At 66.7% G+C, this 49,675-nt stretch carries 54 protein-coding genes (1 of these 54 running past the window's edge); 24 read left to right on the top strand and 30 right to left on the bottom strand.

Features of this window, described 5'->3' with window-relative positions; translation table 11 throughout:
- Positions 1–61: the beginning of an exodeoxyribonuclease VII large subunit gene (xseA, locus tag VF167_00805; protein ID HEX6923938.1), read on the bottom strand. It extends 1,391 nt beyond the left edge of the window; only the first 61 of its 1,452 coding nucleotides appear in the window; the start codon lies at positions 59–61; the stop codon falls past the left edge of the window.
- Between the two features lie 269 nt (positions 62–330).
- On the opposite strand from xseA, the gene VF167_00810 reads away from it, so the two are divergent.
- On the top strand, positions 331–1,278 hold the full coding sequence (locus tag VF167_00810; GenBank protein HEX6923939.1) for a sugar phosphate isomerase/epimerase: 948 nt from the start codon (positions 331–333) through the stop codon (positions 1,276–1,278).
- Here the strand turns inward: VF167_00810 and VF167_00815 are convergent.
- From VF167_00815 to VF167_00825, 3 genes are all read right to left on the bottom strand, one after another.
- Positions 1,268–1,561 carry a hypothetical protein gene (locus tag VF167_00815; GenBank protein ID HEX6923940.1) on the bottom strand — a complete coding sequence of 98 codons (294 nt, stop codon included), beginning with the start codon at positions 1,559–1,561 and terminating at the stop codon, positions 1,268–1,270. The two genes, VF167_00810 and VF167_00815, sit on opposite strands and share 11 nt — an antisense overlap.
- Before the next feature lie 108 nt (positions 1,562–1,669).
- Positions 1,670–2,443 carry a class I SAM-dependent methyltransferase gene (locus tag VF167_00820; protein HEX6923941.1) on the bottom strand — a complete coding sequence of 258 codons (774 nt, stop codon included), beginning with the start codon at positions 2,441–2,443 and terminating at the stop codon, positions 1,670–1,672.
- Between the two features lie 78 nt (positions 2,444–2,521).
- Entirely contained in the window at positions 2,522–2,875 is a 354-nt protein-coding gene (locus VF167_00825; GenBank protein ID HEX6923942.1) for a hypothetical protein, read from the bottom strand.
- A 283-nt stretch (positions 2,876–3,158) separates the two neighbouring features.
- On the opposite strand from VF167_00825, the gene VF167_00830 reads away from it, so the two are divergent.
- Entirely contained in the window at positions 3,159–3,644 is a 486-nt protein-coding gene (locus VF167_00830) for a surface-adhesin E family protein (GenBank protein ID HEX6923943.1), read from the top strand.
- Positions 3,645–3,704: 60 nt separating this feature from the next.
- Here VF167_00830 and VF167_00835 read toward each other — a convergent pair whose 3' ends face one another.
- Genes VF167_00835 through VF167_00845 form a run of 3 tightly spaced genes read right to left on the bottom strand, consistent with a single transcriptional unit; the run spans position 3,705 to position 5,835 of the window.
- Positions 3,705–4,886, bottom strand: a complete 1,182-nt coding sequence (locus tag VF167_00835) for a Gfo/Idh/MocA family oxidoreductase (protein HEX6923944.1) — start codon at positions 4,884–4,886, stop codon at positions 3,705–3,707.
- 48 nt (positions 4,887–4,934) lie between these two features.
- Positions 4,935–5,459: a hypothetical protein gene (locus tag VF167_00840; GenBank protein ID HEX6923945.1), complete on the bottom strand. Its 525-nt coding sequence runs from the start codon at positions 5,457–5,459 to the stop codon at positions 4,935–4,937.
- 37 nt (positions 5,460–5,496) lie between these two features.
- A complete protein-coding gene (locus VF167_00845; protein ID HEX6923946.1) occupies positions 5,497–5,835 on the bottom strand; it encodes an antibiotic biosynthesis monooxygenase in 339 nt (112 codons plus the stop codon).
- 407 nt (positions 5,836–6,242) lie between these two features.
- Here VF167_00845 and VF167_00850 point away from each other — a divergent pair, with 407 nt between their 5' ends.
- Entirely contained in the window at positions 6,243–6,746 is a 504-nt protein-coding gene (locus VF167_00850; GenBank protein HEX6923947.1) for a ferritin-like domain-containing protein, read from the top strand.
- Between the two features lie 70 nt (positions 6,747–6,816).
- Here the strand turns inward: VF167_00850 and VF167_00855 are convergent, their stop codons facing one another.
- The 5 genes from VF167_00855 to VF167_00875 all read right to left on the bottom strand — a co-directional run bounded on the left by VF167_00855 (position 6,817) and on the right by VF167_00875 (position 10,119).
- Positions 6,817–7,248 carry a CBS domain-containing protein gene (locus VF167_00855; protein HEX6923948.1) on the bottom strand — a complete coding sequence of 144 codons (432 nt, stop codon included), beginning with the start codon at positions 7,246–7,248 and terminating at the stop codon, positions 6,817–6,819.
- Between the two features lie 66 nt (positions 7,249–7,314).
- Positions 7,315–7,737, bottom strand: a complete 423-nt coding sequence (locus tag VF167_00860) for a hypothetical protein (GenBank protein HEX6923949.1) — start codon at positions 7,735–7,737, stop codon at positions 7,315–7,317.
- A gap of 72 nt (positions 7,738–7,809) precedes the next feature.
- A complete protein-coding gene (locus VF167_00865) occupies positions 7,810–8,661 on the bottom strand; it encodes a carboxypeptidase-like regulatory domain-containing protein (protein ID HEX6923950.1) in 852 nt (283 codons plus the stop codon).
- A gap of 61 nt (positions 8,662–8,722) precedes the next feature.
- The gene (locus VF167_00870) at positions 8,723–9,265 is read right to left on the bottom strand and encodes a hypothetical protein (protein ID HEX6923951.1); all 543 of its coding nucleotides are present in this window, start codon (positions 9,263–9,265) and stop codon (positions 8,723–8,725) included.
- A 74-nt stretch (positions 9,266–9,339) separates the two neighbouring features.
- Entirely contained in the window at positions 9,340–10,119 is a 780-nt protein-coding gene (locus tag VF167_00875; protein ID HEX6923952.1) for an arylesterase, read from the bottom strand.
- Between VF167_00875 and VF167_00880 the strand changes: the two genes are divergently transcribed.
- On the top strand, positions 10,118–10,792 hold the full coding sequence (locus tag VF167_00880) for an ABC transporter ATP-binding protein (protein HEX6923953.1): 675 nt from the start codon (positions 10,118–10,120) through the stop codon (positions 10,790–10,792). The two genes, VF167_00875 and VF167_00880, sit on opposite strands and share 2 nt — an antisense overlap.
- Complete coding sequence (locus VF167_00885) at positions 10,789–13,395, top strand: FtsX-like permease family protein (protein ID HEX6923954.1); 2,607 nt, start codon at positions 10,789–10,791, stop codon at positions 13,393–13,395. Before VF167_00880 ends, VF167_00885 begins: the two co-directional genes overlap by 4 nt.
- Positions 13,396–13,463: 68 nt before the next feature.
- On the opposite strand, the gene VF167_00890 is transcribed toward VF167_00885, so the two are convergent.
- Both VF167_00890 and VF167_00895 read right to left on the bottom strand, forming a co-directional pair.
- Positions 13,464–14,726 (bottom strand): PQQ-dependent sugar dehydrogenase, encoded by a 1,263-nt coding sequence (locus tag VF167_00890; GenBank protein ID HEX6923955.1) that lies wholly within the window; start codon positions 14,724–14,726, stop codon positions 13,464–13,466.
- 102 nt (positions 14,727–14,828) lie between these two features.
- Positions 14,829–15,500, bottom strand: a complete 672-nt coding sequence (locus VF167_00895; GenBank protein ID HEX6923956.1) for an HAD family hydrolase — start codon at positions 15,498–15,500, stop codon at positions 14,829–14,831.
- Between the two features lie 121 nt (positions 15,501–15,621).
- Here VF167_00895 and VF167_00900 point away from each other — a divergent pair, with 121 nt between their 5' ends.
- The 4 genes from VF167_00900 to VF167_00915 all read left to right on the top strand — a co-directional run bounded on the left by VF167_00900 (position 15,622) and on the right by VF167_00915 (position 20,523).
- Complete coding sequence (locus VF167_00900; GenBank protein HEX6923957.1) at positions 15,622–16,773, top strand: phosphatase domain-containing protein; 1,152 nt, start codon at positions 15,622–15,624, stop codon at positions 16,771–16,773.
- Between the two features lie 97 nt (positions 16,774–16,870).
- On the top strand, positions 16,871–18,982 hold the full coding sequence (gene fusA, locus VF167_00905) for an elongation factor G (protein ID HEX6923958.1): 2,112 nt from the start codon (positions 16,871–16,873) through the stop codon (positions 18,980–18,982).
- Positions 18,979–19,677 (top strand): oxidoreductase, encoded by a 699-nt coding sequence (locus tag VF167_00910; protein HEX6923959.1) that lies wholly within the window; start codon positions 18,979–18,981, stop codon positions 19,675–19,677. The genes fusA and VF167_00910 overlap by 4 nt, the downstream gene beginning before the upstream one ends.
- A 27-nt stretch (positions 19,678–19,704) precedes the next feature.
- On the top strand, positions 19,705–20,523 hold the full coding sequence (locus VF167_00915; GenBank protein HEX6923960.1) for a hypothetical protein: 819 nt from the start codon (positions 19,705–19,707) through the stop codon (positions 20,521–20,523).
- Positions 20,524–20,629: 106 nt separating this feature from the next.
- On the opposite strand, the gene VF167_00920 is transcribed toward VF167_00915, so the two are convergent.
- Positions 20,630–21,136: a hypothetical protein gene (locus VF167_00920; GenBank protein HEX6923961.1), complete on the bottom strand. Its 507-nt coding sequence runs from the start codon at positions 21,134–21,136 to the stop codon at positions 20,630–20,632.
- Positions 21,120–21,428, bottom strand: a complete 309-nt coding sequence (locus VF167_00925) for a hypothetical protein (GenBank protein HEX6923962.1) — start codon at positions 21,426–21,428, stop codon at positions 21,120–21,122. Before VF167_00925 ends, VF167_00920 begins: the two co-directional genes overlap by 17 nt.
- Before the next feature lie 645 nt (positions 21,429–22,073).
- Between VF167_00925 and VF167_00930 the strand changes: the two genes are divergently transcribed.
- The 3 genes from VF167_00930 to dat all read left to right on the top strand — a co-directional run bounded on the left by VF167_00930 (position 22,074) and on the right by dat (position 26,163).
- Positions 22,074–23,984, top strand: a complete 1,911-nt coding sequence (locus tag VF167_00930; protein ID HEX6923963.1) for an ABC-F family ATP-binding cassette domain-containing protein — start codon at positions 22,074–22,076, stop codon at positions 23,982–23,984.
- A gap of 117 nt (positions 23,985–24,101) precedes the next feature.
- Positions 24,102–25,307 carry a serine hydrolase domain-containing protein gene (locus tag VF167_00935; protein ID HEX6923964.1) on the top strand — a complete coding sequence of 402 codons (1,206 nt, stop codon included), beginning with the start codon at positions 24,102–24,104 and terminating at the stop codon, positions 25,305–25,307.
- Position 25,308: 1 nt separating this feature from the next.
- Positions 25,309–26,163, top strand: coding sequence for a D-amino-acid transaminase (dat, locus tag VF167_00940; GenBank protein ID HEX6923965.1), 855 nt, complete (start codon positions 25,309–25,311; stop codon positions 26,161–26,163).
- Here dat and VF167_00945 read toward each other — a convergent pair.
- From VF167_00945 to VF167_00965, 5 genes are all read right to left on the bottom strand, one after another.
- Complete coding sequence (locus VF167_00945; protein HEX6923966.1) at positions 26,114–27,538, bottom strand: putative glycoside hydrolase; 1,425 nt, start codon at positions 27,536–27,538, stop codon at positions 26,114–26,116. The genes dat and VF167_00945 overlap by 50 nt on opposite strands.
- Positions 27,539–27,625: 87 nt before the next feature.
- Entirely contained in the window at positions 27,626–28,141 is a 516-nt protein-coding gene (locus VF167_00950) for a GNAT family N-acetyltransferase (protein ID HEX6923967.1), read from the bottom strand.
- Positions 28,142–28,151: 10 nt separating this feature from the next.
- The gene (locus VF167_00955; GenBank protein HEX6923968.1) at positions 28,152–29,336 is read right to left on the bottom strand and encodes an acetoin utilization protein AcuC; all 1,185 of its coding nucleotides are present in this window, start codon (positions 29,334–29,336) and stop codon (positions 28,152–28,154) included.
- Complete coding sequence (locus VF167_00960; GenBank protein HEX6923969.1) at positions 29,333–29,989, bottom strand: CBS and ACT domain-containing protein; 657 nt, start codon at positions 29,987–29,989, stop codon at positions 29,333–29,335. The genes VF167_00955 and VF167_00960 overlap by 4 nt, the downstream gene beginning before the upstream one ends.
- Before the next feature lie 126 nt (positions 29,990–30,115).
- A complete protein-coding gene (locus VF167_00965) occupies positions 30,116–30,559 on the bottom strand; it encodes a hypothetical protein (GenBank protein ID HEX6923970.1) in 444 nt (147 codons plus the stop codon).
- Positions 30,560–30,698: 139 nt separating this feature from the next.
- On the opposite strand from VF167_00965, the gene VF167_00970 reads away from it, so the two are divergent.
- A complete protein-coding gene (locus VF167_00970; protein ID HEX6923971.1) occupies positions 30,699–31,766 on the top strand; it encodes a serine/threonine-protein kinase in 1,068 nt (355 codons plus the stop codon).
- 176 nt (positions 31,767–31,942) lie between these two features.
- Here VF167_00970 and VF167_00975 read toward each other — a convergent pair whose 3' ends face one another.
- The gene (locus tag VF167_00975; protein ID HEX6923972.1) at positions 31,943–32,851 is read right to left on the bottom strand and encodes an NAD(P)/FAD-dependent oxidoreductase; all 909 of its coding nucleotides are present in this window, start codon (positions 32,849–32,851) and stop codon (positions 31,943–31,945) included.
- Between the two features lie 96 nt (positions 32,852–32,947).
- Between VF167_00975 and VF167_00980 the strand changes: the two genes are divergently transcribed.
- Positions 32,948–34,435 carry a M20/M25/M40 family metallo-hydrolase gene (locus VF167_00980; protein ID HEX6923973.1) on the top strand — a complete coding sequence of 496 codons (1,488 nt, stop codon included), beginning with the start codon at positions 32,948–32,950 and terminating at the stop codon, positions 34,433–34,435.
- 79 nt (positions 34,436–34,514) lie between these two features.
- Here VF167_00980 and VF167_00985 read toward each other — a convergent pair whose 3' ends face one another.
- The gene (locus tag VF167_00985) at positions 34,515–34,859 is read right to left on the bottom strand and encodes a hypothetical protein (protein ID HEX6923974.1); all 345 of its coding nucleotides are present in this window, start codon (positions 34,857–34,859) and stop codon (positions 34,515–34,517) included.
- 273 nt (positions 34,860–35,132) lie between these two features.
- Between VF167_00985 and hslO the strand changes: the two genes are divergently transcribed.
- Positions 35,133–36,023: an Hsp33 family molecular chaperone HslO gene (hslO, locus tag VF167_00990; GenBank protein ID HEX6923975.1), complete on the top strand. Its 891-nt coding sequence runs from the start codon at positions 35,133–35,135 to the stop codon at positions 36,021–36,023.
- A gap of 6 nt (positions 36,024–36,029) precedes the next feature.
- On the opposite strand, the gene VF167_00995 is transcribed toward hslO, so the two are convergent.
- Positions 36,030–36,491, bottom strand: a complete 462-nt coding sequence (locus VF167_00995; GenBank protein HEX6923976.1) for a hypothetical protein — start codon at positions 36,489–36,491, stop codon at positions 36,030–36,032.
- Between the two features lie 378 nt (positions 36,492–36,869).
- On the opposite strand from VF167_00995, the gene VF167_01000 reads away from it, so the two are divergent.
- Positions 36,870–37,574 (top strand): lytic transglycosylase domain-containing protein, encoded by a 705-nt coding sequence (locus tag VF167_01000; GenBank protein ID HEX6923977.1) that lies wholly within the window; start codon positions 36,870–36,872, stop codon positions 37,572–37,574.
- 103 nt (positions 37,575–37,677) lie between these two features.
- Here the strand turns inward: VF167_01000 and VF167_01005 are convergent, their stop codons facing one another.
- From VF167_01005 to VF167_01020, 4 genes are all read right to left on the bottom strand, one after another.
- On the bottom strand, positions 37,678–37,914 hold the full coding sequence (locus VF167_01005; GenBank protein HEX6923978.1) for a ferredoxin family protein: 237 nt from the start codon (positions 37,912–37,914) through the stop codon (positions 37,678–37,680).
- Between the two features lie 184 nt (positions 37,915–38,098).
- Positions 38,099–39,007, bottom strand: a complete 909-nt coding sequence (locus VF167_01010) for a DR2241 family protein (GenBank protein HEX6923979.1) — start codon at positions 39,005–39,007, stop codon at positions 38,099–38,101.
- Positions 39,000–39,812 (bottom strand): CbiX/SirB N-terminal domain-containing protein, encoded by an 813-nt coding sequence (locus VF167_01015; protein ID HEX6923980.1) that lies wholly within the window; start codon positions 39,810–39,812, stop codon positions 39,000–39,002. The genes VF167_01010 and VF167_01015 overlap by 8 nt, the downstream gene beginning before the upstream one ends.
- 29 nt (positions 39,813–39,841) lie before the next feature.
- Positions 39,842–40,291, bottom strand: coding sequence for a hypothetical protein (locus VF167_01020; protein HEX6923981.1), 450 nt, complete (start codon positions 40,289–40,291; stop codon positions 39,842–39,844).
- A gap of 109 nt (positions 40,292–40,400) precedes the next feature.
- Here VF167_01020 and VF167_01025 point away from each other — a divergent pair, with 109 nt between their 5' ends.
- Positions 40,401–40,934 (top strand): phosphoribosyltransferase family protein, encoded by a 534-nt coding sequence (locus tag VF167_01025; GenBank protein HEX6923982.1) that lies wholly within the window; start codon positions 40,401–40,403, stop codon positions 40,932–40,934.
- A 109-nt stretch (positions 40,935–41,043) separates the two neighbouring features.
- Here VF167_01025 and rho read toward each other — a convergent pair whose 3' ends face one another.
- Positions 41,044–42,297: a transcription termination factor Rho gene (rho, locus tag VF167_01030; protein ID HEX6923983.1), complete on the bottom strand. Its 1,254-nt coding sequence runs from the start codon at positions 42,295–42,297 to the stop codon at positions 41,044–41,046.
- A gap of 126 nt (positions 42,298–42,423) precedes the next feature.
- Between rho and VF167_01035 the strand changes: the two genes are divergently transcribed.
- From VF167_01035 to gyrB, 7 genes are all read left to right on the top strand, one after another.
- Positions 42,424–43,611, top strand: a complete 1,188-nt coding sequence (locus VF167_01035) for a site-2 protease family protein (protein HEX6923984.1) — start codon at positions 42,424–42,426, stop codon at positions 43,609–43,611.
- Between the two features lie 116 nt (positions 43,612–43,727).
- Positions 43,728–44,093, top strand: a complete 366-nt coding sequence (locus VF167_01040; protein HEX6923985.1) for a hypothetical protein — start codon at positions 43,728–43,730, stop codon at positions 44,091–44,093.
- Positions 44,094–44,121: 28 nt separating this feature from the next.
- Positions 44,122–44,907 carry an enoyl-CoA hydratase-related protein gene (locus VF167_01045; GenBank protein ID HEX6923986.1) on the top strand — a complete coding sequence of 262 codons (786 nt, stop codon included), beginning with the start codon at positions 44,122–44,124 and terminating at the stop codon, positions 44,905–44,907.
- A 43-nt stretch (positions 44,908–44,950) separates the two neighbouring features.
- Positions 44,951–45,457: a methylated-DNA--[protein]-cysteine S-methyltransferase gene (locus VF167_01050; protein HEX6923987.1), complete on the top strand. Its 507-nt coding sequence runs from the start codon at positions 44,951–44,953 to the stop codon at positions 45,455–45,457.
- Positions 45,458–45,626: 169 nt separating this feature from the next.
- Positions 45,627–46,751 (top strand): DNA replication and repair protein RecF, encoded by a 1,125-nt coding sequence (gene recF / locus VF167_01055; protein ID HEX6923988.1) that lies wholly within the window; start codon positions 45,627–45,629, stop codon positions 46,749–46,751.
- Positions 46,752–46,883: 132 nt separating this feature from the next.
- Entirely contained in the window at positions 46,884–47,192 is a 309-nt protein-coding gene (locus VF167_01060) for a DUF721 domain-containing protein (protein ID HEX6923989.1), read from the top strand.
- A 156-nt stretch (positions 47,193–47,348) separates the two neighbouring features.
- Complete coding sequence (gene gyrB, locus VF167_01065; GenBank protein HEX6923990.1) at positions 47,349–49,313, top strand: DNA topoisomerase (ATP-hydrolyzing) subunit B; 1,965 nt, start codon at positions 47,349–47,351, stop codon at positions 49,311–49,313.
- Positions 49,314–49,318: 5 nt separating this feature from the next.
- On the opposite strand, the gene VF167_01070 is transcribed toward gyrB, so the two are convergent.
- A partial coding sequence (locus VF167_01070) for a topoisomerase C-terminal repeat-containing protein (protein HEX6923991.1) occupies positions 49,319–49,675 on the bottom strand: 357 nt, incomplete at its 5' end.

The following is a 49,675-nucleotide window of genomic DNA, read 5'->3' on the forward strand; positions in this document are numbered from 1 at the left end:
AAGCCAGAAGCCAGAAGCCAGGAGCCAGAATGAAGAAGCTAGAAGCTAGAATGTGCACCACAGGAAGAAGCTATATGCCCTGTGCCGAACTTCACAAGCCGGCGAGCCGCTCGCGGTAGGGACAAGGTGACAAGGTGATCAGCCTGTCGCCTTCTAGCTTCTGGCTTCTGGCTCCTGGCTTCCATTCCCAGCCTCCCAACTCGTGACTCCTGACTCCTAGCTCCTGACTCCTACCTTCAAGCCCCCACCCCTACCTCCTGGCTTCTTGCCTCCGACTCACTACCTTATTTCCGACCCTGTTCCACATCCTTCCCTCCAAGGCTTTGAGCTATGAAACGACCGCACCGCTTGCTACCCGTCCGCTTGCTGCCCTTGCTCCTTGCCGCTGTCGTGGGCGCCTGCTCGTCCGCGGAGGACGCCACGGTGGGGGACAACGCCGACACCACGGCGACCGCCGATACCGGCGCCGCGGCCCGGGGGATCGCCCTCAGCGGCGATTTCGAGGGGCCACTCGGCCTGCAGCTCTGGAGCGTGCGGGAGCAGCTCGCAGAGGACATTCCCGGTACACTGCAGTGGGTCGCCCAGCAGGGCTTCCGCGAGGTGGAGCTGGCGGGCACGCAGGGACTCACGGCCGAACAGTTCCGCCAGGAGCTCGATCGTGCCGGTCTTCGCGCCAGCGCCATGCACGTCCCCTACGAGCGGCTGCGTGACAGTATGGAGGTCGTCTTCGCCGAGGCGGAGGCTCTCGGCGCGCCCGACATTGGAGTCGCCTGGATTCCGCACGAGGGGAGCTTCACCCCTGAGCTGGCGCGTCAGACCGCGCAGGACTTCAATCGCTGGGGAGCCGCAGCCAGGGAGCGGGGACTTCGCTTCTACTACCACAACCACGGGTACGAATTCGAGCCGGCCCCCGACGGCACGATCCCCTTCGACATCCTGATGTCGGAGACCGACCCGGAGAGCGTGTTCTATGAGATGGACGTGTTCTGGACGGTGCACCCGGGCATCGACCCGGTGGCGCTGCTACAGCGCTATCCGGGTCGATGGAAGCTTATGCACATCAAGGATATGGCCCAGGGAACCGAGACCGGCGTCTTCACCGGAAGCGCACCGGCCGAGGCTCAGGTCGCCGTCGGCACGGGACAGATCGAGTACACCTCGGTCCTGGCCGCGGCGGAGGAGGTCGGGGTCGAGAAGTTCTACATCGAGGACGAGACCACTGACCCGATCAATAACATCCCCAGGTCGATCGAGTACCTCGAGCGGATCACCTACTGAGGGTCGAGGGGCTCTCCAGCCGGCGCTGGAAATCCTGGGCCTCGGCCAGGCCCTGCACGGTGTGCTGCACGTGCTGCAGCTCGGCTTCCACCAGGGCAATCTGACGGCTCAGCAGCTCGATCTGTTCGCTGAGGGTGGGATCGGAGCGTAGACGCGCCCAGGCCTCCAGCGTCGGCCGGAGGGCGAACCGGGCGGTCAGCCCGAGTACCGGTACGAGTATGATGATTCCGCCCAGCAGCACCGCGAGGACAGCGGTCAGGCCGAAGAAGATCTCGACGTTCATGATTGGATAGCGCCAGGGTGCACCGAAGAAGTGTGAGGCCCCTACGTCCGGCCGCGGTGGAGGGTTTCGCCGCGGCCGCTTTCTTTGCTGCAGCTCCTTTCTTTGGTCTCAGGTCAGGCGTCCCAGGTGAAGTTCGGTATCGTATTCGATGGTCACCCGACCGTCCTGCGCGTGGCGGTCGAAGATCTCGTCCAGTGCGCTCAACATGGGGGCCCGATCGGGGTGTCCTTCCGGCGGGGTGTAAGAGGAGGAGAGTAACCGGCCGCGCAGCCCCTCGCGGTCCAGTTGCTGGCCATGAGAGATGGTGCGCGTCATCACCTCTCCGCCGAAGAAGTCCCTCACCTGCTCCGCGTGCGGATAACGACTCGCTACCGCCGCGTAGTCGGTTCCGTAGCGACGCAGCAGCGCCTCGTACTCCAGCAGGAAGGCCGTCGAGGCGAGGCGCCGCGAGTTCCACACGAGAGCGATCCAGCCACCGGGCTTGAGGATCCGCTCGAACTCCCGTCTGGTGGCCACCGGATCGAACCAGTGGAACGCCTGCGCGGCGGTGACGAAATCGACGCTGTGGTAGGGCAATCCGGTGGCTTCGGCGCTCCCCTTCACCGCGCGAAAGCGGGGGTTCTCGCCCAGCAAGGTCTCAGCCGCGGCGCGCATCGCGTCGTTCGGCTCCACGCCGATGACATTCGCGCCGGAGCGCAGCAGGAGCTCGGCGAAGATCCCCGTCCCCGCGCCGATATCGGCGGCGACCACCCCGGGCCCGAGGCCCACCCCCCTGAGGTCATCCAGTATCTCCTCGGGGTAGTCCGGGCGATACCGCATATAATCGCCCACGCGATCGGTGAAGCGCTGACTAGGATCACCGAGATTGAAGAGCTGTTTCATGGGACTGCCTCGCGCTCGGCCGATGGGAATACAACACTACCGCCCACCTCGGCCGGGTGGGAGGAGGGGAGGACCCCGTCAGAGGAAGCCGTGGTCGCGCGCGAGCTCTCGCGACACGCCGATGCGGATCAAGGAGGGCACTTCGTTGCGCCGGGCCACCGCGCGGGTGGAGAGCATGAACCGGTCATCACGGCCGTACACCTTGATATACAGCTCGGGTAGCGAGCCGCCGAGCCGGTCATCCACATCCACGAACTCGTGTGCGCGAAAGCGGAAGGTGGCCTCGCCGTACTCGTTGGTGATCTCCATGCCGAGGAAGTCGTCGCGGGAGACCCGGTCGCGATCGTACAGGTATACGATCGCGCAGGGTAGCCATTCGGACGGCGAACCGTCGATATAAAGCTTTACCGTAGTCGTATATTCAACTGACATGACAACGTCACGGGTTGCACAGGCTTGGTGACGCCGCCGGGTCGCGACCGCCGGCGTCACCGGGAAATTGCCAGAGGAGTTGCATCCCGCCCAGCGAAGCTCGGGCTGTGTGCCGCATGGTTGCCGCGACGCCTCTCTGGAGCGGCTCCCCCTAACTCGTTGTGACCGAACGTCGTCGATCTGTACGGCGCGCTGCCCGGAATGCCGACGCGCCACAGGGCTCGCGGCTTGCCCTCTCCGCTCCCGTCCGGAAGGTACGACGAGCGAGAACAAGGAGCCCATCATGCGTTACCGTTCCCTCCGCACCCACACCTTCACCCTTATGGCCCTGGTGGGTCTCCTCCTCTTCCACAGAGACGCCGCAGCGGCGCAGCAACTTCGTCCCGACCTGGCCCTCGACGGACGCTGGATCACCCTCGAGCGGGTGGAGCTCGGTGCGTTGGAGCTCGACACCACCCACGTCCTCCCCATGGGACCCCACACCTACCAGGTACGCACGCGCTGGCAGTTCGACGAGGTGCAGACGTCGCCTGAGGGGTATCGCTACCGCTCCAGCGTCGCCGTCCGAGGGATCGATTGCCAGCGCCGGATGATGGCGATCATCGCCTTTGCCGACCACGACGGGGGCCGCATCGTACGAGTCGAGGCCCAGCCCGTATACGCCGCGCGCTGGGACCGTGTAAATCCGAGGTCAATCGTGGATCGCATTGCCACCGTCGTTTGCAATCGAGCGGAACGTCGCGCCGTGACCGCCAGCCTCGACGGCTGAGCGCTTCACCCGACGACCGCAGGAAATCGGCCGCTGAGCAGGTGCTCGGCGGCCGATTCGTTACGATCCTGAAGGCCGACTCCGCCCCGCGCCCGGACTGCCTGGGGTGATGGTCCGCGCCTGGGCCTGCGCCCGCAGCGCGAGCTCGGTGGCCAGGAAACAGTGCGCCTGCGTCATCGCCGTCTCGGTTCGGTTGAGAACGTCGTCCACCAATTGCCGCCCGTAGGGGAGGTCGACGGTCGCGCAGTCTTCGTATTTCACCCCTTCGCGATCTACCAGAAAGAGATGGTTCCCTCCCTCGCGCCCGGCGATATCGACGTTCTTGCGAACCTCGATGTATCCCTCGCTGCCAAGGACTGTCAGCCGACCGTCGCCCCAGGTCGGTAGCCCGTCGGGAGTGAACCAGTCTACGCGAACATAGCCGGAGCCGCGATCACCGCGCACCATCACATCTCCGAAATCCTCTATTCCCGGGTACTGCGGATGGTGAAGGTTGCCGACCTGCGCCGCCAGGATCTCGCCCGAGGTGGAACCGGTGAAGAAGAGGAACTGGTCGAGCTGGTGCGACCCGATGTCGCAGATGATGCCGCCGTACGCCTCCCGGTCGAAGAACCACTCCGGACGCGTCTCAGGGTTCATCCGATGGGGGCCCAGCCCGATGGTCTGAATCACGTCGCCGATCGCCCCGGCCGCGACCAGCTCACCGGCGCGGACCGTCGCCCGGTTTTCGAAGCGCTCGCTGTACATGATCGAGTAGATGCGCCCCGTCTCGGCCTGGACGCGGCGTACCTCGGCGAGCTGTTCCAGGGTGGTGATCCCGGGCTTGTCGCTCATGTAATCCTTCCCTGCGCGCATCACGCGGATGCCGAGCGGTGCCCGCTGGTTCGGGATCGTGGCGGATACGACGAGCTGGATCGACGGATCCTCCAGGATCTCCTCCGCGCTCGACGCCCGCTTTGCATCCGGGTAGCGGCGTGCGAACTGGGCGCCGAGGTCCGGTTCGGCGGAGAAGAAGGAGACCAGCTCCCCACCGCCACGTTTCACCGCCTCCACCTGCCCGTAGATGTGGCCGTGGTTCATCCCGATCGCCGCGAAGCGGATACGCGCCTGGCGGCTGCGGGAGCGGCTGGTGAGGATCGCCGGAGCTGCGGCCGCGACGCCCGGCAGCGCGGCTGCCGCCGCGGCACCGGTGGCGAGGCGAACCGAGGTGGTCAGAAGCTCGCGTCGGGTGATCTTCTTCATGCGTGGGGTAGGAATGGTCGGGGTGGCCGCATCGGCTACCCGGGTGAATCAGTCGTCCCGCAGGGCAATGGGGAGGAGTGTCTCCCAGCGTTCCCTTCGGTCGGCACCGCTGGGTGATGGTGACCCGGTCTCCCGGAGGTGGGTGGAGTAGCCGAGCTGCTCCGCTCCCAGCTCGCTGAGAAGCGACTCCAGCAGCTGCAGGGTCTCCGGGTCATCAGTGACGTGGGCGAGCAGCTGGAGCCGCGGGATGGCGAAGGACCGGGTGCCCGACTCCCGGACCACGCGGGCGTACTCCAGAAGCTCCGAACGCGCCTCCTCGTAGCGCTCGAGACCGATGAGCAGGAAGAGGAGAGTATAGCGGGTGCGAACCACGTCGGGGGAGAGGCGGATCAGCTTGCGGCAGATCCGCATTGCTTCCTCGAAGGAGCGGGCGTCCAGGAAAGCATCGATGGCCCAGCCGTAGCTAACCTTGGCCTGCTCGATCCGGCTGTCGTAGACGCATTCGTCTCCGGCCAATTCGAACGCCCTCGCTCGCTCGAGCGGGGGAGACGTCTGACGCTCGCTCACCGACATGTGTGATGACTTCCCACGGTCTCCCCCACCCCTGCGATCACGCGCTCGGCAGGGGCAGAGACGGATACGGCGCGGAGCTCCCGTTGGAGGCCACCGCTACCGAGTAGAGCTCGCTGACCACCGGGGTCGCGAAGAACGGGGTGAGCTTCGCTACCTGTTCCCTAAGGTAGCCGCTCGTTTCGCTGGCGGCGAGGTCCGCCTCGGAGGCCCACTGGGTGATCGAGATGGCGCGCTCGGTGATCGGGTCGATCAGCAGCATGGCCCGCCGGAAGCCCGGCTGCCGCCGCGCCGCCGGCAGAATCGATTCGCGGTAGATCCGTGTCGCCTCCTCCGCCGTGCCAGGTTTGAGCTGTACGGTGATCACACGTGCATGCATCGCGCACCTCCGGAGCGAGGGGTGAAGGTCGACGATCGGATGAGAAACCACGCAGGTCACAGGGGACACGGAGGGCACGGAGGATCTTCCCCCTCAACTCACTGATTCAATCGAGGTTGAAGGATGGGCCTGGAAGTGGCTCGCCGATCCTCCGTGCCCTCAGTGCGGACCTCGGTGCCCTCGGTGGCTTCCAAGCGAATACATGTTAAGACAAAACACGCTCAAACGCGCAAGGGCACGGAATAGATATTCGCTTGATTGAAGGCATTAGTAAGCACCGCATGGCTCGGGCCCATTCGGCGGATATGACCATGCTGGCCCGATGAAAGTGGGCTTTCCGGTCAGGCAAGGCTCTTGCGCTAGGGGCAGCACGATCCGTCACTCACCCGTCGCAAGGAGCGCAGCCCATGCCGAACATGACCGAGCCCAAGGACCTTCTCGTACACGAGCTGGGAGATCTGCTGTACGCCGAGCGTCGCTTTCTGACCGCGACCAAGGGCCTCGTTCGCGAGGCGAATGATCCCCAGCTCAAGCAGCGGCTGGAGAAGCACGTGCAAGAGACTGAAACCCAGATCGAGCGGCTCAACCAGGCCTTCTCCTCGATCGGCGAGAAGGCCAAGGCCGAAAAGTGCGAAGCAGCCATCGGCCTGCGGGAGGAGCACGACTCCTTCAAGTCGGAAGAGAAGCCCTCGAAGGAGCTACTCGAAGCGTTCGACCTGGGATCGGGCCTCCGCGTCGAGCACTACGAGATCGCCGCGTATCGCTCGGCCATTGCGGTCGCGAACGCGCTCGGTGAGCAGGAGTGCGCCGAGATCCTGCGCGAGAGCCTGCGCGAGGAAGAGGAGATGGCCGACTTCCTCGAGCAGGCCGCCCCCGCCGCGTTGGAGAAGCTGCTGGTTGCTAAGGTATAGGCGTCGGCTGACGGAGAAGGAGGGCCGGGCTCCCGGCCACCCTTCTCCGTACCCTTCTCGCCTTCCGCGCTCACAAAGGCGTGCCTTCGATATAGGCGTGAAGGTAGCGGTTTTCCACCTCCACGCTCTGACGCAACGCGTTCACCACGTCGCCGATGGAGATGATGCCGCATAGCGCTCCCTGATCGACGATCGGGAGGTGGCGGATCCGCTTCTCGGTCATGATGTCCATCACCTCCTCGATCTCCGCGTCCGGCGACGCGGTGATGAGCTCCACCGTCATCAGGTCCCGTACTCTCGAGGTCGCCAGGCGTTGGATGTCCTCTGCTCCCCAGCGTAGCAGATCGCGCTCGGTGATGATCCCCCGCAGCCGCCCGTCTACCACGACCAGGGCGCCGATCCCGTTGTTGACCAGGACCCGCATCGCCTCCTGAATGGGGACGTCGGGGGTGATCGTGACGACGAGAGATCCTTTCACGCGCAGCAGGTCGCGGATCTTCATGGGCGCCTCCGGGAATGGTGGGAGATTTCGTGCCCGGCAAGAGAGGGACCAGCGAGGCGGTCCGGCTCAGTCGTTCCCCTCCGCCCCCTGGGCGCGCCGCGTCAGGCGCGCCTCGCCCAGCCTCACGATCACGAAGGCCAGCAGCGCCACCACAAAGAAGACCAGCAGGACCCACGCGATCCCCTGTAGCGTGCCGATCACGGTGCGATAGATCTCGAGAATCCAGCGCTCGGACGTGAGCGAGAGGATCTCTCCCTGCTCGGGCCCGTAAGGGGGAGTGATGTAGCGCTCCAGCTGAAAGATACGCACACCGCTCGAGATCCCGACCACCAGGACGGCGAAGCGGAGGTACATCGTCCAGGCGTAGGAGATCTCGCGATCGACGATCTGCCCTAGAATTCGCTCGATAGGGTTGGCGAACCACTTCGCGACCACGAGCGCCACCGCGGTGGCGATGAGGAAGGTGACGATTAGCAGGGTGATGAACATGGCGTTTTCTGTCGAAGGTCGTCTGCAGCCCGTACTCGTGCCGACAGCGCTTTCCTGCACCGCCCACTCGCTTCACCACCCCAACCCCAGCCCCAGCCGGGTCCAGAAGACGAGCACGCCACAATCTCCGCCGCCGATCGGCCCCACCGGGCGGAACTGCGCCGGTGCGGTGGCCCCGCTTTGATACGCCTCGACGGCCCGAATGGCGTTGGCGTTCACCAGCGATTCGAGGAACACCCCGTCCTCGTCACTCCTCTCGTGCAGACGCGAGGTCTGGGTTCCCCGGTAGGCGAGTCGCCCGTCGACGTAGACGGTCGGCTCACAATAACGATTACGTCCGGTCATCAGCACACGACTCCCCCCCATTCCGGGTATGATCTGGAACCCGGGAATGTCGGTCAGCAGATCGGCGGGGGTGTTCGGGTGCCGACGCTCCACCTCGTACGGTCCCAGGAAGGTTCCCGCGATAGCGTCGCGGCGGGTGAAGAATCCGCTCGGGTCGAGGGGCGGTCCCCGCGTCGTCACCGTGACGGCCTCGAGTGTTGTCGGCCGGAGCGGCATCCGGACGGCAAAATCGAGCGTATCGCTCCCGGTCAGCGGGAGCTCCCTGGAGGCGGTGGTCGCGTAGCCAGCCCGCTCCACTCGCAGGACAAACCTGCCGGGGCTCGTTCGCAGGGCGAACCACCCCTCCTCGTTCGTGAGGACGGATCCGCGGACCGTACGATCGGGGTTGAGGACCAGCACGGTGGCAGAGGCGATGCCCTCTCCCGTCACCATGTCCATCACTCTACCGTGCAGGTACTGTGCTTCGGCGGAGGCTGCTGCGCAGAGGAGGGCCGCGATGGGCGTCAGAAGGGTGGGTGCCGCGCGCATAGCTCGCTCGGGAATGCGGGAAGCGGGAGCGAACGGGAAGGCGGAGAACATCTACCTCCAAGCTAAGATTCGCGCGGCTGGGGATCAATCCACGCGTGGGGGGCCAGTCCTTTCAAGGAACGATCGCGGAGAGGGTGAGCCCGAAACCGCCGGGGACGGACGTCACAGTGGCTGAAATCGGCATCCGGTAGTGCTGCCACTGGTCCTGTGCGAACATCATGCCGAGGATGGCTCCTATCCCGGCGCCAGCCGCGGTACCGACCACGCCGCTCACCACCACCGCCTCGGCAAAGCGCTCCGGTGCGCGCGAGGTCGCGATCAGCGGCCCGGAAACCAGACCTCCTGCGCCGCCGACGAACGCCCCGAAGCGAGCCATGCGCCAGGAGGAGCGGCCCCGATCGACGCCCTCGTTGCGGGACAGGGCGTGGATGCTGGCGATCGGGAAGGAGACGAGCGCCCCTGTCCGCCGTTCGCGCACCTCCAGCGTCGAGCCCTCGTAGAGGACGACCGTGCCCCGAACGCGGCCGCTGCGCACGGAGGGCGCGAACACGCGAACGTCGTCCCCGGTCCGTAAGGTGTCCACCCCGACCTGCGCTCCGGCCGTAGCGGGGAGGAGCGATAGCAGGAGCGCCAGGAGGGCGATTACTCGGGCCACGACGGAGGGCAGGCCGTCTGATGCGCGGCGGGAGCCCTTTCGGTTGGCCGATGGTCCGGTTGCGTTGCAGTGCATCAAGGCGCCCCCGGACCAGAGCCTCCGTGCCGTTCTCCGGCATCGGCCGGGGCGGTGGACAGGGCGCCCGCCCACTCGCGCAGGATCGGCCCGAGCACCTCCCAGACGTTGTCAGCCACCACGCGCGCGCCTTCCTCGTTCGGGTGAATGCCGTCGGCCTGGTTCATCTCGGGGACCCCGCCCACCCCTCGCAGAAGGAACGGGATGAGGGCGAGGTCGTTCTCTTCGGCCAGCTCCACATACATCTCCCGGAAGCGATCGGTGTACTCCCTCCCCAGATTCGGAGGCGCGAGCATTCCCGCCAGGACGATCTCCGCCTCCGGCCGTTCAGCGCGCACCCGATCCACGATCGCCTGGATGTTCGCCCGGGTGGAGTCGAGGTCCATACCGCGCAGCATGTCGTTGGCGCCGGTCTCCAGCACGAGGATCTCGAAATCCTGCCGCATCAGCCAATCGAGGCGCCGCAGGGCTCCCGCCGATGTTTCGCCGCTCACACCGGCGTTGACGATCCGGAAGGGCAGACCAACGGAGTCGACCCGCTCCTGGAGGAGGGCCGGATAGGCGTCTTCCGGCTGCAGCCCCAACCCGGCGGTGAGGCTGGTGCCGAGAACGAGGACTGTGCTGCGCTCGTCCGTCGCGACGGCTGCCGCCGAGGCGGCGCCGCCGGCGGCGCTGTCGGAACCGGCCGCGGAGGTGCTGTTGCGCCCGTCTCCCCCGCAGCCGATCATCACCGCCAGTGCGAGAATTGCCAGAAGCTGGCGCCCGATCGATTCCATCATGCTGATCGCCGAAGACCTGGAAAAGAGCTATCGCAGCGAAGGTCGCTCGCTCACCGTCCTGCGGGGAGTCAACCTGCGTGTGCACGAAGGAGACTTCGTCGCCGTGCTTGGCCCCTCCGGTAGCGGCAAGACCACGCTGCTCGGCCTGCTGGCGGGGCTGGACGCGCCCACGCGCGGCAGGGTGGTGCTGGCCGGAACGGACCTCGGCACGCTCACCGAGGACGAGCGCGCGCGTTTCCGCCGCCACAACGTCGGCTTCGTGTTCCAGTCGTTCCAGCTGATCCCGTCGCTCACGGCGCGCGAAAACGTCCAGGTGCCGCTCGAGCTGCGAGGGGAGGACGGAGCGCGCGAGCGGGCGGCGGAGCTCCTGGCCCGGGTCGGACTGGCCGATCGTCTGGACCACTATCCCGCCCAGCTCTCCGGGGGCGAGCAGCAGCGCGTGGCGCTCGCGCGGGCTTTCGTCCACGAGCCCCGTATTCTGTTCGCGGACGAGCCCACCGGCAACCTGGACGCCGCCACCGGTGGAGCGATCATCTCTCTGCTGGAGACGATGAACCGGGAAGCGGGAACGACGCTCGTCCTGGTAACACACGACCTGGATCTGGCGGCACGGGCGCGGAGAACGATCCGCCTGGCCGACGGCGTGGTAGTGGCCGACACGGTCGCGGGATGAGGCTCTCGCACGTCTTCGCCCTCGCCTGGCGTGAGAGCCGCTTCGCCCGGCGGCGCCTCCTGCTCTTTCTCTCGGCAATCTCGCTCGGCGTGGCCGCCCTGGTGGCCGTGCAGGGCTTCTCGCGCAGCCTGGAGCGCGGGGTCCGGAACGAGTCCAAGGCGCTGCTCGGGGCCGACGCGGAGCTGGCGTCGCGGCAACCGTTCGGACCCCGCACCCGGGCGCTGCTCGATTCTCTGGAGGCCGCGGATGTGCCGGTCGCGGAGGTCACCTCCTTCGCCTCGATGGCGCTCCTCCCCCGGACTGGAGGGACCCGGCTCGCGCAGGTGCGGGCCGCCGAGCCGGGCTACCCCTTCTACGGGGTGATCGAGACCAACCCGCCGGGGCGCTGGGGCGAGTTGCACGACGGGCGACGCGCGCTTGCCGATCCAGCTCTGATTGCCGCCCTGGGGGCGCGCGAGGGTGACTCCATCAGCGTGGGCTCCACGCGTTTCGAGCTGATCGGAGCTCTCGCGCGCGTTCCAGGCGATGTGGAGATCGCCTCCTCCTTCGCTCCCCGCCTCTACATCCCCGCGCAGTATCTCGACGAAACGGGGCTCATCGACTTCGGCAGCCGGATCGACTACGCAGCCTACATCCGCCTCGATCAGTCCGAGGTGGTCGAGGCCATGCTGGAGGGACACCGGGAGGAGTTTCGGGCCGAGCGCGTACGGAGCGAGACCGCCGCCGAGCAGCAGCGCGACGTCTCCCGGGCGCTGAGCCGTCTCTCTTCCTACCTCGGATTGGTAGGCATCTTCGCCCTCCTCCTGGGTGGCATCGGGGTGGCGAGCGCGATGGGCGCATACATCGCGGAGAAGGTGGACACGGTGGCCGTGCTGCGCTGTCTGGGGGCGACGGCGGGCCAGGTTCTGGCGATCTACGTGGCCCAGGCGGCGGTGATGGGCCTGGCCGGCGCGGCCATCGGAGCCGCGGTCGGCGGTGGAATCCAGTGGGTTCTGCCGCGTCTCGCTGCCGAGCTGCTCCCGGTGCAGGCAGCCGTGTCCGTAGACGGCAGGTCGATCGCGGTCGGGGTGGGGATCGGGCTGTGGACAGCCGTTCTCTTCGCCCTCCTCCCGCTCCTGCGGGTGCGAGGCGTCTCTCCTCTCGGGGCACTTCGGAGGCGAGTCGATCCGATCCCGCCGGCGCCCCGCGATCTGGCGCGGTGGAGCCTCTGGGGAGCGCTCGCGGGCAGCGTGCTCCTGCTCATTTCCTGGCAGGTGGCCAGCTTTCGCGCGGGGGCGGGCCTGGCGGCGGGGGTCGCCGGCACCCTGCTCCTGCTGACGGCGCTCGCCGGGGCCATCATCCGCGCCGTCCGCCGCGCACCGCGGCAGGCGCTCGCCTACCCGCAGCGGCAGGGTCTCGCCAACCTGTACCGACCGGGTAACCAGACTCGCACCGTCACCGTGGCCCTGGGCTTCGGTGTCTTCCTGCTCGCGACCCTGGTGCTGATCCAACACAGCCTGCTGCTGCCGCTGCGCACGGATGCCTCTGCCGATCGCTCCAACCTGCTCTTCTGGGACGTGCAGGACGATCAACGCCCCGCGTTGGAGGCGCTGCTGACCGAGCGGGGTCTGCCGGTCACGCGTAGGGCCCCGATCATCCCCATGCGCATCGCCGCGATCCGGGGAGAGGAGGTGGAGGAGCTTCAGCGCGACGAGGACGAAACCGCTGAGGAGGGAGGGGTGGCCGAGGAGGGCGAAGCGGTGGCCGATGGGGAGGAGGGAAGAAGGCCGCGGCGCTGGGCGCTGCGCCGGGAGTATCGCTCCACCTACCGCGAGGAGGTCGGCCCCGCGGAGGCGATGGCCTCAGGGCGATGGTGGGAGGGGGAAGGGGCGGCCGACGGTGACGGCGTGTACCCGGTGTCCCTGGAAGTGGAGATCGCCGGCGACCTGGGGGTGGACATCGGCGATCGCATCGACTGGGACGTGCAGGGGGTCAGGATTCCCACGCGCGTCGCCTCCCTGCGCGAGGTAGACTGGGCGCGCTTCGAGCCGAACTTCTTCGCCGTGTTCCCGCCCGCCGCCTTGCGCGGGGCTCCGCAGACGTGGGTGGTCCTCAGCCGGGCGGAGAGCGCCGAGGAGCGCGCCGCGATACAGCGCGACGTGGTCGTGCAATTTCCCAACGTGGCCGCGCTCGATCTCACTGAGATCCAGGCCGCGCTGGACGAGGTGCTCGGGCAGGTGGCGGCGGTGATCCGCTTCCTGGCGGCGTTCTCCATCGCCACCGGGTTCGTGGTCCTGCTGGGCGCGATCTCCACGACCCGGCTACAAAGGATCCGGGAGAGCGTCCTGCTGAAGACGATTGGAGCCACCCGCGGCCAGATCGGCGCGATCCTGTTCACGGAATATCTGCTGCTGGGCCTGCTGTCTGCGGTCACCGGAATCCTGCTCGCGATCGCCGCCGCCTGGGGTGTGTGCCGCTGGTTCCTGGACGCCGAGTTCGAGCCGGTCTTCACCCCGCTCCTGGTTCTGGCGGTCGGGGTGACGGGCCTGGCGGTGCTGGTCGGCCTCTGGGCAAGCCGGGAGGTCTTCGCGCGGACGCCGCTGGAGGCGATCCGCGAGGAATGAGATGCCAAGAGGGGGCGCCTCGCTGGAGGCGTCCCCTCTTGGTGGGACAGAATGGTCCGCCAGCGTAACTATTGTCGCGGCTCGATCTTCCAGAGCTCGCCGTTGTCCTCGTCGGTCACCAGGTAGAGCAGCCCGTCGGGACCCTGCCGGACGTCGCGGACCCGCTGCCCGCGGTCGGCGAGCAGATGCTCCTCCCCGGTCACGCGATCGCCGTCGATCGTCAGCCGAACCAGCCGCGTCTCGCGCATCGCTCCGATGAACAGGCTCCCCTGCCACTCGGGGAATGCGTCCCCGGTGTACCACTGCGCGCCCGAGGGGCCGATGACCGGATCCCAGTAGTACACGGGCTGGACGTAGTTACCGTCCTCCGGCTGCGGCACGCCGGGGAGGGGGTCGCCGTTGTACTCGATCCCGTAGGCCTGGACCGGCCAGCCGTAGTTGTTCCCCTTCTCGATCAGGTTGAGCTCGTCCCCGCCGCGCGTACCGTGCTCGACCGTCCATAGCCGACCCTGTGGATCGAACGCGGCCGCCTGGACGTTGCGGTGACCCAGCGTCCAGATCTCCGGCTGCGCATCCTCCTGCCCGACGAAGGGGTTGTCGTCCGGAGCGGAGCCGTCCGGCCGTATCCGCATCACCTTTCCGAGGTGTCCATCGAGGCGTTGCGCGTGCTCCCGCATGGGGGCATCGGACCGCTCGCCCGTGGTCACGTAGAGCATCCCGTCTGGCCCGAAGGCGAGGCGCGAGCCGAAATGGTTGCGCCCGTTGTACGCCGGCAGCGAACGGAAGATGACCTGGACGTTCTCGACGGCGTTGCGGTCCTCGGAGAGTACGCCGCGCGCAACGCTGGTGGCGTTCTTCCCTTCCTCACGCGGCTCGCTGAAGCTCCAGAAGATCGTGCGGTCGCTCTCGAAATTCGGGCTGAGCGCCACGTCCAGCAGGCCGCCCTGCCCTTCCGCAAACACGGCGGGAATCCCGCGAACCGGCTCGCCCACCTCTCCGGTCGCGGAGATGATACGCATGCGCCCCGGGCGCTCGGTCACCAGCAGATCGCCATCCGGCAGCGGCTCGACGGACCAGGGGTGCTCCAGTCCCGTCGCCAGGACCGTGACCTGGAAGTCAACGTTGGACTGAACCCCGCAGGCGCGGGTCTGGCCGGGGAAGGCGGGCGATTGGTCGGGTGCGTTCGCCTCCCTCTTCTCCAGAGGCTCGCACTGCGCAGAGGTCCCGGCAGTCGTCTGGGCGGACTCGGTCTGCGCGGTCTCACCCTCTCCGGCGCAGGCCGCCACGCCCGCGACCAGCAGGGGCAGCAAACCCCAACGGTTGATTCGCATCGGTATCTCCTGGGGGATGGGTTTTTCGTGCGCTGAGAAGTGAATACGCGCGGGACGGGGCCGCAAGTATATAGAAGAGCCCAGGAGGGCTGCGAAAATCCCTCAGCACCACGAGGCGAAACGGCGAGTCACATCGGCCGGGCTCTCGAACAGCCAGTCGGGTGCGTACCGGGGCACCGCCGCAAGGAAGGACTCGCGGTCTTCGGCATCGGTCTTCGGCCAGAGGGCGGCACCCACTGCCATGCCTGCCTCCCGACCCGCCGCCAGGTCGGAAAGCGAATCGCCGATGTAGGCCACCTTCGCGGGGGGGATCGCCAACCGCTCGGCGGCGAGGATCAGGCCCTCAGGATGCGGTTTCGGGTGCGCCACGTCGTCCTCGGTGATCACGACCTCGAAGTGGTGACCGCCCACCCACGGTTCGGTCAGCTCCCAGATACGTCTCCCCTTGCCGGTGACGATGCCCAGGGGGTACCCGGCGGAGGTGAGCGCCGTCAGCATCTCGCGGACGCCCTCGTACGGTCCCCGTCCGAGGGCGCCTAGCAGCTCCGCGTAGTGTCTGCAGAGGTCGTCGTGACAGCGGTCGGCGTGCTCCTCGCCCACCCACTCCATGAGAAAGCGCCGCTCGGCCGAGGGGGTGCGCGCGGCAATCTCCTCGAGGGTCGGTTCACGGCCAAGAACGGGTGCGACCGCCCGCCGGTACGCCTCCAGGTAGAGGCGGTAGGTGTTGACGAGCGTTCCGTCGAGGTCGAACAGCAGGGCTTCGGGCGCTTTCATCGCTTGTTCCAAACCTGGACCGCCCGCGCGCCGTACGCCGTGGGGTGGCGGGTCGGCACAAGCGGATTGTACGCTTCCTGCATCGGCGGCTGCGGTTCTGTTTTCTCTCACCCGACAAGGAATGCGAAGAGGGTTGCGGGCGGTAACACGGGTGCTCGGCGAGCTCGAGTCCGCCATCGACTGGATGAGGTATCGGCGACGAGGCTCAGGCCCGTACCGGATCGTTCCCTATCGCGGGCACGGCACCAGCGACACCCTCTTCGTTCGCGGCCGGGTACTCCAGGGCCACCCGATCCCTCCCGCCAGTGAGCATGATAGCGCCTGGCGCAACCTTGCGAACACGATTCGACGGCTGGAGACCGACGAAGTGCCCGCGGCGCGCCTTCGAGCGCGAGCCGGTGACGCCTCCCTCGAGGTCGTCGCCGACGAGGAGGGCTACTTCGAGCTTCAGCTCGACGCCCACACCTTCACGGCGGGTCGCGAAGTGTGGCGGACGGTGCAGCTGGAACTGCTCGATCCACTGGCCGAGGATCAGCCCCCGGTCGTCGCGGAGGCTCCGGTGCTGGTCCCTCCGCGAGAGTCGCAGTTCGGGGTGATCAGCGACATCGACGACACAGTCGTCAAGACGGATGTCACCAACCTGCTGCGGATGTTACGGTTGGTGTTTCTCACCAACGCCCGCACGCGGCTTCCCTTCGAGGGAGTAGCCGCCTTTTACCGCGCCCTGCACCGGGGCGACGCCGGCGACGTCACCAACCCGATCTTCTACGTCTCCAGCAGCCCGTGGAATCTCTATGACCTCCTGCACGAGGTCTTCGAGGTCCACGGGATTCCGGCGGGCCCCCTATTTCTCAAGGATTACGGCATCGCCAAGGAAGTGCTGCTCTCGCTGGGCCACCGCGAGCACAAACTGCGCTCCATCGAGCACATCCTCGAGACGCACGCAACCCTGCCCTTCGTGCTGGTGGGCGACAGCGGGCAGAAGGACCCCGAAATCTACCGCGAGGTGGCCGAGCGCTACCCCGGCCGCATCCTGGCTATCTACATCCGAGAGGTGGCTGTGTCCGAGGAGCGGGCCGCCGAACTGGAGGCGCTCAAGGCCGAGCTGGCCGGGATGGGCGTCGAGATGATCCTGGCTGCAGATACCGTGACCGCGGCGCGCCATGCGGTGTCGATCGACCTCATCGACGAAGCCTCGCTATCCGAGATCATCGGGGAAAAGCGCCGCGAACAGCAGCGGCCGGGACCCATCGAGAGCGCAGTCAAGAAGTAGTGGTGCCTTTGCTTGACCCTGATTCCGGGGGGGCCTAGGTTGCGATTTACACCCCCCAAAGCTCGTTCCTGCCGTATCTCCAGCTCCGGAGGGAAGCATGCCAGCCGCATCGCTCTACACGACAGATCGGATTCGCAACGTGGTTGTAGTTGGCCATGGCGGCGCGGGAAAGACGACCCTCATCGACGCTTGCTGTCACGCCTCGGGGACGTCTCGCCGCCATGGCTCCACCGATGACGGCACGGCGTTGACCATGTTCACCCCGGAGGAGATCGCCCACGGCATCTCCATGAACACCACCCTGGCATTCGCCGAGTGGCAGGACGCCAAGATCAACTTCATCGACACGCCCGGGTACCTCGATTTCAACGGCGAGACGCGCGCCGGGGTGCGTGTTGCCGACGGTGCGGTGCTGGTGATCTCCGGGCCGGCGGGGGTCGAGGTGGGCACCGAGCGCGCGTGGGACCTGCTGAGGAATCGGCACCTGCCAACGATCCTCTTCGTCTCGATGATGGATCGCCAGAACGCCGACTTCGAGAACGTCTTCCGCGACGTGAAGGAGCATCTAACCGACAAGGTGATCCCGGTCGAGGTCCCCATCGGTAGCGGCGACGGCTTCCGCGGCATCATCAACCTCTTCACCGAGAAAGCCCAGATCTACCTGGAGGATGCGGACGGCGGGCGCTTCGAGGAGCAGGAGATCCCGGACGAATACCGCGAGATCGAGCAGAAGTACTACCAGGAGCTGATCGAGACGATCGCGGCGACGGACGACGAGCTGCTGGAACATTACCTCGAGGGGGATACGATCACCCGTGACGAAGCCGCGCACGCGCTGAAGCAGGCGATGCTGGAGGGCGAGCTCTTCCCTCTCTTCTGCGGGGCGCCCAATCGCGAATGGGGGGTGCGCACGCTGATGACCGAGATCGTGGAGTTGATGCCCTCGCCGCAGGAGCGCCCGGCCGAGGTCGCGGAGGGGCGTGGTGGGAGCGTGGTGGAGCTGAGGAGCCTCAACAGCGACCCGCTCTGCGCTCTGGTCTTCAAGACCACCAGCGAGCCGCACGTGGGCGAGCTCTCCTTCTTCCGCATCTTCGGTGGCTCGGTGAGCAGCGGAGACGAGCTGCTGAACGTCTCTACCGGTCAGACCGAGAAGCTCTCGCACCTCTCCATCGCTCTCGGCAAGGAGCGCATCGAGGTCGATCAGCTCCGGGCTGGGGACATCGGGGTCGTCGCCAAGCTGCGCAACACGCACACCAACGACACCCTGGCGTCACCGGCGCATCCGCTGAAGCTGACCGGGATCGACTTCCCCGAGCCGGACATCGCGGTGGCGATCTCGGTGGAAAACCGGGCCGACGAGGACAAGCTGTCGAATGCGCTGCACATGCTGCACGAGGAGGATCCCTGCTTCTCGGCCGAGTACGACCCCAACCTGAGGCAGACGATCGCCCGGGGTTGTGGCGAGATGCACCTCGAGGTCTCGCTGGAGCGGATGCGCCGCAAATACAATGTCGCGGTAACCATGCGCGAACCGCGGATCCCGTACCGGGAGACCATCCGTGCAACTGCCGAGGGGCATGGGCGTCATAAGAAGCAGAGCGGCGGGCGCGGACAGTTTGGAGACTGCCACATCCGGCTCAAGCCGCTCGCGCGCGGCGAGGGCTATCGCTTTACCGACGCGATCGTGGGCGGGGTGATTCCGGGCAAGTACATTCCCGCGGTCGACAAGGGGATCCAGGAGGCGGCCGAGCGCGGCATCCTGGCTGGCTTCCCGGTGGTCGACTTCGAGGCGGAGTGCTTCTTCGGCAGCTACCACACGGTGGACTCGTCGGAGATCGCCTTCAAGATCGCTGGCTCCCTCGCCTTCCAGGATGCGGCAGCCAAAGCGAACCCGGTGATTCTCGAGCCGATCATGGAGGTGGAGGTGTTCACCCCCGAGGAGTTCCTCGGCGATGTGATCGGCGACCTCAACCAGCGCCGCGGGAGAATTCTCGGGATCGAGCCCGCCGGGCGGACGCAACGAGTGAAAGCTCTCGTCCCACAGGCCGAGCTTTACAAGTACGCGACCAGCCTGCGATCGCTCACGCAGGGCCGCGCGATCCACACCCGGCGGTTCAGCTCCTACGAAGAGCTGCCGCACAGTGAGGTGCAGAAAGTGGTGGAGATGGCCCGCAAGGAACGTGAGGCGGAGGTGGCGACGGCCCGGTGACCGCCGATCTGGAAACACCATCGACGGGTCGGAGCGCGCTCCTCCTGGGCGCGACCGGCCTGGTCGGATCCCACTGCCTGGACCTCCTGCTCGCCGACGACTCCTACGAGCGGGTGCGCGTGCTCGCTCGCCGGCCAGTGCCGCGGCGGAGCCCGAAGCTCGAGACGCACAGGGTGGATTTCGAGGACCTCGGCTCCCATGCCGCATACTTCGCCGTCGACGACATCTTCTGCTGTCTGGGGACCACGATGGCGAGGGCGGGGAGTGAGGCCGCTTTCCGACGGGTCGACTACGACTACCCGCTGCAGGCGGCGGAGCTGGCGGTCGCCGAAGGGGCGGAGCAGTTCCTGATGGTCTCGGCGGTGGGAGCCGATCCGCAGTCGCGGATCTTCTACAATCGGGTGAAGGGCGAAGCGGAGGCGGCCGTGAAGCGTCTTCCCTTCCGTGCCGTCTGGGTGTTGCGGCCGTCGCTGCTCCTCGGGGAGCGAGAGGAGTTCCGTGTCGGTGAGCGCCTGGCTGCCGCTGTGGCCAGACCGCTAGCGCCCTTGATGATAGGCCGATTGCGACGCTACCGGCCGATCACTGCCCGTGATGTCGCGGTGGCCATGCTCCGTCTGGCGCACCAGGGGGGCACCGGCGGGGTAGTGGAGTCGGAGGAGATCGCGGAGCTGGCGGCGCAGGGACGTGAGGGGTGAGCCGGCGAACGCATTGACTGAAACACGATGAAGTCCCGATCGACGATCGTCTTCCTGACGATGTTGCTGGTGATGCTCCTCTTCGGATGCACCGACGCCGAAGAGGAGCGTCGCGCTCTGCAAGAGGCGCTCGCCAACCTCCCGCGCGACACGACTCCGCTCCAGACGGAAGAGGAGGAGTCGGTGGACCTGGCCGAGCCTCCCGGCCTTCCGATCGACACCACACTCTTCGGAGCCCCGGGCGACACGATCGCGCCCGACACGGGCGTGCCCGTGGTGGAGGTTGTCCCCGTGGCGGAGGATACCGCGGAGGATGTCGCAGAGGATACCACCCCGTCGGGCCTGCGTCCCGGACGCCCGCAGGACACCGAACCGTGGATCCCGCTGCGGGACTCTTCCTCTCTTTCGCAGGACTGGTCGACAGAGCCGCAGGAACGGGAGGCGGACGTCGAGGGAATCGCCCTGCTGGAGAGCGTTCGCAGTGCTCGGACCGACGACTACGACCGGGTGGTCTTCCAGTTCGAGGGCGGTCGGATTCCCGGCTATCGGGTGGAGCGCGCGGAGCCGCCGATCCGGCAATGCGGCTCTGGCCAGGTGGTACAGGTGGAAGGGAATGACTGGCTGAGGGTTCGCCTGGAACCCTCCCAGGCGCACGACGAGCGGGGTCGCCCCACTGTACGCGAGCGCTCACGCACGCTCGACCTCCCCGCCGTGCGCGAGCTCCGCCTCATCTGTGACTACGAGGGCCAGGTGGAATGGATCATCCGCCTGACGAGGCCCGCCCCATTCCGCGTCACCGAGCTCAGCGCTCCTGCGCGGCTCGTGCTGGACGTCCCGCACCAATAGATCCCTTCATCCGGAGGGTTCCGTCTCACGCCACCCCCTGGCGCGAGCCAACAAACACGCCCCCGAAGCGTCTGCGCTCCGGGGGCGTGCGGTGATACGTGATGGCTTACGCGAAGGCCTTCGCGTGCCAGCTCTCGCGCATGGGCCGCTCCCAGCGGCCAGCGCGAAGGTCGCCGGCGGTGCGGGCGGTGTTGTCGAACACGATCGTGTCGGGCCCCACCTCCCCCGCCTGTACTTTGCGACGGAACTCGGCGCGCGTGGTTGCGCGGATCTCCCCTCCTTCCCGGAACCAGACGAGTGACCCGTCCAGCAGGCTGATCCCGAGCTCGCGCTCGGCCGCCTTGAAGACACGGAAGAGGGCGTCGGTCGAGCATCCGGAGACACCGGTCGCCCGCTCGTCGGCGCCGACAACCAGGAAGCGGTCGTAGCGCCAGTCGCGGCCCCCGACTACCGGGTGGCCGTGAGCGTGCCACTCCTCCAGGAACTCGTCTACCCGCTCCAGCAGGCCGGACGATTGCTCGCGGGAGAGGGGTTCGGGTGAAGCGAAAATCCAGATCCGGGCATCGTCGGGGAGCTCGGTGAAGGGTACGGCACGGCTATTCGAGATCGTCATCGGGTACGCGTATCGGTATGCGGTCGCTCACCTGCTGCGCTGCCGCGCGCCGTCCCATCGGCGGGCGACAGAAAGCCTCGGAACCGCAGCGCGGACACCAGCGGCGCTGCAAGCGACCGGGCGTGAATCGGCTGACGAGTCGAACGAGCAAATGATCCTCCAGCAGGAGGGTCTCCTCGTCGCATTCGCCACAGCGGCGATCGGTCGGCAGCAGGAGATAAATCATCACCATCGCCAGGATCAACTTGGCGAAGACGGTGACGAACAGGAAGATGAGGTAGTAGAACAGCATCGGGGCCCTGCGCCGCTCGCGCGGATGATGAAGCGTAGGGAGGACGTGACCGGCCGGTACCGATCGGACGCTCCGCTTACCGCTCTGGCAGTGATAGCCACCACGCCCGCACCGGGTTCCACGAAACCCGTCTGCCGCGGCGACATCGCCCTGCCAGGAATATAGGTGCTGAATATCAGCCCCACGTGGGTGGACGCCTGCGGATAGCTCCCCGGACCTCGCCCGCTTTCACATCGGGCTCTGCTGGAAGGAGCCCGAGATCGTTGGCTCGTGCCATCACCCCTGCAGGACGACCTCACGGACCCTGCCGTTCGCCCGGCTGAGGCGAGCACGTCCGAGAACCAGAAGGTGCATCTGTTGGACGCACCTTCGCAACCACTCACCCCGATCCCGGTCTTGTCGACGCGAAGCCATACGATCGGAGGTGGTGGTGGAAGGTGGTGGCGACCCGATGAGAGGAAGTGCATCGGGTGATGCCATGATGACGCCCCTGGCGGCAAGATCGCTGCCACCTGGAAGAGATCCAGCGAGCGTAGGCGAACCGCCCGCCGTCAGCGGGTTAGTAGCACGCCGTCAGGCCGGCGCCTGTCGGCTTCTGTCCCGTTGCTGTCCATCTGCAGACACAGGGTTGTACCGTCCCGCTCCATGTCGATTCTGAGCCTCCAGAACCTCAGCAAGTCGTTCGGCACCCGCACCCTCTTCAACGACGTCTCGCTCTCCATAGAGGAGAAGGAGAAGGTCGGCTTCGTCGGTGTGAACGGATCGGGAAAGTCCACCCTCTTCCGCATCATTGCCGGACTGGAAAGCCCCGATCGGGGAGCGATGGCGGTGCGCCGTGGCGCGAGCATCGCCTACCTGCCCCAGGAGCCCGATTTCGCCGAGGGCGCCACGATCGGTTCGGCCGTCCGTTCGGGCCACCCGGAGATGGAAGAAGCGTTGGAGGCTTATCATCGCGTCGCGGCGGAGCTGGCCGCGGGCTCCGACGACGCCGACCGGCTGCTAGCGCGTCAGGGCGAGCTGATGGCGCGCATCGAGGCCCTCGGCGGGTGGCACTGGCAGCACCGGGTGGAGACCGTGCTCACGCACGTGGGGCTGGATCGCTGGGACCGTCCGGTGGCGGGACTCAGCGGTGGGGAGCGCAAACGAGTGGCCCTGGCCCAGGTGCTTCTCCAGCAGCCCGACATCCTGTTGCTCGACGAGCCCACCAACCACCTCGACGCGGACACCACCCTCTGGCTGGAGGAGCACCTGATCGAGTACCCCGGTTCGGTGCTGCTCATCACCCACGACCGGTACTTCCTCGACCGCGTGGTGACGCGAATGATCGAGGTCGACCGCGCCGGACTGACCCCCTTCACGGGCGGCTACACCGAGTACCTGGAGGCGAAGGCGGAGCGGCAGGCGCGGGCCACGGCGGAGGAGCAGAAGCGGGCGAAGCTGATCGAGCAGGACCTCGCCTGGGCGAAGCGCTCCCCCTCCGCGCGCACCGGGAAGCAGAAAGCCCGCCTGCAACGCCTGGACGCGGCGCGTCGGGAGCAGGTGGAGAACCGCGTGCCTGCCCGGGAAGCGGCCGAGATCCGCTTCGGCGTCCCTCCGCGGCTGGGTCGCACGGTGCTGGAGCTCCACCACCTGTCGAAATCCTTCGGCGACCGCCTGTTGATCGACGGCCTGAGCACCCGTTTTCGCGGGGGAGAGCGCATCGGGATCGTGGGGCCCAACGGAGCCGGAAAGACCACACTGCTCCGCCTCATCCTGGGTGAGCTGGAGCCCGATTCCGGGCGGGTCGAGATCGGCCTCAACACCCGCATCGCCTACTTCGACCAGAAACGCGAGGATCTGGACCCGGACGCGTCGCTGATTTCTGCGCTCACGGAGGGTGATTGGGTGGAGGTCGGTGGGCGGCGAACGCACGTGCGCAGTTACCTCGAGGGCTTTCTCTTTCCCACGGAAATCCACGAGCAGCGCGTGCGGAGCCTTTCGGGCGGGGAGCGCAATCGGCTTCTGCTCGCGCGGTTGCTGCTCCAGGAAGCGAACCTGCTCATCCTGGACGAGCCGACGAACGATCTCGACCTGGTCACGCTGCAGGTGCTCGAGTCGGCGCTGGTGGACTTTCCCGGCTGTGTGCTGGTGGTGACCCACGACCGCTACTTCCTCGACAAGCTCGCGACCGGGCTGCTGGTCTTCGAGGGAAACGGCGTGGTGCACCGCCACGAAGGTGGATACGGCCTCTACCGACGCCTACGGGAGGCGAAGCAGGCCACCGAAGCGCCACGCCGCGAGGCATCGAACAACAGACCGGCTGCGAAGGACTCCAACACACCTCGTCCCCGTCGGCTCACCTATCGGGAACAGCGCGAGCTGGAGCAACTGGAGGGAGCGATCATGGAGGCGGAAGCCGAGCTCGCGCGGCTTCAGCAAAGGCTTTCAGATCCTGGCCTGTATACCGATACTCCAGAAGAGGTGGCAGCGGTTACCGCGGCGTTCCAGGAGGCCAGCGCGAAAGTGGAGAGTCTTTACGCGCGCTGGGCCGAGCTGGAGGAGATCGCCAGCGGCTGATCGCTGCCGCCACCCGTACTCTCCTTGACGGCGGGAGCGGTAAATTCATATTTTCCCTTCTCCTGCCTCAGGCTGGCACCCCCGCCGGTTCCGGCTGGTAGTTCACACTTCCGTCAGATGATCCTGCTCTCTGCCGTACTGTCACTCGTCGTGGCGGCACCGGTCGATGCCGTCTCGGCTCCGGGTCGCGACCTGCCATACTCTGATTCCGCCGAAATAGCGGCGGAGATCCACCACACGCTGGTGGCCCCGGAGAACGCCGGGTTCAAGGCCGCCGACCTGACCCGGGCGGTCGAGAGCGTGGAGCGCGCGATCCGCCGGGGGAGCTTCCCCGGAGCCGCGATCGCCATCGGACGCCGCGACCAGGTCGTGGTGGAGGAGGGCGTGGGGCACCTCGACTGGTATGCGGGATCAGCTCCGGTCGACCCCGATCTGACGGTGTACGACCTCGCCTCCCTGACCAAGGTCGTGGCGACGACGACGGCCGTGATGCTGCTGTACGAGGATGGAAAGATCGGGCTGGACACGCCGGTACGGACCTACTTACCGGCCTTCTCCGGGGGGAGCAAGGACCACGTCACCATCCGCCACCTGCTGACGCACACCTCGGGTCTGCCTGCGGGCGCCTCCATCCGTGCCGCTACGCCGGAAGAGTCGCTGGCCCGGGCCATTGCCACGCCGCTCGTGCGCGCCCCCGGTTCGCGCGTCGTCTACTCGGACATCGGCTTTATCGTTCTGGCGGCCGCGGCGGAGAAAGCCGCGGGAGAGCCCCTCTATCGGCTCCTCGACCGGCGGGTGTTCGGGCCGCTGCAGATGCGCTCCACCACTTTTCTTCCCGGAGAATGGTGCGACCGGTGTGCGCCCACCCTGCAGCGCCGCGACGGGTCTTTCCACCGCGGGATCGTGCATGATCCCCTGGCGCAGCAGCTCGGAGGGATCGCCGGGCACGCGGGACTCTTCTCCACCGCGCACGACCTGGCTCGGTTCGCGGCGATGCTCGCCAGCGGGGGTGAGCTGGATGGCGTCAGGGTGCTGAAGGAGGAAACCCTGCGCCTCTTCACCCGGCGACAGCCGGGGGCGGATACCCGCGCCCTCGGTTGGGACACGCCCGATCCGCGCGGCGCGGGAGCGGCCGGCCAGGAGATGTCACCGAGCTCCTTCGGCCACACCGGCTTCACCGGAACGTCGCTCTGGGTGGACCCGGTGCGCGGCACCTGGACGGTGTTGCTCTCCAACCGTACCTTCGAACCGCGTGGACCGAACCGGATGCAGGCGCTGCGACGACAGGTGAACGACCTCGTCGTGCTGGCCGCCGAAGAGTGACGTGTCGATCGTCTACCTGAACGGAAAATACCTCGATCGTGAGCAGGCGTCCCTCCCGCTCGATGATCGAGGTTTTCTGTTCGGCGACGGTGTCTACGAGGTCTGCCGCGCGGTGGAGGGTAGGCTCTTCGCTCTGGACGCCCACTGGTCTCGTCTGCAGAAGGGCCTTGCGGCAATCGCGATCGACTGTAGGGATCGGCTCGATGCCGCGACCTTCGCGGAGATCGCCCATCGGCTACTCGAGCGAAACGATCTGCGGCGAGGCCACGCCACGGTCTACCTGCAGGTGACGCGGGGAGCGGCGCCGCGCACCCACGCCTACCCGCCGGCGGGCACCCCGCCGACGGTCTATGCCTACGCCGCCCCCTTCCGCGTACCCACCGAGTTGCGGGAAGCGGGCGCGGGCGCCATCACCCTCCCCGACCTGCGCTGGGCGCGCTGCGACATCAAGAGTGTGAACCTGCTGCCCAACGTGATGGCCAAGCAGCGAGCGGTGGAGGCCGGCGCCTTCGAGGCGGTTCTCGTGCGCGAGGGGGTGGTGACGGAAGGAGCTTCCTCCAACGTCTTCGGCGTGATTGGCGGGGAGCTGAGGACTCACCCGGCCACTCCGCACATCCTGCACGGCATCACCCGCTCGATCGTGCTGGAGATGGCGCGGGAGCTCGGCATTGCGGTCCGCGAGGAGCCCCTGCTCAGCGACGATCTGCTGCATGTCGAGGAGCTCTTCGCGACCGGCACCACCACCGACGTCCAGCCCCTAGTCCGGCTTGATGGCCACGTCGTAGGAAGCGGCGCGCCGGGTGAGATCACCCGGGCGCTGTGGCGGGCGCTGGAGGAGAGGATGCTTCGTCATTGACCTCAGTGGCCACCGCGTCTTCCTCCGTGATGCCCTTCGCCTGCAGGGCGGCCTTCTGCCTCGCCTCCCGCACGCCCCGGCTCTCGAAGAGATCGACCGTCGCCAGCACCTCAGGGGGCGGTTCGTAGGCTGCGGCGGCGCGCGGTAGGGTTTCGCGCTCCAATCCCGACACCAGGTGCTCGTACTTGGAGCCCGGGTGCCAGATGATCCAGTCGTCGAAGCCCACGTCGTAGACCGCCTGTTTCTGCTTCCGCAGCTCCTCCGGACCGTAGTCCAGATGCTGCGACAGCCACGTCGCGGTGAATCCTTGTATCCACGGGATCACGCGCGCCGGCTTCAGTCCCTCCTCTCGCATCCGGTCGTTGCGCAGGCGCGCCATCCCAGCGGACTTGAAGACCGTCTCGTACGGCATCTTGTCGGGTGTCCGCACTCCCGGCAGGTGGGTCGGCAGGTAGTGCGACGGGTACATCATCGGGAGGATGTGGTCGGCCGTGGAGGCCAGCGTCTCCCACTGCTGCCCGATGTTCACGTCGCGCGGGTCGTTGGGAGAGAGCCCGAAGACGTCCGCCGCCACGATCACGCCGAGTGGATGAAGGCGCCGCCGCGCCTCGTTCAGGAAGGCGGCGATCGCATCCGTGCGCGTACCCCTGGCTGCGGGATGCACCTGCGGGGGCAGGCTGGCGTACGGCTCGGGGAAGCGGACGTAGTCGAACTGGATCTCGTCGAATCCCGCCCGCGCCGCCTCCTCGGCAATGGAGATGTTGTAGTCCCAGACGTTCTCGTCCCACGAGCTCACCCAGGTATTCCCGGCTTTGTCCACCCAGAGGGAACCGTCCGGGGTGCGGATCGACCACTCCGGCTTCGCCTTTGAGAGGATCGGATCCTTGAAGACCACGATGCGGGCGATGGCGTAGATGCCGTGGTTGTGCAGGGTGTCCACCAACGCCTGTAGGTTGCGCAGCGTGTTCTCGCCCTCCACCTGCAGCTCCTTTGCGAGTGGCAGTTGGGTCGAGAAGTGCACGCCCGCCTCGGTCTTCACGTCGACCACGAAGGCGTTGATCTCGGTCGTATCGGCGATCGCGATCAGGTTCGACAACCGGCGGCGCGATCCCGCGGCGTAGGCGTTGAGGTAGAGTCCGCGGATCTGGGCGGGAGCTTTGTCCAGGGGCGCCGGTGGTACAACCGTCTCTACCCCCGGCCCTTCGGCCGAGGCGGCTGCGGCGCTGTCCACCGGCGGCGCTACGGACACCGAGTCGGAGGCTGCCGCGAGGCTGGAGATCGGGGCTACATCGGCCGCCGCTCGCTGGTCGCTGCATCCCGCGAGCGCCAACAGCAATACTCCCGCGAGCGCGGGAGTCGAGATCAGACCTCTCATGCCATATCGGGAATGTGGAGCGTGACCTCGCGCGGTCTCCGGTTCCGAAGGAGCAAGGAGCGGGCCCCGCGAGCCTGATCGAGACGCCTACAAGGTAAGCCGCATTTCGGCTTCGGGCGAGAAGATCGTGCCCGGAATGAGGGTGAAGCCGGCCTTCTCGTAAGACCTCAGCGCAGCCCGGTTGTGCGGCTCCACGCAGAGCCACAGGCCGCGCAGCCCCGCCTCGCGCGCCGCCTCCACCGCCGTCCGGTTCAGCTCGGTTCCCAGCCCGCGCCCGCGGTGCTGCTGGTGGATGAAGACGGCGTACTCGGCGATCCCTTCCTCGCCGGTGGGCACCAGGAACGCGTGCCCCACCAGACGCTTATTGTGAAAGGCGAGAAGGTGCAAACCCTGGGGTAGAATCGCGTCGAGCCAGCGGGAGATCCGCTCTGCATCCTTCGGCGGAAGCCCCTGCGCCGCCCGCTTGGGCTCGAAATCGTTGTAGAAGAGCTCGAGCGCCGCGCGGTCGCGCGGCTGGTACGGGCGCACCTCGAAGGTCTCGCCCGTCTTGTCGCGAATCCACCGCGAGCGCGCGCTCGCCTGGTCGGGAGAATGGGTCGCCACCTTGCGCGCCTCAGAATGCCAGGCCCCACCCGCGGAGGACGGGCATGGCAGTGCGTCGAAGGGACTCGAGCATCCGCCGATTGGTGGCGGCGATCTCCTCCTCCTGGGGAGCGGCGCGGATCGCCTCCGGGTCGTCGCGAAGGCGGTCGGGCAGGAGCACCGGGCTCTCTCCCTGCCAGCGCTCCAGCCAGCTTCGAGGAATGTGGTCGCTGGCACGCTGCCCCGTCAGCGAGGCCCAGACCAGCGTCCACGCGCGCGGCACGACTCTCCAGACGGCGTACCCGCCGCCTCCGGTGGCGATCACCCGCCCCTCGCAGTGCCGCTCGGCCAGCTCGCAGCACAACTTCACGAATTCCTCGTAGATCCGGGTGCTGCAGCGCAGGTGGGTGAGCGGGTCGAGCAGGTGGGCGTCGCAACCGTTCTGCAGGACCACCACCTCGGGGCGGAAGGCCTCGAAAACCTCCGGCAGCAGGCTCTTGGTCAGACTGAGCCAGGACGCGTCGCTGGTGTGCGGCTCGAGCGGAAGGTTCAGGGAATAGCCGTAGCCGTCTCCCTCCCCTAACTCGTCCACGAAGCCGGTGCCGGGGAACAAGTAACGCCCCGATTCGTGGATGGAGAGCGTGAGGACGTTGGGATCAGCGTAGAAGATCCCCTGAACGCCATCACCGTGGTGCGCGTCGTAGTCGATGTAGAGCACGCGCGCGTCGTAGCGCTCCCGGATCCACGCGATTGCCGCCGCCAGGTCGTCGTAGATACAGAAGCCAGACGCCCGGTCGCGGTGCGCGTGGTGGAGGCCTCCCGCCACGTTGAAGGCGCGGCGGACCTCGCCGGACATGACCATCTCCGCGCACCGCAGGGTCCCGCCGACGATGGTCGCCGTCGCTTCGTGCATCCCGGGGAAGATCGGGTTGTCCTCCGTCCCCAAACCCCAGCGCCACCCCTCCTCGTCGCGAACGTCCTGCGCCTTTCCCAGTCGCTTGACCGCCTCGATGAACTCCGCATCGTGTACCCGCAGGAGCTCCTCATCGGCCGCCATCCTCGGCTCGACCATCCGCAGCGAAGGAGCGTCCAGCAAGCCCAGCTCCTCGATGAGCGATACCGTCAGCTCCAGCCGCTTCGGGTTGAAGGGGTGGTCTGGACGAAAGCGGTACTCGATGTATCGCGGGTCCCACACCAGCGCGGCCTCGATGCTCATCCGGGCGAGGGGGCTTGGAGGTCGTTTCCCAGTGCCGGCCAGCCGACCCGGAAGCCGGCATCGGAGAGGGCGTTCAGCGCCTCACGGGGGTCGATCGTCGCCAGGTTGATGACCGCGGTTCGATCCTGTCCCGGAGGCGCCGCGGGGATCAACAGGCTCACGATGTTCAGCTCGAGCTGCTCGCTCACGATGCGGAGGACGCGCGCCAGCTCCCCCGGCCGATCGGCCATCTGCACTTCGATGCGCGAGCACGCCTGCGTGCCGCCGAGCAGCCGAACGAAAGCGTGGAGAATGTCCGTCTCGGTGAGGATCCCTTCCAGGTCGCCTCGGGCGTTCACCACGGGCAGGGAGCTGATGCGATGCCGGTACAGCATCCGGGCGGCGTCCTCGATCGTCTCGAGCGGCGAGGCGGTGATCACCTCTCGCGTCATCACCGCGCCGACCGGCGTCCGCTCGAGAAACCCTGCTCGCTCCTCGTCAGAAACGGTGAGCGGCGACGGCATGGCGAGCCGGATATCCCGATCCGAGAGAATGCCCACCAGCTCCCCGGTCTGCAGCACGACCGGCAGGTGGCGGATCCGATGGGCACGGGTCAACCGGAGGGCGTCCGCGAGCGAGTCGTCCGGCGTGACGGTGATTGGCCGGGGCCTCATTCGGTCCTTTACGAGCATCTGCGCACTGACTGGATGGAACGCCTCGGCAGGAACTCCGTTACGGGCCGACGAGGGCTGACCCGGCAGATCCGGCGAGCAGGTCCGCTCGCCGGAGGGCGGGAGACGCTAGAATCTTTCCTGATTGATGAGCTCACCCGAGGCGTCGTAGGTGCGGATCACGTTCGCGTTGCCGTCGTAGTCCGCGTCGATCAACTGAACGACGACGCTGCCGCCTCGAAAGATCTCGATGATGTCGGCGCGATTGTCGCCGTTGCGGTCGCTCCAGACGACCACCGGGAGCGGGCCGCTGGTGAAGCGGGCGACCTGTACAAACTCGCTGCCGCCGCGGGGCTCGCCGCTGGCTCTGAGCCCGGAAGCCGCAACTCCAGCCACGCGGTCCAATCCCCGGAACCACTCGCTGCGGGAGCCGAGCCAGTCGTCGCCGCGAATCTCCGAACTTCGCGGCATCATCGGCATCTGGCTCGACGGCGGCCGCCAATCCTGGGCCTGAGCCTCCCCGGCCACGGCCACGAAGAGCAGGGGGACGGCGAGGAGCAGGGAACGGCGCATGATACCTCCAGGAGAAGGTATGGGTGATCGATCTGTCTACCCGCCGGTTGCGGGGCAGTTCCGGCCGTGGCGAGCGGCATGCGGTACGCGGGTTGCAAAGGTGACGCCGCGGTCCACGATACCCCACACGCACAACGAGATGACCGATCCAGGAGTGTCGCGCCCGCGGTATCAAGGTCTGGCTGCGGCGCGGCGGTGGGCGCACGAGCCCGTGCGTCCACGTGCCGATTTCTCGCTGAACGTAGGCGACCGGGTCGGCGACCTGACCATCATCGGGCATCTCGCCCGCGGGCGCATCACGGAACTGTACCAGGTCTGGAGCAACGAGCATTGGTGCGCCCTGACCGGCAAGCTCGTCGCCCCCGCTCACCTCGACGGAGACGTCCCACCCCCCTCTTTCCGCCGCGAGGAACGAGTCCTCAAGCGGCTGAAGCACCCCAACATCGTGCGCCTCTACGGCAGCGGGGTGGTGGAGGGCCGTCCCTACCTCCTGCTCGAGTACTTCGCCGGACCCACCCTCTACGACGTGCTCGAGTCGCTCCCGAAGCGGCGGTTGTATATGCCCGATGCCATTCGGGCGACGATGCACGTCGGCGCGGCCATTCACTACCTGCACCGACAGGGCTTCCTCTATCGGGACCTGAAGCCCGGCAACGTGCTGCTGCGCGAAGGGATCCCGATCCTGGTCGACTTCGACGTGGTGCGGAAGATCGATGACCGCCGCCCCGCGGACCGCCTGGGGACTGCGCCTTACATGGCGCCCGAACAGGTGCGTCGTGAAAAGCTCACCCCCGCGACCGACGTGTACGGTCTCGGCGTCCTGCTGTACGAACTGCTCACCGGTCGCTGGCCGACGGACAATCCTGACGTGGACGAGGAGGAATGGGAGGAGGAGTGGCTCGACTCCGATGCCGGTGTCGTACCACCGGCCCCCTTCGACGGTCGGCGCCCCGCTCTTCGCACCCGCGACCTGGAGCACCGCTATCCCCAACTCTTGGCCCCGCCCGTGCCGCCGCGCGAACACCTCGCCCACCTCGATCCCGAGCTGGAGCGGCTCATCCTCCGCTGCCTGGCCCCCGACCCCGCCGACCGCTTCCAGACGGTTTCCGGCATGCTCGCGGCCCTCGCCCCCATGCTCCGCGGACGGTACCGGCTGTGGCCGGAGGGCGCGCCGATAGAGAGGCGGTCCGATACAGATTCGCGCTGACTTGGACAAAGACGAATTACGAATACGAATTACGAATTACGAATTACGAATTACGAATTACGAATGACAGGCCCGAACCGGCAGCGGTGAAATCCTCAGAGGATCGAATGAATGCCGCCGGCTCCCCAATTCAAAATTCAAAATTCATCACTAGTAATTCGTAATTCGTAATTCGCTCAAACCCGCCGCTCCGGGGGTATCAGTGATCTTCGTACTCCGATCGCGGCGCGCGTCCCCTCCGCCGCCGCACGGATGGCGAGCTTCGATCCGTGGGTGATGTCCCCAGCCGCGTAGATCCCGGGAACGCTGGTCTCGTGGTCGACGTTCACTTTCAACAGGCCCTCCTCGTCGGCGGCGCAGCCCAGCTCGGCAGGGATACTGCACCCCGGGCCGTAGGCGATGTGGAAGAACATCGCCTCCACCTCCAGGGGATCTCCGTTCTGGAAGATCACCCGCTCCACCGTTCCATCCCGCCCGTCCAGGCGTTCGATCGGATCCGTCCGGACGTCGATGCCAAAGCGCTCCAGCGCTTCGCGCGCGCGCGGAGGTAGGTCGGCGTCATGGCCGTGTGTGAGGATCGTGAGGCGGTCGGTCCAGGTCAGCATCTCCATGCAGAACGCAGCAATCGACCGCCCCCACCCGATCACGCCGACGATGCGATCCTGGATACTCGGCCCGTCGCAGTCGGGGCAGTGCCAGATGCTGGTGCCGTAGAAGTCATGCAGACCGGCAATCTCCGGGATGATGTCGCGCAGGCCGGTCGCAAAGACCACGCGACGGGTGCTCACCCGCCGGCCATCGGTCAGATGGACCTGGAAAGCATCACACTCTCCGGTAACCCGCGCCACGGTCGCCGCTTCGATCTCCGCCCCCGCGTCCGCCGCCTGCGCCCGGCCGATGCGTCGTAGCTCCATCGGTGCTATATCCTGCAGACCGAGATAGCCGTGTACCGCCCAGGTCGGCGCGTTCCGCGGATCGCCCGAGTCGTAGAGGCGCACGCGCAGCCGGTACCGGGCCAGCCACAGCGCGCAGGCCAGACCCGCTGGTCCCCCGCCGATCACCACGGCGTCGTAGTCTGTGGTCATGGTTCCCTGGAAGCAGTTCGTCGCCAGGCCAGGTGCGGCGCAAAGCGCGCGCCCCCGGGCGGCGCCCCGAGGCTCCACCTCCAACCCGAGCTCACGATGACCTCCAGGTTCCGACACCTCTATCCGCTCGCGCTCCTTCTCGTTCTCGTCGTCGGCGCCTGCGCCACGTCGGCCGTCGCTTCCCGCGGGCGGGGCTCGCCGCCTGCCGCTGTGCCCTCCGTGCGGCCGCCGCTTCCTGCAGCCGTCCGGCCGCCATCGGGGGTGGTGCCGGCCTTCGAGGATCCAAGGATTCGTGAGATCGTTGGAGCGGTTTCCGCCGCCCGCATCGAGCGCGACATCCGCACGCTGGCCGGCTTCGGTACCCGGCACACCCTCTCCGACACGATCTCGGACAGTCGCGGGATCGGCGCGGCGAGACGATGGATCTACCAGGAATTCCAGCGGATCTCGGAGAGCTGCGGCGGTTGTCTCGAGGTGCGGTACGTCTCCGAGGTGGTGTCCGCGGGCACCAGCAACCGCATTCCCAGAGACGTGGAGATCGTGAACGTGGTCGCAATGCTACGGGGGCGGAGCGACCCGTCCCGGGTCGTCCTCCTCACCGGCGACATCGATTCGCGGGTGTCGGACGTGAACGATGCCAGGAGCGACAGCCCGGGTGCCAACGACAATGCCAGCGGCGTCGCGGCTCTGCTGGAGGCGGCACGGGTGCTCAGTCGCTACCCCGCCGACGCCACGATCGCCTTCGCGGCGCTGTCGGGTGAGGAGCAGGGTCTCTACGGTGGGGAGATCCTCGCGCGGCACGCCCGTCAGGAGGGATGGCGCATCGAGGCGGTCATCAACAATGACATGATCGGCAACATCGCCGGGATCACGGGTGTCATCGACAACACCACGGCGCGCGTGTTTGCACCGGGGCTCCATCCGGCCACCTCGGAGGCGGAGCTCCGGCGCATCCTGTCGACCGGGGGCGAGCTGGACACACCCGCGCGGCAGCTCGCCCGCTACATTGCACGGGTGGCGGAGACGTACTTCCCGAACCTGAGGGTGGAGATCATCTACCGGCTTGACCGCTTCGGCCGTGGAGGACACCACACCCCGTTCTTCCTCGCGGGCTTCCCGGCGGCCGTGCGCCTCATGGAAGCACACGAGAACTACACCCGCCAGCACCAGGACCTGCGCGTCGAGGATGGCGTGCGATATGGCGACGTGATCGAGGGGGTGAACTTCGACTACGCCGCGTCGATAACCGCTCTCGATGCGGCGACGCTCGCGTCGCTGGCATGGGCCCCGCCAGCGCCCTCGGGTGTCTCGATTCGCGGCGCGGTCGAGCCCTCGACGACACTGCGATGGAGGCCGGTTGAAGCTCCCGATCTGGCAGGCTACCGCGTCTTCTGGCGCAGGCCCACAGAGGCCGGCTGGACCCGCTCCATGTGGGTGGGCAACGTAACCGAGTACACGCTCGAGAACGTCATCATCGACAACTATTTCTTCGGCGTGGCTGCGGTCGACGTCGAGGGTCACCAGAGTCTGGTGATCTTCCCGGGGCAGGAGCTGTGGGCCGACGAGGTGAGCGCGGAGCAGTAGAACGGGGCGGCATCTCGCCTTCCTGGGAGCCAGTACCGGCGACCGAGAGAGCGGCGCGCCGAGTGGCGCGCCGGGCAGGTTATTCGTCGTCGTCCTCGATGCTGCCGAATCCGCCTTCTCCCTCCTCCTCGATCAGGTCGGTGAGCTGCGCGCCCCAGGCACGCTCGAGGTGCTTGCGCACGCGGGAGAACCGCTGGATGACCTCGGCCATCTCCGGCGTGACGAAGAGCTCAGTCACGTCCGCGCGCTTGTAGGAGGGTCCTGCCTCTTCGAGAAAGGCCTTCAGCTCTTCGATGATGTCGTCGAGCTCGTTGAGCATCTCGTTGGGGAAGTGGCCCTCGTCGAGAGCCACCGCGGAGTCGGTCCACTCGTGGACCTGCACGGCCAGGGCGTCGAAGCGCTGGTCCAGCTCCGATTGGTTCATTCCGTCCGTTTCCTTCCTGCTAGCTGAAGTTCGACTGAGTCGCGCCGAAGGGCAGATTCGTCAGCCCTGCTACGACTTGCTTACACCCTATGAGCCTCGCGAACGCGCTGCAAGGGCGATCGGCGCGGCTCTTTCGGGCCGCCCGGGGGTATAGCGTTCCCCTGTCCCGCTTCCGTTCCCCGGGGACGCGCAAGCGACCGGCGCGCAGCGGCCTCCGAAAGGAGCATCGGCCCCTCGGCGCGCCGGGATGAACGAACAGAATCGCTGATTACGATGACGTCTGATTACATGGTCCGTGCCACCGCTCTCGGCGGCAAGGTCCGGGCATTCTCGATGTCGGGGACGGGGCTCGTGGAGGAGCTGCGGCGCCGCCACGACACCTCCCCGGTGGTGACCGCGGCGATCGGACGCACCGCGATGGGGGCGCTCCTGCTTGCCGCCGCCTCGCTGAAGGAGGCGCACCAGGTGCTGACGGTGGATGTCCGCGGAGGTGGCCCGGCAGGACGCATTCTCGCGACCGCCACCGGCTTGGGCGAAGTGCGGGGGCTGGTCGGTAACCCGCACGCCCACGCAGAGAGCATACGCCCGGGCAAGCTCAACGTCCGCGGGGTGGTCGGCACCAACGGCTACCTGGCAGTGACCAAGGATCTGGGAATGCGGGAGCCGTACAGCGGCATGGTAGAGCTGCTCAGCGGTGAGATCGGCGATGACCTGGCTCATTATCTGGTACGCAGCGAGCAGACGCCCTCCGCCGTGGGCGTGGGCGTCTTCGTGGTGCCGGAAGGCTTCGTGGAGGCGGCGGGCGGCTTTCTCGTCCAGCTCCTGCCGGGCCTGAGCGAAGCCGAGGCGGCGCAGATCGAGGAGGAGATCGCGAAGCTCCCTCACCCCACGCGCCTGATCCGCGACGGCCTCAGTCCGGAAGAGATCCTGAAAAGGATCTTCGGCGACGAGGTCGAGCCCCTGGATCGCTACCCCGTGCGCTTCGCCTGCCCGTGCTCGCGCGAGCGTTTCCAGGCGGCGATCGTCACCCTAGGGAGCGAGGAGATCGAGCGGATCATCGCCGAGGAAGAGAACGACCGGACCGAGGTGGTCTGCCACTTCTGCAACGAAGCCTACTACTTCACCCCCGATCAGATGCAGGAGATCCTCGAGGCCGCGCTGTGACCTGGGTCACCTGCCAGGCGGGGAAAGTCGCAGGGTGGTGAGGAGGGAGTGCACCGCCTCCCGTTCCACTTCCTCGAATCCGGCGGGGCAAGTGTAGCTGCAGAAGACGAGGTTCCCGGGAATCGTAGCGACCGCGACCAGCCAGTAGGTGGTCTCGGCCGCCCCCGGATCCTCGTCTTCTTCGTCTTCCCCTTCGGAGAGATACTCGCACAGCGAGAGCGCCGCTCCGGAGGGGAGGGCGAGGTCCTCGATCTCGTCCTCCTCCAACTCGATGCCCTGGTCCTCGAGGAAGATGTACAGCTCTTCCGCGGGGTCGAGCTCCTCGTCCTCGTCCTGCTCGAAGGCGATGAGGTGAAGGAGCCCCACACCGTCATGTCCGGTGACGGCGACTCCCCCTTCCTCGTCTATTTCGGCAGTCCAGCCCTCCGGCAGCTCGAAGTCGAAGGCCGGATCCAGGGTAACGCGCACGTTCGAGTCTCCAGTGTTCCCGATCTCAGCCGCGCGTCCATCGGCGGCCCGGCAAGTTGGGGGCGCCGCGGTGGGGGAGGCAAGCAACGCCGCCCGGCGAGGCACACTTTCCGCCCCTCCCCCCAGGCCAACCCGCTCTGGCCGCCCGCTCCGCAGCGAAGGAAAGCGCGGGCAATTGGCCGGTCGAGAACGCCCTCGGTAAGCACGGGCTTGGATCAAATGTTTTCATAAAATGGAGATTGCGAGTCCCTCTTGCGAGGGGCTAACCGGTTGACATACAACGGATAAGCGGTTAGTTTGGCGCTCGTTGTATTTTGCGGGAACGTCGGGTGTGGGCGGCCGGTACGGCGTGCGCGCCCGGGCTCAAGCAAGGAGGTAATGTCCGTGTTTCGACGAAACACGAACTTATCGACGCCGCATCGTGCCCATCGGCCGGGGGAGGGGATTCCGCAGCTTCTCCGTCGGCCCGTGGTGCTCGCGCTGCTGCTGATGACGGCCGGAGTTCAGATGGCCGCAGTGTGGAGCCGGCACGACGCCGCCGATGACGCCGCGCTGCTCGCCCCGGTGATGGTGAAGCCGGAAGAGCCGACTGTCTCGGAGCTCTGGGCGAGGCAGGCCACGGCGCGCGAGGCACGGCGTATCGCTGAGAAGTACCGGTTGGAGGGGTTCGCCCTCTCGAATGATCTGGTGAACTCGATCACCGAGGCGGCGCTGAAGCACGGCATCGACATCGACCTCGCCTTCGGGCTGGTCCGAGCCGAGAGCTCCTTCCGCACGTCGGCCACCAGTCCAGTAGGTGCGGTGGGGCTCACCCAGCTGATGCCGTCCACCGCGCGCTGGCTCAAGCCGGGGGTCAGCCGCACTGCGCTGCGTGATCCCAAGACGAACCTCGATCTCGGGTTCCGCTACCTGCGCTATCTGCTCGAGAAGTACGACGGCAACGTGAAGCTCGCCTTGCTCGCGTACAACCGGGGCCCCGGCACGGTGGATCGTGCGCTGCAGCGAGGGCGCGACCCTGACAACGGCTACGCCGCTTTCGTGCAGGGGAAGAAGAACCACGGGCACAAGCTCTTCACCGAGTAGGGCCCGCGGGCATCGTAGAAGGAAAACGCCGAAGGGCACGATCGACCGGATCCTCCCTGGTCGATCGTGCCCTTCGCGTCTTTCGCGCTATCGGACGCTCGTCCTACAGACCCGAGAGCTCCCGGTTGCGCTCGATGTACTCGGACCACTCGGGCGGCACGTCGGTATCGGGGAAGATGGCCTGCACCGGGCACTCGGGCTCGCAGGCACCGCAGTCGATGCACTCGTCGGGGTTGATGTAGTACATATCCTCCGCCTCGTAGATGCAATCGACCGGGCACACCTCCACGCAACTCGCGTCTTTGGTGCCGATGCAGGGTTCCGTGATGACGTACGTCATGACAATCTCCGTAGACCTGAATATCCGCCGCTGGGGTTGATCAGAAAGTGTGGCAGGAGGATAACGAGCCCTCTATCGATCCACAATGGGTCTCCCCCACCAAAATGCTTGCAGCACCGACGATTGTGGCATCGGTCACAATCCGTTGTCAGGAGCCCGTCCGGATCTCCGCGGAGGTGGCGTATCAGCCTTCCTCGGACCGCCGAAGGCTACGCATCCGCAGTGCGAGGTAGCGTAGCCGCCGTTGGTTGAGAGGGAGCTCGAACTCTCCTTCGCGGGCCGTGTTGTCCCGCAGTCCCCCCGCCGTCTCCACCAGCTCCACGATCTGCTCCCGCTCGAGCGCGTTCAGACACCCGAGCCCCTCCACCGGAGTCCGAGGCGAGCGCTCCACCTGGAGCGCCGCTCGGGCGAAGGAGATGAACATGGAACAGGCCTCGGGGCAGGGCACCCGCTCTGCTTCACCCGGAGCCTCGGCGTCCTTGCGCTCCGGCTGCAGCTCTTCAGCCTCGCTCCCGGGGATCCCTTCCGAGTCCAGGGGTGTGGGTTCCTCCGGACTCATCCCCCACGCGACTCGTCGCAGGCACACCGCGTCATTGCAGCAGGCACGTACCGCGTCGCGGACCGCGTCGGGCGGGAGCAAGCGCACTGCGGAGTAGATGCCGCTCTGCCGACCGGCCGTCTCGGACCAGTGCGTGACCCGCAGGGTTCCCTCGCGCCCGGCGTGCCAGTGGGGCACCGCCGCCGGATAGAGGTAGTCCAGGACGGTCCAGAGGCCGCGCTCGTCCAGCCCTTCGAAGCACCAGCCTCCCTGCAGATTCGGGCTGGTCTTGAGAGGTCGGTGCGCGCCGTCCGCGGTCGTCTGCGCCAGAATTCGCGCCTGGAACGGGTCGCCGTAGGAGGTCAGTTCGGAGGTCGGCCGCCCGCGGTCCGCGACATGGCGCACAGTGAAGCGCTCCCCGTTCGGCTGTAGGTGGACCTGCAGGAAGACGCGACCCTCCCCGCCCGCGCTCCGGACCCAATCGACCAGCGCACGTCGGGCCGCGGCGACCCCTGACGGCGCGTGGGAACCCCGTACTGTCGATGCTTCAGACACCTGCTACCTCTCGATCGCCCGAGACAGGTCGACGCGGAATCGCCGCGCCCGCCTCCCGGGCGCGCTGGAGGATGATCTCTGCCACCTCCGGGAAGGTCCCCACCGGCGCCGCGTAGTGGACGCGCCGACCGGCCACTTCGGTCATGGACGAGATGGTGGGGCGATTGATGCCCAGGTCGTCGGGGATCGTCTCCTGGGTGTGCCACCCCTCCGCGACAAAGAAGGGAACCAGCACCACCTCCCGATCGTCCATGGCCGCGAGCACGTCGCCTACCGCCGGTTCCTGGTCGAGAAACCCCGCCTCCACTCGCCCGAATAGGCCAAGGTCGCGAGCTTCTCGGGTCACCCGATAAATGATCTCCGCCGAATTGGAGTTCCGCTCCGTCCCGTGCCCGATGATGATGAGGCCCGCCCCGGCAGCCTCCTCATCGGAAAGGCCCGCCGTCTCCTCCGCGCGCTGCAGGATCATACGGGTCATCCACGGGTGCGTGCCCACGGGAGGACAGTAGTGGACCGTGCGTCCGTTCAGCCGGGTCTCCGAGGGCGCGGGGCCGTCGAGCCCGAGCTCGCGCGGAATCACCTCCTCGGTGAAGTAGCCTTCGGAGATGAAGAGGGGCACCACGTAGATCGAGTCCGACTCTACCAGGTCGAAGATCTCCCGCATCGAGGGCTCCTCCTTCCAGAAGCACTCGCGCACCTCGTCGAAGATCCCCATCCGCCGGATGGCCTCCGCGTGCCGATATACCGGCGCACTCGAGTCAGCGCTCAGGTGCGAGCCGTGCCCGATGATGATGAGAGATTGCATCTGGATGATGGCTGATAGCCTATAGCCTCCTACTTCCCCACCAAGAGCTCCACCGTTGCCTCCTGCGCGCGCGAGAGCTTCGCGGGGAGACGCACCACGAGCGGCGGTTGCCGCACCGAGGTGGGGAGGTGGAGGATGAGATCCTCGAGCGGCGCGTCGGCCCCGGTTGGCCGCGAGCGGCCGGTCGTGTCAATGCGCACCGGGTAGCCGTCCCGGAGCCGTTGCGCCAACCGCAGACCGTATTCCGTCCACTCCCGCACCGGGTCGGAGTCCGGTTGCGCCACCGTAGGCACGAGCTGCTGCTCGAAGTATTCCAGCGCCTTGCGGAAGGCGGCTTCGTCGCGCGCGCGCAGCTCCCGGAGCCAGTTTCGATAGCGGCCCCGGGGATCCGGAAGGCCGGTCTGCTCCAGTGCGTCAGCGAGGCGACGATCGGCCTGCGCGCGGAGGTCGTCGTCTTCCCCCTCGGATTCCCGTGACATGAGGGGGAAAAGACCGTGCGGGAGGCGGCCAGTCAAGCCGTGGGTTGGCGGGACGGCACGGCGGTTGAATATTGGAGCAGTTCCCTGCATTCCCTATCTGGAGGCGCGCATGGTTCAGGCCGGATACCCCAAGCCTGCGCTTGCGGGCGGTGCTTCGCAGGAGATCTTCGAGCTCTCCTGGGAACTCTTCGGCGAGCTGTGCCGCGCGCTGGCGCTGCGCGTTTACCGCGAGTACGACCCGGACGTGGTGGTCGGGATCGCCACCGCAGGGGTCATCCCCGCGGCGGTGATCGCGGATATCCTCCAGGTCGACTTCTACAGCCTGAAGATAACGCGCCGCGCCGAAGGGGACCGTCCGGAGCTCCTCTCCACCGCGCCGCCCCAGGTGAGGGGTCAGCGAGTTCTGCTGGTGGACGAGCTGACCACCAGCGGCGAGACCATGCGCCTCGCCCTGGCTACTCTGCGCGACGTCCTCCCCCTGGAGATCCGCACCGCCGCCTGCTTCTGCCGCCCCAACGGCTACCAGCCGGACTTCCACGCCCTCGTCACCGACGCCCTCATCGTCTTCCCCTGGGACCGCAAGGTCATCGAGGAGGGCGAGCTGGTGGTGCACCCCACCTATCGCGGAGTTGTGGAGGAGTAGCTGGTAGCGCTGCAGGAATTACGAATTACGAATTACGAATTACCAGCGGAGATGCAGCAGAACGGGCCGGCGTCCACTCGGACGCCGGCCCGTAATTACCCCCCAGCCGTCAGCCCCCCTTGGCCATGCTGTCGAGGAATTCCTTATTGTTCTTCGTCTTCTTCATGCGGCCGAGGAGGAACTCGATGGCCTCCGCGGGCGGCATGTCGGAGAGGAAGTTGCGCAGCAGGTAGACGCGGCTGAGCTCCTGCTCGTCGAGCAGCAGGTCTTCCTTCCGGGTGCCGGAGCGGTTGATGTCGATGGCGGGGAAGATCCGCTTGTCGGCGATGTGCCGGTCGAGGACGAGCTCCATGTTACCGGTGCCCTTGAACTCCTCGAAGATCACCTCGTCCATCCGGCTGCCGGTGTCCACCAGCGCCGTCGCGACAATGGTCAGGCTCCCGCCGCCGTCGATGTTTCGCGCCGCGCCGAAGAACCGCTTGGGCTTGTGCAGCGCGTTCGCGTCGACACCGCCCGAGAGGATCTTCCCGGAATGCGGCACCGTCACGTTGTAGGCCCGGGCCAGGCGCGTGATCGAGTCCAGCAGGATCACCACGTCGCGGCCGTGCTCGACCAGGCGTTTGGCCTTCTCCAGCACCATCTCGGCCACCTGCGTATGACGGTCGGCCGGCTCATCGAAGGTCGACGAGATCACCTCGCCACGGACGTTTTCCTCCATGTCCGTGACCTCCTCCGGTCGCTCGTCGATCAGGAGGATGATGAGGTGGATCTCGGGGTGATTCTCGGTGATGGCGTTGGCGATCTTCTGCATGAGGATCGTCTTACCCGCCTTGGGAGGGGCCACGATCAGACCGCGTTGCCCCTTGCCCAGCGGTGCCATCAGGTCCATCACCCGCATTGACAGGTCGCCGTCTTTCGTCTCCAAGCGGATCCGCTCATCCGGATAGCGGGGCCGCAGGTTATCGAAGGCGATGCGATGCTTGGCGCGGTCCGGATCGTCCCCGTTGACCTTCTCGACCTTCAGCAGCGCCAGGTAGCGCTCCCCCTCCTTGGGCGGGCGCACCTGTCCCAGGACCGTATCACCGGTCCGCAGGTCAAAGCGCTTGATCTGGCTGGGAGAGACGTAGATGTCGTCCGGGCCGTACAGGTAGTTCCAATCCTGAGAACGGAGGAAGCCGTAGCCCTCGGGGAGGACCTCGAGCACCCCTTCACCCCGCAGCACGACCTCTGAATCCAGGAGATTCTGCTCGATGCGGAAGATGAGGTCCTGCTTGCGGAGTCCTGAGTAGTTCGAGATGTTCAGGCCCTCCGCCATCTCGTGCAACTCGGCGATGGTTTTGGATTTAAGTGCGGATATGTCCACTCTCTGCTCCGAATCGTAATCTAGGGACGCGGCCTACCCCATCGGGGAGACCGATCACAGTGCACTGCCTATGGCCTCTTGAGAAGCCGACGGTGTGAGGCGGGGCGCATGGGCCCGGATGGTGAGATGCAGCATTTTTCGGACGATTCGGCCAACATAACGCCAGCAGAAACAACGGTCAAGGTCACGATGGCCGAGCTGTTGAGCCTGTTTTCCGAGGCTCGCAGCCTGGTGATTCGAGGCGATGAAATCGTTCGGGGAATCCTTGCTCCTCACCGAGATCCGGATGACCCTGAAGTCCAGCGGGTGCTGACCGACTGGGGCGGGACGCACTTTCTGCACCATACGTCATACGGCACACAGGTCACGCTGGTCCGTCGCCACCTCCCCCCGAAGCCCGAACGGTGGTGGCTCCACGTTCTGCTCGCTGCTCTTACCCTCTTCACCACGACGGTTGCCGGAGCGTACATCCTGGGTCGTGCCCCTCTGGTCCTGCGCTGGGTCGATCTGGGGCCGCTGTGGCTACCGTTCCCGGTGGGTCTGCATCCGCCCAGTCTGCCCGCGGGACTGCTTTTCTCCCTTCCCCTGATGATCATCCTGCTGGGCCACGAGCTGGGCCACTACCTCATGGCCCGCCGCCGGGGAATGAACGTCTCGCCACCCTATTTCGTGCCAGCTCCGAACTGGATCAACTTCATCGGTACCTTCGGTGCGTTCATCCGCTTGCGCTCAGTGGTCATCAACCGATCAGTGCTGCTGGACGTGGGTGCGGGCGGGCCACTGGTCAGCTTCTTCCTGTCGATTCCCGTCTCTCTTGTCGGGCTCGTCTGGAGCTACCCTTTCTCCACGCTTCCGCCGGATCCCGCGGCCCCCTACGTCGTAGCCTTCGCCGGTCAACGGATCTGGCTGGGAGACTCGCTGCTCTTCCATCTCCTGCGAGCCATCGCCGCCCCTGGAGACAACGCCCTGTTCCTGCATCCGCTGGCCTTCGCCGGGTGGCTCGGTCTCTTCCTCACCGCGATGAACCTGGTCCCCCTCGCCCAGCTCGACGGAGGGCACATCCTCTACGCGCTCTTCGGGCGGGGGCAACGAGTGCTGGGTATGGTCTTCCTGGGCGCGCTGGTCGTGCTCGGGACGTGGTGGTGGGGGTGGTGGTTCTGGGTGTTGGTGATCCTGCTGATCGGTCGGGGGCGGATCCGCCACCCCTCAGTTTTCGATCCTGTTCCGCCCGTGAGCCCTGGGCGTCAGCTGGTCGGCTGGACCTGTATTGCGATTTTCATCCTCACCTTCATCCCGCTTCCTCTTCAAGTATAGCGGATCCTGGTGCTTTCGCGATCCGAAAAAATTCCACAATCTTGACAAAGCCGGCCGCCACGCCAGAGATTGATCGACGGCCAAAAAACGGGGGTTTTCGATCAGCGGAGAGCGCCATGGCACGCCATAACCGCGAGGGACGGGGAGAGGACCAGCTCGGGCGCACCTACCTGGTGAGTTATCAGCCGGACTGGTTCTACCAGGTCAAGGTGACGCGGGATCTCGCCTCCGGGCGCCAGTCCACCAAGACACTCTGTCGGAACCCCGAGCCACCGCAGGGGGAGCCGGGGTCCAGGGTCCGCACGCGCATCCTATCCGAGGAGCTGGGGCTCGATTTCGAGATCAGCCTCGAGGATGCTCGCGGAGTCATCCGGCGGATCACGGTGGAGACCGTGGTGCCCGAGGGGCCGGACCAGGGCGAGCCGGTCGCCTTCACGATCAGCCGCAGACGGACGCGCCGCCCGGCGAACGGCGACGGCTGACAATCGTCCCCCTTCCGCGGTACCCACGATGTCTTCCTTCCGCAATCTGCGGCTCGACCTGGGCGAGCCCGTCGCCACGCTGACGATCGATCGACCCGACAAGCTGAACGCGCTGGATCGCGCTACCCTGCTGGAACTGGGCGAGGCGATGGAGCTCGTCCGCGAGGCGGAAGGTGTGCGGGGGATGATCATCACCGGTACCGGAGAGAGAGCCTTCGCAGCGGGAGCCGACATTGCCGAGCTGGCGGCGCTGGGTCCGCTCGAGGCGGTGGAGACGAGCCGGTTGGGCCAGGAGGTCTTCAGTCGGGTCGAACGCTCGGGCAAACCCGTGGTGGCCGCGGTGAACGGCTACGCGCTCGGCGGCGGGTGCGAGCTGGCGCTCGCCTGCCATCTTCGCGTTGCCGCCACCACCGCGAAGCTCGGCCTTCCGGAGGTAACGCTTGGAGTTATACCCGGTTACGGCGGAACGGTTCGCCTGCCGCGTCTGATCGGGCGGGGGCGCGCGCTGGAGCTGATCCTCACCGGTGAGATGATCGATGCGGCGGAAGCTCACCGCATCGGCCTCGTGAACCGCCTGGCCGAGCCCGGCGAGCTGCTGAAGGAGGCCAGGCGCCTGCTGGAGCGCATCGTCGCGAACGGACCGCTCGCGGTGGGCATGGCGATCGAAAGCGTCCACCGGGGCGAGGGGATGGAGATCGACGCCGCGCTTGCCACCGAGGCCCACCTCTTCGGCGTGCTGGCGGCGAGCGACGACATGCGGGAAGGGATGTCGGCGTTCCTGGAGAAGCGTTCCCCCCGGTTCTCGGGCCGGTGAGGCGGGCGCTTCCCTGCGATCTTTCCGGCCGCGCTGCCGAGCTGTGAAACTGCTGCTTCACTCGCCGGTCGGCCTTCTGCTCGCGGAGTACGACCCCGATGCGCTCCGCGACATCCGCTTCTGGCCCGCGGGTGAGCATCCCCCTGCCGGCACCCGCGACGCCCCGGCACGCACCGACTCCCTGGGGACTGAGCTGGCGCGACAGCTCGCCGAGTACTTCGCCGGGGAGCGTCGCAGCTTCGACCTGCCCCTCCGCCCCGCGGCTACCCCCTTCCAGGTCGCCGTTCGGTACGCCCTCCTGCAGATCCCTTACGGCGAGGTACGTACCTACCTCGACGTCGCTCGGGCAACCGGCCGCCCCGGCGCCGCCCGCGCCGTCGGTCAGGTCAACGCCCACAATCCCTTCCCCATTATCGTCCCCTGCCACCGCGTCGTCGCCGCCAACGGCGCCCTCGGCGGGTATCTGGGCGAGTGGGGCCGCGGCGACGCGCTGGGGAAGAAGGAGTGGCTCCTCCGCCACGAGGCCGGGGTGCTCAGTCTGGGACTCTGACGGAATTACGAATTACGAATTACGAATGGTGGGACGCCAGCTGATACGGCAGATTCAATCGGCGAACTGACGAATACAGGATACCTGCGGATCAGCGCTGCAACTCGCAAATCACGACGGTCATCCGTAACTCGTAATTCGTAATTCGTAATTTCTCCGCCCCGCACCGATGCTTGCTTCGCTCGCGCTGTCCGGCTTTCGCAACCTCGCAGATCAGCGCGTGGATCTGCCGGCGGCGGGGATGGCGGTGGTGGCGGACAACGGGCAGGGGAAGACCAACTTTCTCGAGGCGATCTACTATCTCGAGATCTTCCGGTCCTTTCGGGGCGCGCCGGACGAACAGCTGGTGCGCTTCGGGGCCGACTTTTTCCGCGTCGAGGGGAAGCTCACGATCGAGGGACGCACCCGTACCGTGGCGGCGGCGCTCGACCGGCGATCGCGGCGCAAGAAGGTCACGATCGACGGCCAGGAGCCGGAGCGGATCGGAGACGCGATCGGCTCGGTGGGAGTGGTGGTCTTCTCTCCGGCTGACGTGGCCATCGTGGCCGGAAGCCCCGCGGAACGCCGGCGCTTCCTGGACATCGTCCTCTCCCTGGCCGTTCCCGGCTACCTGGAGTGGCTGCAGCGGTATCGCCAGGTCCTGCTGCGGCGCAACGCGCTGTTGCGCGAGGGTGCACCCGCCGAGCTGGTGGGAGCCTGGGATGCGGGGCTGGCGGACTGGGGGAGCCGGGTGATCGCCGCACGCCTACGGTGGGTGAGCGAACGGCGGGAGGCCTTTCGATCACACGTCCATCGCATCGGCGGCGGCAGCGAGGCCCAGCTGGACTACGCCGGGTCGATCGATTTGGCGGAGGTGGGCGTGGAGCGGGCGGATATCGCCGCGGCATTGCTCGAGGCGCTGGAGCGGTCGCGGGAACGGGAGCGCCGGCGTGGGGCGACCCTGGTGGGACCGCATCGCGATAACCTTCGCATCCGGGTGCGTACCGACGGAACCGAGGCGTGGACCGACCTGCGGGCGTACGGTTCAGGAGGGCAGCAGCGTACCGCGGCAGTCGCGCTGCGAATGCTCGAGGCGGACAGCCGCCGCGAGACCACCGGCCGCGAGCCGCTCATGCTGCTCGACGACGTCTTTGCCGAGCTGGATCCCGGGCGCTCGCGACGCATCCTCGACTGGATCGAGGAGCGGGGTGAGGGGCAGGTGATCCTTACCGCGCCGAAGGCCACCGACGTCGAGGTTCGCGGGATGGTTCTCCCGCGCTGGGGGCTGCGAGAGGGGAGACTGTTTCCACTTTGACGCGACGGGTCCGTAGCGGTAAATTTCAGCGTCTACGACACTGGCCCATCCGCCCCGGAATCTGTGACGCGCGACGGCGACCGACCGCACCCACGATCGAACCGTGCTGCAGGCCCGCATCCCGTTCGGGGTGTGGCTCGCACGAGCGCCAGCCAACCGCAGCTCGTGCGGGACCTGCTGGCGAGCTATCTGGATCGGAGCGGGTTGCGGGAGGGGGTGGACGCGGCGGCGGTCTTCACCGAGTGGCCCGAGCTTGTCGGCCCCAAGATCGCCGCCGTAACGCGCGTGAAGCGGGCCGCCGACGGGGTACTCGTCGTGGGGGTGACGACCTCCGCCTGGCTGATGGAGCTCAGCCTGATAAAACAGGAGCTTCTCCGCCGGGTGAACGCGGGAAAGCAGGCGGCGAGATTCCGCCAAATCATCCTGGTAATGGACGGCTGATCCGGATGACGCAAGTCCGGTTCAGGCCGTCCGTTGTCGTTTGTGGGGGAGAGGTGGCACCAGGGGCCGAATCGGGTCGGAATTTTGGCACCTTCCCACCCTTCGGGGGTACCAATTAGCACTTCTTATCGCTTCGAACCCGCCCTACCAGAATCGATGGCAAAGACCAGCACAGCTCACGAATACAACGCGGGACAGATCCAGGTTCTCAAGGGCCTGGAGGCCGTCCGCAAGCGCCCCGGCATGTACATCGGGTCTACGGGTCCGCGAGGGCTCCATCACCTGGTGTACGAGGTCGTGGACAATTCCATCGACGAGGCGCTGGCGGGGTTCGCCGACACCATCGACGTGGTGATCCATCCGGACAATTCTATCACCGTCGTCGACAATGGTCGTGGGATTCCGGTGGACATCCATCCCACCGAGGGGCTGCCCGCCGTGGAGCTGGCGCTGACCGTTCTGCACGCCGGCGGTAAGTTCGACAATCAGGGGACGGGATCCTACAAGGTTTCGGGAGGACTGCACGGGGTGGGCGTGTCGGTCGTGAACGCCCTTTCCGAGTGGCTGCGGGTGATGGTGAAGCGCGACGGAAAGATCTACGAGATCGGCTTCGAGCGCGGAAACCGCACGGACCCGCTCAAGGAGGTGGGGAAGGTCCCCCCGCGTGAGACGGGTACCACGGTATCCTTCAAGCCGGATCCCGAGATCTTCCCGGATACGGATTATTCCTTCGACACGCTCTCCAATCGTCTGCGCGAGCTCGCCTTCCTGAACAAGGGCGTGCGCCTGACGTTGACGGATGAAAGACGCATCGACGAGGAAACGGGGCTCCCTCGCTTCGAGGAGTACCACTACGAGGGAGGGCTGAAGACCTTCGTCGAATACCTCCGCGGGTCGCGCAAGCCGCTGCACCCGGAGCCCATCTACATCGAGGCGTCGCGCGAGGAAGCGGAGATCGAGGTCGCGCTGCAGTACGACGACGGCTACAACGAGAACACGTTCACCTTCGTCAACAACATCAACACCCATGAGGGCGGCACACACCTCACCGGCTTCAAGTCGGCGCTGACGCGTACGATCAATGACTACGCCCGCAAGGCCGGGCTCTTCAAGAAGGGAGGGCTGGACGCCCTTTCCGGTGACGACGTGCGGGAGGGGCTGACCTGTGTGCTCTCGGTGAAGGTGAAGGAGCCGCAGTTCGAGGGGCAAACGAAGACCAAGCTGGGCAACAGCGAGGTGAAGGGGGCGGTGGAGAGCGTGGTGAACGATAAGCTCGCCGAGTTCCTGGAGGAGAATCCCTCGGCGGCCAGGGCGATCATCGAGAAGGCGCTCTCCGCGGCGCGCGCTCGCGAGGCGGCGCGCAAGGCGCGTGACCTGACCCGCAAGAAGAGCGCGCTGGAGACCGGCGTGCTGCCCGGCAAGCTGGCCGACTGCTCAGTGAACAACCCGGAGATCTCCGAGCTCTACATCGTGGAGGGTGATTCCGCGGGTGGTTCGGCCAAGCAGGGTCGGGACCGGTCCTTCCAGGCGATCCTTCCGCTGAAGGGGAAAATCCTGAATGTGGAGCGTGCGCGCTTCGACAAGGTGCTCTCGAACGACGAGATCCGGGCCATCATCACGGCGATCGGCACGGGGATCGGCGAGGACGAGTTCGACGTGGCGGGCGCCCGCTACCACAAGATCATCCTCATGACCGACGCGGACGTGGACGGCGCCCACATTCGCACGCTGTTGCTGACCTTCTTCTTCCGGCAGATGCGGCAGCTGATCGAGGAGGGGATGGTGTACATCGCGCAACCCCCGCTGTACCGCATCGCCAAGGGAAAGCAGGAAATTTACGCCTACTCGGACCAGGAGCGGGATGAGATCCTCGAGCGGCTCCGAGGGGACGGCGATGGCAAGGGGATCCACGTTCAGCGCTACAAGGGTCTCGGCGAGATGAACCCCGAGCAGCTCTGGGAAACGACGATGGATACGAGCAGCCGGCGGCTGTTGCGTGTGCAAATCGAAGATGGGATCGCCGCGGACGAGATCTTCACGAAGCTCATGGGCGATGAAGTCGAGCCCCGGCGAGCGTTCATCGAGTCCAACGCGCTCGGAGTGCGGAACCTGGACGTCTAGCGCGCCTAGCTGGCGCCGCCCTTCCTGCGGCGCCTCACCGGTTTTTCTTCGACGCCTTTTTCCGGCGCCGCTTCAGCCGGCTTATGCGCGCTCTTTTCTTTCGGTACGCGCGCCTGGAATTCGAAGCCGATCTTTCCGTCCGGGTTCTTTACGAGAAAGGCCTTGAAGCGACGTCCCTTCTTGGAAACAAAGCCGGTCAGGAGATCGGTTCGCCCGGCAGCCAGCAGCTTCTGCATCTGCTCGCGCTCGATGGGTTGCTGGAGGATGAGTCGCCCGGAGCGGAAATCGCAGGTCTTGCCCGGGCCGAGCGCTTTCTCGCAACTGTAGACCATGCCATGCTCGAATACGCGCGCACCGCACTT

This window comes from Longimicrobiaceae bacterium (assembly GCA_036375715.1).
GTDB lineage: Bacteria > Gemmatimonadota > Gemmatimonadetes > Longimicrobiales > Longimicrobiaceae > DASVBS01.

What these genes read in the sequence shown, in the direction of transcription:
- fusA (HEX6923958.1), top strand. Translation starts at nt 16,871, where the DNA reads ATGCCAGCCGCATCGCTCTACACGACAGATCGGATTCGCAACGTGGTT.
- hslO (HEX6923975.1), top strand. Translation starts at nt 35,133, where the DNA reads ATGACGTCTGATTACATGGTCCGTGCCACCGCTCTCGGCGGCAAGGTC.
- VF167_01005 (HEX6923978.1), bottom strand. Translation starts at nt 37,914, where the DNA reads ATGACGTACGTCATCACGGAACCCTGCATCGGCACCAAAGACGCGAGT.
- VF167_00970 (HEX6923971.1), top strand. Translation starts at nt 30,699, where the DNA reads ATGACCGATCCAGGAGTGTCGCGCCCGCGGTATCAAGGTCTGGCTGCG.
- VF167_00890 (HEX6923955.1), bottom strand. Translation starts at nt 14,726, where the DNA reads ATGCGAATCAACCGTTGGGGTTTGCTGCCCCTGCTGGTCGCGGGCGTG.
- VF167_00895 (HEX6923956.1), bottom strand. Translation starts at nt 15,500, where the DNA reads ATGAAAGCGCCCGAAGCCCTGCTGTTCGACCTCGACGGAACGCTCGTC.
- VF167_01020 (HEX6923981.1), bottom strand. Translation starts at nt 40,291, where the DNA reads ATGTCACGGGAATCCGAGGGGGAAGACGACGACCTCCGCGCGCAGGCC.
- VF167_01040 (HEX6923985.1), top strand. Translation starts at nt 43,728, where the DNA reads ATGGCACGCCATAACCGCGAGGGACGGGGAGAGGACCAGCTCGGGCGC.
- VF167_00820 (HEX6923941.1), bottom strand. Translation starts at nt 2,443, where the DNA reads ATGAAACAGCTCTTCAATCTCGGTGATCCTAGTCAGCGCTTCACCGAT.
- VF167_00885 (HEX6923954.1), top strand. Translation starts at nt 10,789, where the DNA reads ATGAGGCTCTCGCACGTCTTCGCCCTCGCCTGGCGTGAGAGCCGCTTC.
- VF167_00840 (HEX6923945.1), bottom strand. Translation starts at nt 5,459, where the DNA reads ATGTCGGTGAGCGAGCGTCAGACGTCTCCCCCGCTCGAGCGAGCGAGG.
- gyrB (HEX6923990.1), top strand. Translation starts at nt 47,349, where the DNA reads ATGGCAAAGACCAGCACAGCTCACGAATACAACGCGGGACAGATCCAG.
- VF167_00810 (HEX6923939.1), top strand. Translation starts at nt 331, where the DNA reads ATGAAACGACCGCACCGCTTGCTACCCGTCCGCTTGCTGCCCTTGCTC.
- recF (HEX6923988.1), top strand. Translation starts at nt 45,627, where the DNA reads ATGCTTGCTTCGCTCGCGCTGTCCGGCTTTCGCAACCTCGCAGATCAG.
- VF167_01025 (HEX6923982.1), top strand. Translation starts at nt 40,401, where the DNA reads ATGGTTCAGGCCGGATACCCCAAGCCTGCGCTTGCGGGCGGTGCTTCG.
- VF167_01000 (HEX6923977.1), top strand. Translation starts at nt 36,870, where the DNA reads ATGTCCGTGTTTCGACGAAACACGAACTTATCGACGCCGCATCGTGCC.
- VF167_00865 (HEX6923950.1), bottom strand. Translation starts at nt 8,661, where the DNA reads ATGTTCTCCGCCTTCCCGTTCGCTCCCGCTTCCCGCATTCCCGAGCGA.
- VF167_01045 (HEX6923986.1), top strand. Translation starts at nt 44,122, where the DNA reads ATGTCTTCCTTCCGCAATCTGCGGCTCGACCTGGGCGAGCCCGTCGCC.
- VF167_01035 (HEX6923984.1), top strand. Translation starts at nt 42,424, where the DNA reads ATGCAGCATTTTTCGGACGATTCGGCCAACATAACGCCAGCAGAAACA.
- VF167_00845 (HEX6923946.1), bottom strand. Translation starts at nt 5,835, where the DNA reads ATGCATGCACGTGTGATCACCGTACAGCTCAAACCTGGCACGGCGGAG.
- VF167_00825 (HEX6923942.1), bottom strand. Translation starts at nt 2,875, where the DNA reads ATGTCAGTTGAATATACGACTACGGTAAAGCTTTATATCGACGGTTCG.
- VF167_00965 (HEX6923970.1), bottom strand. Translation starts at nt 30,559, where the DNA reads ATGCGCCGTTCCCTGCTCCTCGCCGTCCCCCTGCTCTTCGTGGCCGTG.
- VF167_00875 (HEX6923952.1), bottom strand. Translation starts at nt 10,119, where the DNA reads ATGATGGAATCGATCGGGCGCCAGCTTCTGGCAATTCTCGCACTGGCG.
- VF167_00815 (HEX6923940.1), bottom strand. Translation starts at nt 1,561, where the DNA reads ATGAACGTCGAGATCTTCTTCGGCCTGACCGCTGTCCTCGCGGTGCTG.
- VF167_00980 (HEX6923973.1), top strand. Translation starts at nt 32,948, where the DNA reads ATGACCTCCAGGTTCCGACACCTCTATCCGCTCGCGCTCCTTCTCGTT.
- VF167_01015 (HEX6923980.1), bottom strand. Translation starts at nt 39,812, where the DNA reads ATGCAATCTCTCATCATCATCGGGCACGGCTCGCACCTGAGCGCTGAC.
- VF167_00935 (HEX6923964.1), top strand. Translation starts at nt 24,102, where the DNA reads ATGATCCTGCTCTCTGCCGTACTGTCACTCGTCGTGGCGGCACCGGTC.
- VF167_00985 (HEX6923974.1), bottom strand. Translation starts at nt 34,859, where the DNA reads ATGAACCAATCGGAGCTGGACCAGCGCTTCGACGCCCTGGCCGTGCAG.
- VF167_00835 (HEX6923944.1), bottom strand. Translation starts at nt 4,886, where the DNA reads ATGAAGAAGATCACCCGACGCGAGCTTCTGACCACCTCGGTTCGCCTC.
- VF167_00915 (HEX6923960.1), top strand. Translation starts at nt 19,705, where the DNA reads ATGAAGTCCCGATCGACGATCGTCTTCCTGACGATGTTGCTGGTGATG.
- VF167_00930 (HEX6923963.1), top strand. Translation starts at nt 22,074, where the DNA reads ATGTCGATTCTGAGCCTCCAGAACCTCAGCAAGTCGTTCGGCACCCGC.
- VF167_00925 (HEX6923962.1), bottom strand. Translation starts at nt 21,428, where the DNA reads ATGCTGTTCTACTACCTCATCTTCCTGTTCGTCACCGTCTTCGCCAAG.
- VF167_00960 (HEX6923969.1), bottom strand. Translation starts at nt 29,989, where the DNA reads ATGAGGCCCCGGCCAATCACCGTCACGCCGGACGACTCGCTCGCGGAC.
- VF167_00900 (HEX6923957.1), top strand. Translation starts at nt 15,622, where the DNA reads ATGCGAAGAGGGTTGCGGGCGGTAACACGGGTGCTCGGCGAGCTCGAG.
- VF167_00880 (HEX6923953.1), top strand. Translation starts at nt 10,118, where the DNA reads ATGCTGATCGCCGAAGACCTGGAAAAGAGCTATCGCAGCGAAGGTCGC.
- VF167_00975 (HEX6923972.1), bottom strand. Translation starts at nt 32,851, where the DNA reads ATGACCACAGACTACGACGCCGTGGTGATCGGCGGGGGACCAGCGGGT.
- VF167_00920 (HEX6923961.1), bottom strand. Translation starts at nt 21,136, where the DNA reads ATGACGATCTCGAATAGCCGTGCCGTACCCTTCACCGAGCTCCCCGAC.
- VF167_00850 (HEX6923947.1), top strand. Translation starts at nt 6,243, where the DNA reads ATGCCGAACATGACCGAGCCCAAGGACCTTCTCGTACACGAGCTGGGA.
- VF167_00955 (HEX6923968.1), bottom strand. Translation starts at nt 29,336, where the DNA reads ATGAGCATCGAGGCCGCGCTGGTGTGGGACCCGCGATACATCGAGTAC.
- VF167_00830 (HEX6923943.1), top strand. Translation starts at nt 3,159, where the DNA reads ATGCGTTACCGTTCCCTCCGCACCCACACCTTCACCCTTATGGCCCTG.
- VF167_00860 (HEX6923949.1), bottom strand. Translation starts at nt 7,737, where the DNA reads ATGTTCATCACCCTGCTAATCGTCACCTTCCTCATCGCCACCGCGGTG.
- VF167_00855 (HEX6923948.1), bottom strand. Translation starts at nt 7,248, where the DNA reads ATGAAGATCCGCGACCTGCTGCGCGTGAAAGGATCTCTCGTCGTCACG.
- VF167_00945 (HEX6923966.1), bottom strand. Translation starts at nt 27,538, where the DNA reads ATGAGAGGTCTGATCTCGACTCCCGCGCTCGCGGGAGTATTGCTGTTG.